The sequence below is a fragment of the Treponema sp. R80B11-R83G3 genome (genome assembly GCF_054786115.1).
In genome coordinates this window covers 1-57,671 of sequence record NZ_BDHF01000001.1, presented here as the reverse complement: position 1 = coordinate 57,671, position 57,671 = coordinate 1, and the positions used below count along the sequence as shown (strand labels likewise).

At 43.8% G+C, this 57,671-nt stretch carries 53 protein-coding genes and 2 tRNA genes; 30 read left to right on the top strand and 25 right to left on the bottom strand.

Features of this window, described 5'->3' with window-relative positions; all coding sequences use genetic code 11:
* Positions 1–79 precede the first annotated feature (79 nt).
* Positions 80–3,559, bottom strand: a complete 3,480-nt coding sequence (locus ACYVRH_RS00275) for an SNF2-related protein (protein ID WP_461254928.1) — start codon at positions 3,557–3,559, stop codon at positions 80–82.
* An 80-nt stretch (positions 3,560–3,639) separates the two neighbouring features.
* Between ACYVRH_RS00275 and ACYVRH_RS00270 the strand changes: the two genes are divergently transcribed.
* From ACYVRH_RS00270 to ACYVRH_RS00245, 6 genes are all read left to right on the top strand, one after another.
* Positions 3,640–3,969 carry a BrnT family toxin gene (locus ACYVRH_RS00270; RefSeq protein ID WP_461254927.1) on the top strand — a complete coding sequence of 110 codons (330 nt, stop codon included), beginning with the start codon at positions 3,640–3,642 and terminating at the stop codon, positions 3,967–3,969.
* Positions 3,923–4,258: a BrnA antitoxin family protein gene (locus ACYVRH_RS00265; RefSeq protein ID WP_461254926.1), complete on the top strand. Its 336-nt coding sequence runs from the start codon at positions 3,923–3,925 to the stop codon at positions 4,256–4,258. The genes ACYVRH_RS00270 and ACYVRH_RS00265 overlap by 47 nt, the downstream gene beginning before the upstream one ends.
* 157 nt (positions 4,259–4,415) lie before the next feature.
* Positions 4,416–5,519 (top strand): ABC transporter ATP-binding protein, encoded by a 1,104-nt coding sequence (locus tag ACYVRH_RS00260; protein WP_461254925.1) that lies wholly within the window; start codon positions 4,416–4,418, stop codon positions 5,517–5,519.
* A gap of 75 nt (positions 5,520–5,594) precedes the next feature.
* Positions 5,595–6,077, top strand: a complete 483-nt coding sequence (locus ACYVRH_RS00255; protein WP_461254924.1) for a hypothetical protein — start codon at positions 5,595–5,597, stop codon at positions 6,075–6,077.
* 728 nt (positions 6,078–6,805) lie between these two features.
* Positions 6,806–7,273: a helix-turn-helix domain-containing protein gene (locus ACYVRH_RS00250; protein WP_461254923.1), complete on the top strand. Its 468-nt coding sequence runs from the start codon at positions 6,806–6,808 to the stop codon at positions 7,271–7,273.
* Positions 7,162–7,950 (top strand): IS630 family transposase, encoded by a 789-nt coding sequence (locus tag ACYVRH_RS00245; RefSeq protein ID WP_461254922.1) that lies wholly within the window; start codon positions 7,162–7,164, stop codon positions 7,948–7,950. The genes ACYVRH_RS00250 and ACYVRH_RS00245 overlap by 112 nt, the downstream gene beginning before the upstream one ends.
* Positions 7,951–7,998: 48 nt before the next feature.
* Here the strand turns inward: ACYVRH_RS00245 and ACYVRH_RS00240 are convergent, their stop codons facing one another.
* Positions 7,999–8,697 carry an Rpn family recombination-promoting nuclease/putative transposase gene (locus ACYVRH_RS00240; RefSeq protein ID WP_461254921.1) on the bottom strand — a complete coding sequence of 233 codons (699 nt, stop codon included), beginning with the start codon at positions 8,695–8,697 and terminating at the stop codon, positions 7,999–8,001.
* Between the two features lie 406 nt (positions 8,698–9,103).
* Here ACYVRH_RS00240 and ACYVRH_RS00235 point away from each other — a divergent pair, with 406 nt between their 5' ends.
* Together ACYVRH_RS00235 and ACYVRH_RS00230 are read left to right on the top strand one after the other, a co-directional pair.
* Positions 9,104–9,310: a hypothetical protein gene (locus ACYVRH_RS00235; protein ID WP_461254920.1), complete on the top strand. Its 207-nt coding sequence runs from the start codon at positions 9,104–9,106 to the stop codon at positions 9,308–9,310.
* On the top strand, positions 9,307–9,909 hold the full coding sequence (locus ACYVRH_RS00230; protein ID WP_461254919.1) for a hypothetical protein: 603 nt from the start codon (positions 9,307–9,309) through the stop codon (positions 9,907–9,909). The genes ACYVRH_RS00235 and ACYVRH_RS00230 overlap by 4 nt, the downstream gene beginning before the upstream one ends.
* A 61-nt stretch (positions 9,910–9,970) precedes the next feature.
* Here ACYVRH_RS00230 and ACYVRH_RS00225 read toward each other — a convergent pair whose 3' ends face one another.
* On the bottom strand, positions 9,971–10,954 hold the full coding sequence (locus ACYVRH_RS00225; RefSeq protein WP_461254918.1) for a DHH family phosphoesterase: 984 nt from the start codon (positions 10,952–10,954) through the stop codon (positions 9,971–9,973).
* A gap of 95 nt (positions 10,955–11,049) precedes the next feature.
* On the opposite strand from ACYVRH_RS00225, the gene ACYVRH_RS00220 reads away from it, so the two are divergent.
* Both ACYVRH_RS00220 and ACYVRH_RS00215 read left to right on the top strand, forming a co-directional pair.
* The gene (locus ACYVRH_RS00220) at positions 11,050–11,748 is read left to right on the top strand and encodes a DUF554 domain-containing protein (RefSeq protein WP_461254917.1); all 699 of its coding nucleotides are present in this window, start codon (positions 11,050–11,052) and stop codon (positions 11,746–11,748) included.
* A gap of 92 nt (positions 11,749–11,840) precedes the next feature.
* Positions 11,841–12,311, top strand: a complete 471-nt coding sequence (locus tag ACYVRH_RS00215) for a hypothetical protein (protein ID WP_461254916.1) — start codon at positions 11,841–11,843, stop codon at positions 12,309–12,311.
* Between the two features lie 3 nt (positions 12,312–12,314).
* Here the strand turns inward: ACYVRH_RS00215 and ACYVRH_RS00210 are convergent, their stop codons facing one another.
* The gene (locus ACYVRH_RS00210) at positions 12,315–13,139 is read right to left on the bottom strand and encodes a carboxypeptidase regulatory-like domain-containing protein (protein ID WP_461254915.1); all 825 of its coding nucleotides are present in this window, start codon (positions 13,137–13,139) and stop codon (positions 12,315–12,317) included.
* A gap of 236 nt (positions 13,140–13,375) precedes the next feature.
* On the opposite strand from ACYVRH_RS00210, the gene eno reads away from it, so the two are divergent.
* Together eno and lon are read left to right on the top strand one after the other, a co-directional pair.
* On the top strand, positions 13,376–14,671 hold the full coding sequence (gene eno / locus ACYVRH_RS00205) for a phosphopyruvate hydratase (protein WP_461254914.1): 1,296 nt from the start codon (positions 13,376–13,378) through the stop codon (positions 14,669–14,671).
* Positions 14,672–14,793: 122 nt separating this feature from the next.
* Complete coding sequence (gene lon / locus ACYVRH_RS00200; protein WP_461254913.1) at positions 14,794–17,154, top strand: endopeptidase La; 2,361 nt, start codon at positions 14,794–14,796, stop codon at positions 17,152–17,154.
* A 132-nt stretch (positions 17,155–17,286) separates the two neighbouring features.
* Here lon and ACYVRH_RS00195 read toward each other — a convergent pair whose 3' ends face one another.
* Both ACYVRH_RS00195 and ACYVRH_RS00190 read right to left on the bottom strand, forming a co-directional pair.
* On the bottom strand, positions 17,287–17,595 hold the full coding sequence (locus ACYVRH_RS00195) for a hypothetical protein (protein WP_461254912.1): 309 nt from the start codon (positions 17,593–17,595) through the stop codon (positions 17,287–17,289).
* Positions 17,592–18,440, bottom strand: a complete 849-nt coding sequence (locus ACYVRH_RS00190; protein WP_461254911.1) for a PilZN3 domain-containing protein — start codon at positions 18,438–18,440, stop codon at positions 17,592–17,594. The genes ACYVRH_RS00195 and ACYVRH_RS00190 overlap by 4 nt, the downstream gene beginning before the upstream one ends.
* A gap of 220 nt (positions 18,441–18,660) precedes the next feature.
* Here ACYVRH_RS00190 and def point away from each other — a divergent pair, with 220 nt between their 5' ends.
* From def to ACYVRH_RS00175, 3 genes are read left to right on the top strand one after another with little or no spacing between them, the layout of a single operon-like run.
* A complete protein-coding gene (def, locus tag ACYVRH_RS00185; protein WP_461254910.1) occupies positions 18,661–19,155 on the top strand; it encodes a peptide deformylase in 495 nt (164 codons plus the stop codon).
* The gene (fmt, locus tag ACYVRH_RS00180) at positions 19,152–20,090 is read left to right on the top strand and encodes a methionyl-tRNA formyltransferase (protein WP_461254909.1); all 939 of its coding nucleotides are present in this window, start codon (positions 19,152–19,154) and stop codon (positions 20,088–20,090) included. The genes def and fmt overlap by 4 nt, the downstream gene beginning before the upstream one ends.
* Positions 20,091–20,102: 12 nt before the next feature.
* A complete protein-coding gene (locus tag ACYVRH_RS00175; protein WP_461254908.1) occupies positions 20,103–21,113 on the top strand; it encodes a PASTA domain-containing protein in 1,011 nt (336 codons plus the stop codon).
* Here ACYVRH_RS00175 and ACYVRH_RS00170 read toward each other — a convergent pair whose 3' ends face one another.
* The 3 genes from ACYVRH_RS00170 to ACYVRH_RS00160 form a co-directional block, all read right to left on the bottom strand.
* Positions 21,114–21,890, bottom strand: coding sequence for a P-II family nitrogen regulator (locus tag ACYVRH_RS00170; RefSeq protein ID WP_461254907.1), 777 nt, complete (start codon positions 21,888–21,890; stop codon positions 21,114–21,116).
* Entirely contained in the window at positions 21,891–23,441 is a 1,551-nt protein-coding gene (locus ACYVRH_RS00165; RefSeq protein ID WP_461254906.1) for a DUF1538 domain-containing protein, read from the bottom strand.
* 176 nt (positions 23,442–23,617) lie between these two features.
* Positions 23,618–25,459 carry a phosphoenolpyruvate carboxykinase (GTP) gene (locus ACYVRH_RS00160; RefSeq protein ID WP_461254905.1) on the bottom strand — a complete coding sequence of 614 codons (1,842 nt, stop codon included), beginning with the start codon at positions 25,457–25,459 and terminating at the stop codon, positions 23,618–23,620.
* Positions 25,460–25,609: 150 nt separating this feature from the next.
* On the opposite strand from ACYVRH_RS00160, the gene ACYVRH_RS00155 reads away from it, so the two are divergent.
* Positions 25,610–25,795 carry a hypothetical protein gene (locus ACYVRH_RS00155; RefSeq protein ID WP_461254904.1) on the top strand — a complete coding sequence of 62 codons (186 nt, stop codon included), beginning with the start codon at positions 25,610–25,612 and terminating at the stop codon, positions 25,793–25,795.
* Positions 25,796–25,981: 186 nt separating this feature from the next.
* On the opposite strand, the gene ACYVRH_RS00150 is transcribed toward ACYVRH_RS00155, so the two are convergent.
* From ACYVRH_RS00150 to ACYVRH_RS00135, 4 genes are all read right to left on the bottom strand, one after another.
* Positions 25,982–26,167, bottom strand: a complete 186-nt coding sequence (locus ACYVRH_RS00150; protein ID WP_461254903.1) for a hypothetical protein — start codon at positions 26,165–26,167, stop codon at positions 25,982–25,984.
* Positions 26,168–26,222: 55 nt separating this feature from the next.
* Positions 26,223–26,468: a hypothetical protein gene (locus ACYVRH_RS00145; RefSeq protein ID WP_461254902.1), complete on the bottom strand. Its 246-nt coding sequence runs from the start codon at positions 26,466–26,468 to the stop codon at positions 26,223–26,225.
* A 266-nt stretch (positions 26,469–26,734) separates the two neighbouring features.
* Entirely contained in the window at positions 26,735–28,600 is a 1,866-nt protein-coding gene (locus ACYVRH_RS00140) for a leucine-rich repeat domain-containing protein (protein WP_461254901.1), read from the bottom strand.
* 426 nt (positions 28,601–29,026) lie between these two features.
* Positions 29,027–29,164, bottom strand: coding sequence for a hypothetical protein (locus ACYVRH_RS00135; protein ID WP_461254900.1), 138 nt, complete (start codon positions 29,162–29,164; stop codon positions 29,027–29,029).
* 699 nt (positions 29,165–29,863) lie between these two features.
* Between ACYVRH_RS00135 and ACYVRH_RS00130 the strand changes: the two genes are divergently transcribed.
* The 6 genes from ACYVRH_RS00130 (at position 29,864) to ACYVRH_RS00105 (ending at position 35,868) form a co-directional block, all read left to right on the top strand.
* Positions 29,864–30,148 (top strand): hypothetical protein, encoded by a 285-nt coding sequence (locus tag ACYVRH_RS00130; RefSeq protein WP_461254899.1) that lies wholly within the window; start codon positions 29,864–29,866, stop codon positions 30,146–30,148.
* The gene (locus tag ACYVRH_RS00125) at positions 30,133–30,372 is read left to right on the top strand and encodes a hypothetical protein (protein WP_461254898.1); all 240 of its coding nucleotides are present in this window, start codon (positions 30,133–30,135) and stop codon (positions 30,370–30,372) included. Before ACYVRH_RS00130 ends, ACYVRH_RS00125 begins: the two co-directional genes overlap by 16 nt.
* A gap of 814 nt (positions 30,373–31,186) precedes the next feature.
* Positions 31,187–32,290 (top strand): hypothetical protein, encoded by a 1,104-nt coding sequence (locus ACYVRH_RS00120; protein ID WP_461254897.1) that lies wholly within the window; start codon positions 31,187–31,189, stop codon positions 32,288–32,290.
* A 22-nt stretch (positions 32,291–32,312) separates the two neighbouring features.
* The gene (locus tag ACYVRH_RS00115) at positions 32,313–34,274 is read left to right on the top strand and encodes a DNA topoisomerase IV subunit B (protein WP_461254896.1); all 1,962 of its coding nucleotides are present in this window, start codon (positions 32,313–32,315) and stop codon (positions 34,272–34,274) included.
* A gap of 243 nt (positions 34,275–34,517) precedes the next feature.
* Positions 34,518–35,270 (top strand): triose-phosphate isomerase, encoded by a 753-nt coding sequence (gene tpiA, locus ACYVRH_RS00110; protein WP_461254895.1) that lies wholly within the window; start codon positions 34,518–34,520, stop codon positions 35,268–35,270.
* Position 35,271: 1 nt separating this feature from the next.
* Positions 35,272–35,868: a hypothetical protein gene (locus tag ACYVRH_RS00105; RefSeq protein WP_461254894.1), complete on the top strand. Its 597-nt coding sequence runs from the start codon at positions 35,272–35,274 to the stop codon at positions 35,866–35,868.
* Positions 35,869–35,991: 123 nt separating this feature from the next.
* On the opposite strand, the gene ACYVRH_RS00100 is transcribed toward ACYVRH_RS00105, so the two are convergent.
* Positions 35,992–37,626 carry a PEGA domain-containing protein gene (locus ACYVRH_RS00100; RefSeq protein ID WP_461254893.1) on the bottom strand — a complete coding sequence of 545 codons (1,635 nt, stop codon included), beginning with the start codon at positions 37,624–37,626 and terminating at the stop codon, positions 35,992–35,994.
* Positions 37,627–37,675: 49 nt separating this feature from the next.
* On the bottom strand, positions 37,676–38,359 hold the full coding sequence (locus ACYVRH_RS00095) for a JAB domain-containing protein (protein WP_461254892.1): 684 nt from the start codon (positions 38,357–38,359) through the stop codon (positions 37,676–37,678).
* Between the two features lie 225 nt (positions 38,360–38,584).
* On the opposite strand from ACYVRH_RS00095, the gene ACYVRH_RS00090 reads away from it, so the two are divergent.
* Positions 38,585–39,943, top strand: a complete 1,359-nt coding sequence (locus tag ACYVRH_RS00090; protein WP_461254891.1) for an MATE family efflux transporter — start codon at positions 38,585–38,587, stop codon at positions 39,941–39,943.
* Between the two features lie 89 nt (positions 39,944–40,032).
* Here the strand turns inward: ACYVRH_RS00090 and ACYVRH_RS00085 are convergent, their stop codons facing one another.
* The 9 genes from ACYVRH_RS00085 to ACYVRH_RS00045 all read right to left on the bottom strand — a co-directional run bounded on the left by ACYVRH_RS00085 (position 40,033) and on the right by ACYVRH_RS00045 (position 47,561).
* Positions 40,033–40,572, bottom strand: a complete 540-nt coding sequence (locus ACYVRH_RS00085; protein WP_461254890.1) for an NADH peroxidase — start codon at positions 40,570–40,572, stop codon at positions 40,033–40,035.
* 65 nt (positions 40,573–40,637) lie between these two features.
* Positions 40,638–41,690, bottom strand: coding sequence for a WD40 repeat domain-containing protein (locus tag ACYVRH_RS00080; RefSeq protein WP_461254889.1), 1,053 nt, complete (start codon positions 41,688–41,690; stop codon positions 40,638–40,640).
* Positions 41,691–41,787: 97 nt separating this feature from the next.
* Positions 41,788–42,903 (bottom strand): 1-deoxy-D-xylulose-5-phosphate reductoisomerase, encoded by a 1,116-nt coding sequence (dxr, locus tag ACYVRH_RS00075; protein WP_461254888.1) that lies wholly within the window; start codon positions 42,901–42,903, stop codon positions 41,788–41,790.
* Positions 42,903–43,772 (bottom strand): phosphatidate cytidylyltransferase, encoded by an 870-nt coding sequence (locus tag ACYVRH_RS00070; protein ID WP_461254887.1) that lies wholly within the window; start codon positions 43,770–43,772, stop codon positions 42,903–42,905. The genes dxr and ACYVRH_RS00070 overlap by 1 nt, the downstream gene beginning before the upstream one ends.
* The gene (gene uppS / locus ACYVRH_RS00065; RefSeq protein WP_461254886.1) at positions 43,769–44,470 is read right to left on the bottom strand and encodes a polyprenyl diphosphate synthase; all 702 of its coding nucleotides are present in this window, start codon (positions 44,468–44,470) and stop codon (positions 43,769–43,771) included. The genes ACYVRH_RS00070 and uppS overlap by 4 nt, the downstream gene beginning before the upstream one ends.
* On the bottom strand, positions 44,470–45,030 hold the full coding sequence (gene frr, locus ACYVRH_RS00060) for a ribosome recycling factor (RefSeq protein ID WP_461252082.1): 561 nt from the start codon (positions 45,028–45,030) through the stop codon (positions 44,470–44,472). The genes uppS and frr overlap by 1 nt, the downstream gene beginning before the upstream one ends.
* A gap of 12 nt (positions 45,031–45,042) precedes the next feature.
* On the bottom strand, positions 45,043–45,903 hold the full coding sequence (gene tsf / locus ACYVRH_RS00055) for a translation elongation factor Ts (protein ID WP_461254885.1): 861 nt from the start codon (positions 45,901–45,903) through the stop codon (positions 45,043–45,045).
* 14 nt (positions 45,904–45,917) lie between these two features.
* Positions 45,918–46,820: a 30S ribosomal protein S2 gene (rpsB, locus tag ACYVRH_RS00050; protein WP_461254884.1), complete on the bottom strand. Its 903-nt coding sequence runs from the start codon at positions 46,818–46,820 to the stop codon at positions 45,918–45,920.
* Positions 46,821–46,973: 153 nt separating this feature from the next.
* Entirely contained in the window at positions 46,974–47,561 is a 588-nt protein-coding gene (locus ACYVRH_RS00045; RefSeq protein WP_461254883.1) for a Maf family protein, read from the bottom strand.
* Between the two features lie 222 nt (positions 47,562–47,783).
* Here ACYVRH_RS00045 and ACYVRH_RS00040 point away from each other — a divergent pair, with 222 nt between their 5' ends.
* Positions 47,784–50,954: a hybrid sensor histidine kinase/response regulator gene (locus tag ACYVRH_RS00040; protein WP_461254882.1), complete on the top strand. Its 3,171-nt coding sequence runs from the start codon at positions 47,784–47,786 to the stop codon at positions 50,952–50,954.
* A 172-nt stretch (positions 50,955–51,126) separates the two neighbouring features.
* On the opposite strand, the gene ACYVRH_RS00035 is transcribed toward ACYVRH_RS00040, so the two are convergent.
* Positions 51,127–52,980, bottom strand: a complete 1,854-nt coding sequence (locus ACYVRH_RS00035) for a proline--tRNA ligase (protein WP_461254881.1) — start codon at positions 52,978–52,980, stop codon at positions 51,127–51,129.
* 89 nt (positions 52,981–53,069) lie between these two features.
* Between ACYVRH_RS00035 and ACYVRH_RS00030 the strand changes: the two genes are divergently transcribed.
* The 6 genes from ACYVRH_RS00030 to ACYVRH_RS00005 form a co-directional block, all read left to right on the top strand.
* A tRNA-Asp gene (locus ACYVRH_RS00030) sits at positions 53,070–53,144 on the top strand.
* A gap of 164 nt (positions 53,145–53,308) precedes the next feature.
* Positions 53,309–54,520, top strand: a complete 1,212-nt coding sequence (locus ACYVRH_RS00025; RefSeq protein ID WP_461254880.1) for a tyrosine-type recombinase/integrase — start codon at positions 53,309–53,311, stop codon at positions 54,518–54,520.
* 13 nt (positions 54,521–54,533) lie between these two features.
* Positions 54,534–54,607: transfer RNA gene (locus ACYVRH_RS00020), tRNA-Pro, on the top strand.
* Positions 54,608–55,282: 675 nt separating this feature from the next.
* Complete coding sequence (locus tag ACYVRH_RS00015; RefSeq protein ID WP_461254879.1) at positions 55,283–56,035, top strand: hypothetical protein; 753 nt, start codon at positions 55,283–55,285, stop codon at positions 56,033–56,035.
* Positions 56,028–56,822: a DNA-methyltransferase gene (locus tag ACYVRH_RS00010; RefSeq protein ID WP_461254878.1), complete on the top strand. Its 795-nt coding sequence runs from the start codon at positions 56,028–56,030 to the stop codon at positions 56,820–56,822. The genes ACYVRH_RS00015 and ACYVRH_RS00010 overlap by 8 nt, the downstream gene beginning before the upstream one ends.
* A gap of 9 nt (positions 56,823–56,831) precedes the next feature.
* Positions 56,832–57,671: phage terminase large subunit family protein (locus ACYVRH_RS00005; RefSeq protein WP_461254877.1), on the top strand; the 840-nt coding region annotated here is incomplete at its 3' end.

The window sequence follows — 57,671 nt, the reverse complement described above, 5'->3', positions numbered from 1 at the left end:
AGTGAGTTTGTTGTTAGCAAGCGTAGCGTGTTGGTTCACGCGCAGATAACGAACAAAAATTCTTTTCACTTCTCACTTCTCACTGATCAAACAGAGCTTTTAATTCATCATGCGTCATCCGGGCGAGCCAGGACTCTCCTGAACTGACGGTCATGTCAGCTAACTCTTGCTTGCTGGAAATCATCGCGTCTATTTTTTCCTCAAAACTGTTTTTGGTTATAAAGCGGTGGACAAAGACATTGCGTTTCTGTCCGATGCGGAAAGCGCGGTCTGTCGCCTGATTTTCAACGGCGGGATTGTACCACAGATCATAATGGATAACGCGGCTTGCGGCAGTCAGGTTAAGGCCAAGCCCTCCCGCCCTTAAACTGACAAGCATTATCCGCGCAGCCACGTCATTTTGAAATTGATCTACAAGGCTCAAGCACGTGTTCTGTCCAAGCCCGCCGTGGTAGACAAGAGCCGCCTCGCCCAGTTCTTTTTTAATAATCAACCGCAGGCAATCAAGAGTTTCCACGTACTGGCTGAAAATTAAAACTTTTTCGCGGTTCGCGAGAATTTCTTCAAGCAGGGTGACAAGAAGCTGCGCCTTGCCGGAAAGTTGCGCTACGGCGGGGCTTTCTTTGTCGAACACTCGCGGATGATCGCATATCTGCTTTAGGGCAGTGAGCATAGAAAGAATCAAAGCGGAACGTTCCTGAGCTTCGGCTTTTTCCGATTTTTTTATTGACTCTGAAACAACGCTCTCGTACAGGGCGGCTTGCTCCTTTTCAAGCACGGCGTATTCATTGGTAACAATTTTTTCAGGCAGGTCTTTGATGATTTTTTTGTCTGTTTTAACGCGCCTAAGAAGGAAAGGAGAGGTGATCTTTTTTAAGTTTTCCGCCTGTTGCCGGTTTCGCATAACTTCAATAGGTATGCGGTATTGCTTTTTAAATTGCGCCGCGTCTCCAAGATAACCCGGCAGGATAAAGTCAAAAAGGGAACGTAAGTCTTCAAGCCGGTTTTCTACGGGAGTTCCCGAAAGCGCGAGCCGGTATTGGGAATGAAGCTGTTTTATAGTGCGTGAAATGCGGGTGTCAGCGTTTTTCATTAAGTGGGCTTCGTCAATAATTAGCAGGGAGAAGGCTTCGTTCCTCAATTTTTCCGCGTCACGCACGGCGGTTTGATAAGTGGTTAGAAATATATCGTGCTTTTTGTCAATGACTCTGCTCTTACCGTGATAGCGGGATACGCGAAGTGAGGGGGAAAAACGCTTCAGTTCCCTTTCCCAGTTGGCAAGGAGGGCGGCGGGAGCTACGACAAGACATTTGTTTTTTAATAGCCCTTCTTCTTTAAGCCGCAGAATTGAGGCGATAGACTGAACGGTTTTTCCAAGCCCCATGTCGTCGGCAAGTATGCAGCCGAAACCGGAAAATAAAAGAGAGCATATCCAGTTAAAACCGCGTTTTTGGTACGGCCTTAACTGCGCTTTAAGCGCGGCGGGAATTGAAAAATTTTGCTCGCGGAAAATATTGTTGATTGTTTCACGCGCATCGAAGGCGAGAACGGAGTCTCCTGAAAAGTGCGCTTTTAAAAAATCGTTAAAGCCGGGAGTCTCGTCTTTTGATTTTTTAAGCAGACGTGAAAATTCTTCAGGATTCATTTTTACAAAACCGTCTTTAAAACGGACAAGGGCGCGTTTCTGTTTGACGAGTTTTTCAAATTCCTTCATGGACATCACTTCATCGCCGATGGCTATTTGCCATTCAAATTCCTGCAAAGTGGATAAATCAAGATAAGTTTTAAGCGATTTTTCTGAAGGATTCCCCTTTATTACCAAACGCGGTTTTAATTCTCTTGCGAGGGCTTTTGGAAGGTTGACTTTTATTCCCAGCCGCTCAAGAAGACCTGCGGCGGAATCCAGAAAAGAGACAAGCCTCTCTTCGGACAGGCGCACATTGGAGCCGCCTGACTTTTTGATTGACGTTAGATCTTTTATCTCAGGAAGATAATTTGAAAGGGCGACGGGAGCGCGTAACGCTTCCAAATCCTTGCATTGCCCGATTGGGATTTTTTTTGTCCCGTCTTCCTGTTCGACAATTAAGTCCATGGAAAGGGCGAATTGAAGAGTATTGCTGTCCGCGCCGCCACCTGTTTTTTTTACGCTATATTCTTTTATGGTAAGGGCGTATTGCCAAGCTGAGAAATCAATGTGAAGCACCGACAGCCAGCGGTCAATCGCGGTTGGCAGTGACCTTTGAGCGGGAGCGGAAACGTCAATGCGAAACCCCTGAAAAAACAGATTCAAAAGTTCGCGGTATTCTTCATCAGATCCATGTTTATTAAAATTGCCGCGAAAAGACAGAAATTTCCGCCTAATCCATTCGTTTAAAAATGCGCAAGACAGAAGATCAACCGCGCTTTGTCCGCTTATAACTTGCTCTTTTTTCCTGCCGGCCTTTACAGTGAACATTCCACATTCACGGGAAGCGATTGCTTTTAAGATGGCGGAAACGGGCGGAACTGTTTCAAAAGGACGCCAAACTATTTTTAAGGTTTCATCTTCAGCCAGCACAAAAGGAATGAAAGCTCCGGCTGATAAAACAAGGTTTAAGAATTTAAAAAGATAAAAAAGAAAAGCATAAGACGCGGTTCCGTCTTCGGCGGAAAATTGCACAAAATAGTCAAACGCTTCGTGAAGACTAAAGCGCTTTTTCCCGCCGTCAATGTCCTGCGCCTGCAAAAATATTTGCGCGCCCGGTTCAGGCGCGGGGCAAAGCGCCGTCCAATGAGAGCGGGAAAAATCGTGTTCCGTTTCCGCCAATGTTTTATCGTCTTGTTCCGCCGATTGCCAGCCGTGGAAACTGCCGCAGTAGTGGTAAAATTCCGCAGTGACTTGCGTAAAGTCTATATCGCAGAATGGCGGAGAGGAGGGAAGCAAAGAACTGATTAGTTCCGCGCAATTGGGAATTTCTTCAAATTCAAGAGGGGAAGATTCGGTCTCGGCGCGGCGGCCTTGAGCGTTTTTCTTTTCGGCAAATTTTATTGTAAAGGGCGGCGCGATTTTATGGACAACTGCATTTCCGAACCGCCGCGCCAAATCCATGCCCCTCAACTTGAAAAGCACGTGAGGGTCGGAATCAATTTCTCTTGAGATGATGTAGTACAGCGCCGCCATGTGTTTGCAGGGGTCCCCGTAATCAGGGCACGAGCAGGAGCGCCGCATTTCGCTCCAGCGCCGGGGGATAAGGTTAATGCCCTTTTTTTTAAGTTTTTCCAAAAAAGTTTGCGGCAGTTCCCCGGCGGCAATTGCCGCAAGCAAAGGCGGGTCGTCTTCTATTAACTTGTAAACCTGTTCCGCTTCCGCAAGCGGCGGAAAACTTATTTCAACCTTGTAGAAAGGGCTGTAATTTCCTTCGACTTTCGCGCTTGCCCTGCCCTCGATCAATTCCAGAGAAAGCACCCTGCCGGCGTTTGCGTACCTTCTGCCTCTGTCGAGCCGTTCCCCCATTTTGTAACTGTCAAGTACGTCAATGAACCACGCTCCCCATGGTGTGACACCGTAGCGGCTTTTCATGGATAAAGTATATTATTTTTAGGTTTTATTGTCATGAAATTATCTTGACAATAGATACGAAAATGTATTACATTATTTAAGTGGAAGAACGCATTATTGTCTGGGATGAAGCAAAAAACGCCGAGAACAAACAAAAGCATAAAATCGGCTTTGAGGTTGCACAGTATGTGTTCTCTGATCCATTGCGAATATGGCGTTTTGACAGAAGTGAAAATAACACATCAGGCGAAGAACGATGGCAAACTATAGGTAGAGTCGGAAGAACCTTCTTTGTAGTTTATACGGAACAGGAAGAAGGGGATGTAAATATTACGCGTATTTTATCGGCGCGGGAAGCGGAAAAACATGAGAGGAGGAGTTACAATGGGTACTATCAAATCGACAATAAAGGTTGGACAAAAAATACCTAAGGAAATCCTGAAACTGGCAAAAGAACAGGTCAGGGAAGCGCGAAAAGTGCCTAAAGTTTACGATCCTGAATGTCCGCCTTCCAAACCGGATGCGCTCGCTGAATTTGCGGCTATGGCGCGGGATTTACGGAAAAAACATCGAAATCCTTCTCCGGTAGTCGCGCTTAGAATCAAGCCGGATGCCCTCTTAAAATACAAGGCTCTTGGCAGAGGTTATACCGGCATCATGGCTGATGTTTTAAATTACGCCGCTGACAATCCAGAGATACTTAATAAAGTACACACATGAGAATTTCTCCCGAAATTCGTCTTTTTTCCCTTGCAGAATTTTTCAAATTACATTGACAAAACGACAATTTGAAGATATATTGTTTTCAGGTGTTCAATAAGAATGTTATTTTTTTGAACGCCTGTAATAAAATAACCCAATAAAGGGAGGCCAGCGTATGGCAAAAGTAGAGTTGAGAAACATCTCTAAGATTTATGATGGCGGCGTTCGTGCGGTTGATAACGCCAATATCACGGTTGAAGACAAGGAATTTGTCGTTCTTGTAGGACCATCAGGGTGCGGTAAATCGACCACACTCCGTATGGTTGCGGGTCTTGAGGATATTACCGAAGGGGATCTCCTTATTGACAGTGAAAAAATGAATGATGTTCCGCCCAAAGACAGGAATATCGCGATGGTATTCCAGAATTACGCCCTTTATCCACATATGTCAGTCTATGAAAACATGGCGTTTGGCTTGAGAATCAAAAAAGTTCCAAAAGCCGAAATTGACAGGCGCGTGCATGAAGCTGCAGTTACCCTTGACATCGAAAAATTTCTTGACCGCAAGCCCAAGGCTCTTTCAGGCGGTCAGAGACAGCGTGTCGCGGTAGGACGCGCCATTGTCCGTAACCCCAAGGTATTCCTCTTTGACGAGCCTCTTTCCAACCTTGACGCGAAATTGCGCGTACAGATGAGGGCGGAACTTTCCGACCTGCACCTGCGCCTGAACGCGACTATGATCTATGTAACCCACGACCAGGTGGAAGCTATGACGATGGCGAACAAGATCGTCGTAATGAAAGATGGAAAAGTCCAGCAGATTGGTTCTCCTCTGCACCTTTATAATTATCCTGACAACAAATTTGTAGCTGGATTTATCGGCTCTCCCCCGATGAACTTCCTTAATGTAAAGGTAAAAGAAGAAGGCAGTTCCATCGTTTTGGACGAAGGTACATTTAAAATTAAAGCGGATCCGTCTCATATTGAATATCTTAAAAAATACATTGGAAAAGAAGTATTTTTTGGTATTCGCCCGGAAGATATGCTTTATGTGGAAAAAGAAAGCAACAACAGCATGACTCTAAAGGTAACGGTAGTTGAGCCGTTAGGCGCCGACATCCACTTATGGCTTACGACCGCGACGCAACCGCTTGTAGCCCGCACCGAACCTAACCACGTTTTCAAGGTAGGAGACACTGCGGTATTCACTCCCAGAATGGATAAAGCCCGTTATTTCGACAAAGATACCGAGCAGAAAATTATCCAAAATCCGGAGTGAGAGGTTATTTTGTGAAAAAAGGCTGTCAGCCTTTTATATAAAGTTTTTTTATAAATACAAATTAGGAGGTTATTTATGAAAAAGAAAGGTTTAATTATTGCGAGTTTACTGGTTCTAGTCATGAGTTTTGTTTTCCTCGGCTGTCCGCCCCCCGAAGATACAGAAGAAGTAAAGTATGCACCTGTAGATGCTGCTGCAATGACGGCTCTTAGAGATACTATAGGTTATACTGACAGTTTGTTTCCCTCTCCTGATTGTGACTATTATGGTTATAAGCTTAGTACTTCAGGTGAAGAGTTGGTTATTTCATGGAAAGATGGTGATGCAGAAAAGTTTGATGCTTATAAAGAAAAATGGGGAAATAAAGTAGCATCCAATGTAAGTGCAGCGAGAGCTTATGGCGAAGTACAGGGCAAAGGTTGTCGTTTAAATCTTACTGATAAAGACGGCGAAGCTTTTTATCAAGTATCATTATCTTTAGTTGCAACAGCTGGTACTGAAACTGAAACTGGTATGACAGTAAATGCAGGCGATATTCTTTTTATAATTTATAAATAGTTATTCGTCTCGCAATAAAACAAGCCGTAGGCGCTTCAGGGATAGCCGCCTACGGCTTTTTTTTGGGCTTTAAATCGGGAAGAATTTACCACGAACCACACGAACAGGAGCGAACCAAGAAAGCGAAGATATTTACTACAAATATGCTTGTAGTAGAAAGAAAGAGGGATCAGGGGGTTTTGTCCGAAGGCTATGCGCGGTATTTCACGATGGGATTACGAACAAAGCCCCTCCCTTTGTGATCTTGGTGTGAGGCTTTGGGAGCCTATCTGGTTTTTTGTGTAAATGAAAATCCTATTATTTTTTCTATTCCTAATTTACACAAAATTTATGACAAGCCTAGCTAGAAAATTGCTGGAAATTTGATTTTTTAAGAAGTAAGGAAAAATGGAAAATCTATTTACGCAAAAAATAGGATACCTCCTCTTCAGGTTATATCATATTTCCCTTGTTTTCTTTTTATCATTCCTTTGTGTGAAGTTTTTGGGGAAGTATTTGCGAATTATTTCCTTAGCCGTTCTACTGTATCAAAACTGAGACCGGTTATTTTCTGAACAAAATCAACAGTAGCTCCTTCATCCAATGCGTTGCGGGCGATTTGCTCACGCTCAACATTGCGAGCTTCGTCTTGCCAGACTTCTTTCGCGGTATCCTAGTATATTGTAACAACTAAAACCACACAAATAATTACATAAGTAGTATTATTAAGAAGGGAGGAGATGCTGCTTATGGATGGAAAACGAAAACGAATAAGATTAACCGCGAGGGAACGGGCCGAACTGGAGCGGTTTAGCACTACAGGAGTGCGCAGCGTCAGGCTGGTAAACCGCGCCAAAATTATTCTTGCTCTGGACACGTCAGCAGACAGAACGCCGGAGAGGCAAGAGGCGTTAGCGAAACGAATAGGCGTGAACCGGCGTACGGTCAATGACGCGAAGCGCGATTTTATGGCGAGAACAAGCATATCGGGATTTTTGCGGCGTAAAAAGAGGGAAACGCCCCCGGTGCCGCCGAAGATAACAGGAGAAATGGAAGCGCGCATAATAGCGCTGGCATGCGGCAAAGCGCCCAAAGGTTACGCCAGATGGACGTTGCGGATGTTGGCGGACAAATGCGTCGAACTGCGTTACAGCGACGCTATGTCGCATATGACCATAAGCCGCCTTTTAAAAAAACGCAACTTAAACCTCACCTGAAAACGCAATGGTGCATCCCGCCTGAATACAACGGGGAGTTTGCAGCCGCTATGGAAGATGTTTTGGCCGTTTACGCCCGCCAATATGATAAAAACATGCCTGTCGTATGCATGGACGAGAAACCGTACCAATTGCTGGGCGACACGCGCGAACCGCTGCAAATGGGGCATGGCAACCCGTTACGGGAAGACTATGAGTACATAAGGGGCGGGGCATGCAGCATATTTATATTTACCGAACCGCTTTCAGGCTGGCGTTACGCGCAGGCTTTTCCACAGCGCACTAAAAAAGATTGGGCGCATAGCGTCCAATGGCTGCTTAACGAACAATATCCGCAAGAAAACAAAATCGTATTGGTTATGGATAATCTGAACACGCATGCCGTTTCCTCGCTTTATGAAACCTTTCCGCCTGATGAGGCGTTCCGTTTGGCGCAACGGCTTGAGATGCATTTCACGCCGAAACACGGGAGCTGGCTGAACATCGCGGAGATTGAGCTGTCCGCAATGGCGGCGCAATGTTTGGGCGGCAGGCGCATTCCCGACTTAATGACCCTGAATGCGGAACTGGCCGCTTGGCAGACGCGGCGTAACCAGTCTCAAAAAGGAGTTGATTGGCAGTTTTCTACCAGCGATGCTCGGATTAAACTCAAAAGACTGTATCCTATAATTGTGTAGTTTTAACTGTTACAGACTACTAGTTCCATTCTGTCGTAAGCATACTCATTATTTTCTTAGCTGTTCTATTCTTTTAGGATTAAGTCCGGTTATTCTCTGAACTGTTTCTATAGAAAGCCCTTCATCCAGCGCGTTACGAGCGATTTCATCGCACTTTTTCTCGCTGGCTTCTTCTTGCCAGACTTCTTTTGCGGTGTCCCAGTTCCATTCAGTTGTAAGCATGCTCATTACCTCCTTGGCGTGTTTTTCCATTAACTCTTTTAATATATCATGTTTTCTGCAATATTGCACGGTCTTTTTCATCGCTTCTTTTAAAGGCAATCCCTCTTTCAGAAACTCCCTCACCTTTGATATAAATGCGCTGTATTGGGCTAGGGTTTGGCACTTTCGGGCTATCTTTTCGTTTTTTCCCTTGTTTATGTTTATTACCCTCACTTCCAGTTCCAACACTGGATAATCGCTTTTTGAAAACTCCGTTCCCTCTGTTTTCTTGAATAAATCCGATAACTTTACTATTTTCTCGTCGGGATACGGTTCCACTCCGTTGTACAGTACGAAAAACTTAGGTTTTGGGATTGAGAGTATTGCCGAAGAATAGAGCTTCCTATCATCGATGATTTTTTCATAAACCCTGCCTATGTACATAAGCAAACGCAGAGCCATGTTCGGGTTTATGCTGGACTGGTGTTCTATTAGGACAACCAGTTTTCCTCCGATTTCGAAGGAAATGTCGTTTATCATGTCCATGTACAGAACGTCCTCAAGGGTATTGATGACGACAGGGACATCTCTGCTGAGGGTTATCCCCTCCAGAGCGCAGTAGAGTTCTCTTAAAACCTCAGGCTTACTGAAGATGAAAGAGAAAACGCTGCTTTTAAATTTTTTGATATTACAGCATAGTAGGCTTCACGACAAAATAACGGACAAGAACCTTTGATTTCTCTTTGTGTTCTTAGTGTGAGGCTTTTGTGCGAAGAATTCCCCAAAATTCGCCGAAAATATACAAAGAAATCGGCAAAATTTTTATATTTGAGCTATTGACAATTATTACATATTTTAGTAAATTTATATCGTGTAATTTTTTGAGAGATATTCAGGGGTAGAAAATTATATTTTGTTAAGGAATCTAAGGAAAGTATGGTAAGGAATTATTATGGATGGAAGTAAACAGACATTTGAAGAACGCAAAGAGGCGGCTTTACGCGCCGCAAGGGCACAAGGGATTGTTGACGTAGTTCAAGCATCAGATAATAATGGTGGAGTTAGTCTTGAAACTTTGGAATTGGCTACAAGACTGACTAAGAAGCACGCATCTCGTTTATGTGAAGAACATGAGAAGAGGCGTAATGCGCAAAAATGATTCAACCGCTTTATTTTCATGACCTGCTAGAATGTTTGGCAGGTCAATTTTTTGATACTAATTCTGCTTGTTGTGTTGGAAAGGATTTTGGTATAAATATTAGTTCTAGCGCAAAGGAATATTTTTCCGTCGATATTGTTTCAGAAGAGTTGCAGAATGATCTGGTTGTACTTGGAGTTTTATTTGATGATTCTGCCTATGTTCCGGGAAGAACCGGCTTTACTTTTACAATATATATAGATTTAAGCAGATTTATTGATTTGGTAGATAAAACTCTTTTTCAAATTATTTTAGCGCACGAAATATGCCACTTTGTTTTTTATTACGAGCTTTTTTTAAAATTAGGAGATAATACCGGTATTCGCAGTAATAATGATTTTATTCACGCGGTATCCAGTAAATTGATTGGAGCTGTAACAAATGAGCGGGATAACACCAGTCAAACTATTTTTGATGAACACAATATAGCTAATTTATTAAATAATTTGAGAAACTTCCAGAGTATACATTTTTCTAAGGGGCAAGAAACGAATATTAATTATCAGAAATTTTTAGATGATTTTTTACAACATCTAAACATAGACGAATTATTTTTATAATTTTTCGAAAAAATTTTACACAAAGAATGGGGAGTAGGGTTTTTGTGTGAATCTTACCAATTTAACCTGATTTCTCATAAAATAAAATTGCCCGATGCTTAATAAAAGTATCCAACACTCTGGAGGCGTTTAAGTTCTCTATTGGAATAAAGCCCCCCGCCATGTTATCGTGGCCGCCGCCTACTCCGCAGCCTTCTACAATAAACCTGACAAGATCGTTGGCTTTTATTTTGTCGCAGATGCTCCTGACGGAAAGTTTTATTCCTTTTTCTTTTACCGCATAAGCGACAACAATGTTTACTCCGGCAATGCTGACTACAATATCCCCCGCCGCGCCTAAAAGCGAATCATTCACGTTTTGCAGGTGCAAAAAGGCAAGCTCATCGTAAATTTCTACGGTCTTAAACGCCTGCGCGTACATATCCAGGTCTTTAACTGAAATTTCATTTCCTTTAAGTTCTACAACCATATCAATATCGGAAAGACTATAGAGCTTGTAAAACATGTCAATATCAAAATTCGAGGCGCCTCTTGTGAGGTTGTCGGTATCCATAAGAATTCCGTAAAGAAGGGCTGTCGCGACTCCTTTGGGCGGTTCAATTTTATTTTCAAAAAACCATTCCGCAATAATCGAGCTGCAACTTCCCACGTCGGGGCGTATATCTTCAAAACGATAACCCATGTTGCCCTTATATTCATGGTGATCAATAGCCGCAACTTCATCCGTGGGAAGGTCTGTAATATTGGCGTTTCCTTTCTGCGCGTCAACTAACACCGCCCAGTCCTCTGTCCCAAGCGTATGCGCGTCGGCCGCCCTCACTATTGGCACATTGAACATCTCAAGCATCTTTAGGGAGTTCGCTTTTTCAATTTCCTGATCATAAACAATCGCGAGTTTTTTAATTCCGCGTTGGGAAAGCAAGTAGTAAAGGCCGAGGCTGGAGGCGATGGCATCCGGATCAGGAACATTGTGTGGCTGAATGAAAACCTCATCCGGCGCGTCTTTTAAAATATCCACTAATATATCTAATTTTGTTTGACTCATAAAAAGATTATATCATAAAACAAAAAAAAATTCGCGTAAAATGGCAGAAAAATTCTTCTTGTCATAATATCTGGTATTTTGTATTATAAACCATTATGTTAGGTCCTATCGTAAACGCAGTCGCCGTTGTTGTTTGTTCTCTTGTTGGAACATTCCTTGTAAAGAATATTCCTGAGCGTATCGAAGAAATTATCAAAAAAGCAATCGGCCTTTCAATTATTTTTCTGGGAATAAAGGGCGCGTTTGAGAATGAAAAGCTCCTTCTCTTAATAATGAGCATGGTTTTTGGCGGCATAATAGGCGAATTAATCGATATAGACAAATGGATGAACAAATTAGGCAAGTGGGCGGAAAGCAAACTAATCAAAAACAGCCAACCCGACGCAAAACACGATTTTACAAAGGGATTTGTTTCCGCCACTATTCTTTTCTGCACAGGTTCAATGTCTATTATAGGATCGATGCAAAGCGGGCTTGCGGGAAATCATCAAATACTTTTTACAAAATCAGTAATGGACGGTTCAATGTCACTTGTTTTCGGCGCGACATTCGGAATAGGCGCGGCGTTCTCGGCAATACCGCTTCTGCTGTATCAGGGGGGAATCGCGCTTGCTTCGGCTTTTATCCGCGATTTTCTTAATCCGGAAGTTATCCGCGAAATGTCCGCCGTTGGAAGCCTTATCATTGCGGCTATTGGCTTTAACTTCCTTTCCGTAAAAGAGATAAAAGTCGCAAATCTTATTCCCGCCATGTTTATTCCTTGGGTCTATCTGACGGCAGTTCAATATATTTAAATCGTAAGATTTATAACGAAGAACACAAAGAGGGAAAAGAGGCAATATTTTATCTTGACAGATTAAAGCCTAAGAAACAATAATAATGTATTATGAAAATACGTTTATTAATATCCGGCATTGCGTGTTCGCTGATTTTTCTATTGTTCAATTCCTGCTCTTCTGCGAAGGGCATTACAATGGCGCATGGTACAGGCGCGCAACTGGGAACTGTAACTGTAAGCGTTACTCTTACCGAAGACCGAACTACAAAGGTAATAACCGGAGACACCAAAAAATACGGCTACTTTGACAAGATGTCTGACGCGCTCCTAAGAGAGCTAAAGGGTAATACGGGAAGCGACAACTTGCAGAAGAAAAAAACAGATATGCCTACCCTGGCGGAAAAAGCCTATGCGGTAGCGGCATATGATGTTATTCAGCAGATAAGGGCGAAAGGCGGAAATGCGGTAGACAGCGTTGTCAGCAAGGTCGATAAAAACTACGACCCGGAAACTAAAATAGAAACCGTAAAAATAAATATTACAGCCAACGCCGTCAACACAAAGAAAAAGGCCCGTTAAACGCTATTTTTCGGTTACCGTATTAACCTCGACAAGCCCGCCTCGTTCAATTTTGAACACATTCCACACAACGCCCTTGCCGCTCGCCGGAATACGGAATGTGTAAAGCAGACTGTTCATGCTGTAGACGCGGATAACAGCGCCTTCTTTCGCCATTTGGGTGGAAGCGGTTCTGCCGCGATCTGTATAATTATGCACATAACAGGTATATGTCGCATTTGTATCCACTTTTCCGATTGTGATGGTCTCCGGCCCGTAACCGGTCGTATCATCCCTGTCAAGAACGGCGTTTCCATCTTCCGCCTTTTTCATATTCTGATATGAAATATGATAGGAGCCTGAACCGCCGGTTTTCACAAAATGCAGGTCTAAATCCGCCGGTTTTTCGGCCCATTCAAGAACAAAACGGTAGTCCTTACCGGATAATCCCGGAGAAATTGAATACCAGTTAAAATCAACCGCCCCCAGCAAAACCTTGAATTCTATTGGCGTTGTTATAAAGCCTTCTTTTGTAAAAACCAACGTGTAATTGCCATCCGGAAGTTTTGGGAATGTTATTTTTCCCTCGCTGTTTGTGGTAAAAGATCCCTTATTCGGAATCTCAACCGTGGCTCCCGGAATCGGTTTTCTGTCAAGGGCATTAAAAAAACGCATTGGAATATTTCCATCCATTTTATCCATCGCGTCATCTGCCTTATCCTTTGCCTTATTGGAGCCGCCGCCCGGAAGTCCGCCAAATCCGCCAAACCCGCCAAAATCCATATCCTGGCCAAAAGCCAGTCCCGCAACAAATAAAATAGATACAACTAAAATAATTGCTTTTTTCATAAAACTCCTCATTATTTTACGCTCTTTATATATTATCACGAATTAATATACCGCAAATAATTGGAAAAGACAAGGTATATGCGCAGTAATTTGAAAAAACAATAAAAAATTGCCATGCGGAAAAGTCAGCGGTAAAATTGTCATTAAAAACGAAGCTTTATGTTACAGGGGATAACTATTGACTTAATTGTTGAAATATTCCACTATAAAACATACCAATATAAATGGAGGAAAATATGAGTCTGATTGAATATGTGGAAGCGCGTGAAATACTTGATTCGCGTGGAAATCCCACTGTAGAAGTTGACGTAATGCTTCAGGACGGCACTCTTGGAAGAGCGGCGGTACCTAGCGGAGCGTCTACCGGCATTCATGAAGCGGTTGAGCTTCGAGACGGCGATAAGAGCCGCTACCTTGGCAAAGGCGTGTTAAAAGCGGTTGAAAATGTGAACAACATTATCGCGCCTGAAGTAGAGGGCATGAACGCCCTTGATCAGGTTGATGTAGACAAAACCATGATCGAATTGGACGGAACCGAGAACAAAGGCAAACTCGGCGCTAACGCGATTCTTGGCGTGTCAATGGCGACCGCGCGCGCGGCGGCGGAATACCTCGGCCTTCCGCTTTACAAATATTTAGGCACGTTCCACGCGAGCGTTCTGCCGGTTCCGATGGCGAACATCATCAACGGCGGCAAACACTCAGACAACAAAATTGACTTTCAGGAATTTATGGTAATGCCGGTCGGAGCGGAATCAATGAGGGAAGCTATCCGCTGGACAGCCGAAGTGTTCCATAACCTACAAAAAATTCTTCATGACGCTGGAAAAAGCACCGGCGTAGGCGATGAAGGCGGCTTTGCCCCCGACATCGGAAACGACGACGCGCTTGACTATATCATGAAAGCCATCGAAAAAGCCGGATACAAACCCGGAGAGCAGATTCAGATCGCCCTTGACTGCGCCAGCTCGGAACTCTATGAAGAAGGCGGCAATAAAGGCTACAAGTTCTGGAAATCCAATCCCGATAAACTTTTTACAGCGGACGAAATGATCGAGATTTACACAAAATGGGTGAACAAATATCCCATTATTTCGATAGAAGACCCGCTTGATCAGGATGACTGGGACGGTTATGTGAAACTGACAAAGACACTCGGTTCCAAAATACAGATAGTCGGCGACGACTTCTTTGTTACCAACACAAAGCGTCTTGAAAAAGGCATCAAGATGGGCGCGTGTAATTCAATCTTAATCAAAGTAAACCAAATCGGCACTTTAACGGAAACCTACGAAGCGGTTGAAATGGCGAAGAAAGCGGGCTACACAGCTATTGTTTCGCACCGCTCAGGCGAGACCGAAGACAGCTTCATCGCCGACCTTGTTGTCGCCCTTGAAACCGGACAGATTAAAACAGGTTCAATGAGCCGCACCGACCGTATATGCAAATACAACCAGCTTATGAGAATCGAAGAAGAATTGCAGGGTATCAGCCAATACGCAGGCCGCAAGGCTTTTTATAGCATTGGTTAAGAATTTTACCACGAACCACACGAACCAGCACGAACAACGACAAGATATGTGCAAAAAGTTCGTGAGCGTACCTAGGGTACGCAGTTCGTGAGGTTCGTGGTAGAAATTTATTAATAATTTTTATGTCAGATCAATCAGTAATACCTATAGATCAGCTTCTCCCGCATAAATTGCCGCTTGTAGCTCTTTTAGGGCGGCCTATTTTTCCGGGAATTTTTACGCCAATTATGATTGGCAACCCTACCGACGTGAGAGTCGTGGAAGACGCCAACGCCGGAGACGGGCTTATCGGCCTTGTCATGCTCCTTAACGAAACTGATACGCCCTCAATTACCGATTTATACACCGTGGGGACGGTCGCTAAGATTGTGAAAAAAATCAATCTGCCGGACGGCGGCGTGAACATTTTTATTTCTACATTAAAACGGTTTACTGTAAAAAAGACGCTTCACCCGTCTAATCCCATTGTCGCCGCCGTAGAGTATCTCGTTGAAGAGGAAGACAACACAAGAGAAGTAAAGGCGCTTACCCGCGCGCTCATCTCCGAGATGAAACAGATAAGCGAAAATAATCCGCTGTTCTCAGAAGAAATGCGTCTTAATATGATCAATATCGATCATCCGGGAAAAATCGCGGACTTTATAGCGAGCATCCTTAACATTGACAAAGCAGAACAGCAAAAAATTCTTGAAATACTGAATGTGCGAAAGCGAATGGAACAGGTTTTGGTTTTTATCAAAAAAGAACAGGAGCTTTTGCGAATCCAAAAAAAGATTCAAAGAGAGATAAATGAGAAAATAGAAAAATCGCAGAGGGATTATTTTTTAAAGGAGGAGCTTAAAGCGATAAAGGGCGAGCTTGGCATGACAACAGACGCTAAAAGCTCCGACCACCAGCGTTTTAAAGAAAAATTCGACTCTTTTAAATTTGAAGGCGAAGTAAAAGAAGTTGTCGATCAGGAGATGGAAAAATTCTCGCTAATGGAGCCAAACTCCGCTGAATTTATCGTTACGCGCAACTATCTTGACGTGATTGCAGCCCTTCCATGGAACAATCCCGCACCGGAAGACTTTGAGCTTAAAAAAGCGCAGGAAATTCTTGAAGCCGATCATTACGGTCTTAAAGACGTAAAGTTAAGAATTGTCGAGTATTTAGCGGTTCGCAAATTGCGCAAAGACACAAAAGGCTCCATTGTCTGCCTTGTCGGTCCGCCGGGGGTGGGAAAAACTTCCGTTGGGAAATCAATCGCAAGGGCGCTTGGCAAGCAATTTTTCCGGTTTTCTGTCGGCGGAATGAGGGACGAGGCGGAAATTAAAGGCCACAGGCGCACATACATCGGGGCGATGCCGGGGAAAATTATTCAGGGGCTAAAAATTGTTAAAACAAAAGACCCTGTTTTTATGATAGACGAAATTGATAAAATGGGCGCGAGTTTTCAAGGCGATCCAGCAAGCGCCCTCCTTGAAGTGCTTGATCCCGAACAGAACAACGCTTTCCGCGATCATTACCTTGATTTGCCGTTTGACATTTCCAACGTGTTTTTTATCGTTACGGCAAATACAATGGATACTATCCCCGTGCCGTTAATTGATCGTATGGAAATTATTCAGCTTCCCGGTTACATCGACACTGAAAAACTGGAAATCGCGAAGCGTTATCTTTTGCCGAAGAGCCTTGAAAAAAACGGGCTTAAAAAAAATCAGGTGAAATACACAAAAGACAGCCTGTTGCATATCGCGAACTGTTACGCGCGGGAATCCGGCGTGCGCAATTTTGAAAAAAATCTTGATAAGATTCACCGCAAACTGGCAAAACAGATTGTAGACGCTCAGGAAAAAAACGAAGAAAAAGTATTGCGATTTAACATTGATAAAAAACTTATAGAAAAACATTTAGGCAAACCGATTTTCCGCGAAGACGACATTAAAACGGCGGATAAACCCGGAATGTCGGTAGGCCTCGCGTGGACAAGCATGGGCGGAGACACGCTGGTAATTGAAGCGACATCGCTTCCCGGAAAAGAGGGAATAACGCTGACAGGCAAAATGGGCGACACCATGAAAGAAAGCGCCGAAATCGCCATGACTGTCGCGCGCAAACTGGCGGTGGAAAAATACAACGTAGATAAAGACTGGTTTGACAAGAACCACATTCATCTGCACATCCCCGAAGGCGCGACTCCCAAAGACGGCCCTTCAGCCGGCATTACAATGGCAGTGGCGCTTCTTTCCCTAATGCGCAACAAAGTAATAACGCAAAGGCTGGTGATGACAGGAGAACTTTCCCTAACAGGCCACGTACTCCCAATTGGCGGCCTAAAAGAAAAAACAGTAGCCGCCCGAAGAAACAAAGCGAGGCACATTGTTTTTCCAAAACAAAATGAACGTGACTTGGATGAGATACCGGAGCATGTAAAGAAAGGGATTGAATTCCACCCCGTAGAACGATTTGAAGAAGTGCTGTCTTTGGCGTTGCCTGAATAGGGGAGTGGGGGGAAGTGAGCAGTGAATAGTGAGCAGTGAGCAGTGGGGTTGCTGTTAGTAAGCGTAGCGAGTTACTCTCACGCGCCGATAACGAACAACGACATTCACTCTTCATTGCTCACTGCTCATTGCTCACTCTTCACTGCTCACTGCTCCCTTCTCTATCTCATCCTGGCAGATTTCCAGAATATCCGGGCGCATGAATAACACGAAGCCTGAATAGTAATCTATCCACTTTTGTTTTACCTGCTTTTCTTCGATGGCGCGTAACATTCCTGAAATTATCATGTCCATGGACAGATTGGCGACGCTTGCTTCCTCGCCGCCTTGGGGCACTTCTACGGGGATTGGGATACTTGGATTAATGGGGAAGGCTTCACCGGCGCTGTTGTATTGGTTTTTAAAACTTTCAGGAACGGGCAGGAAAATTATTCGGTTCATGATTTGGGAGGGGGATTTTTGGGTTCTTCTTCCCCGGTGTGGAAATCGGCGCGTACTGATGTTAGCATGTCATTAAGGCGTATTTTAAACCCCATAGGAACAGTAGCTTCGTCAAAACTTATGCCTAAGGCGACCATTTCTTTTTTCCCTTCCACCGCTTCGGCGCGGACAAATTTTCCCTTTATCGTATATGACACTCTTGGATCGTTAAAATCCAAACGTAACGCGCCTTCTTTTTCAAGAAGAAATCTTGGAACGCCAAGCATTATAACTTTAGAACCTGAAAAAGAAATATCCCTTAATATGCAGCGGCGCGGAACGCTCTCTATAAAAACAACAGTTTCGGTTGACAGCAGGTTTAATTTACGTAAATTTTCAGGGGTTAACGGGATACGGTCTTCTTTGCGTTTTTTGGAATTAACATTGGCGTCCAGAATGCGCCCCATAATTTCGATAAAATCGTCGGGAGGCCTGTTGGTAAACTGGATTGTGAACATGTTCACATCCTGCGAATTGCCGTAAGGGGCGCTTGCGACGACGCGGGCTGCGACAAAAAACGTTACCGTGTTGGTTTCACCCTCAGGCTTGAAACAAAGGCGAAGGCTGACAAAATTATTTGTTGTCTGGAGTTTTGCAAGAAGGCCTGTTTTTACATTGGCGACGACCTTTGCGCCTGAAAATGACGCAGTATAAACCACGCATGGCCAAAAATCGTTGCCGCATTTTAAATGTATTTGCTGCGTTAAAAGCCCGGTAATCTGTATCATGTCTTTTGTAAATGTCACGTCAATATCTTTGAACCGTTCATAGTATATTGATATTTTTTGGCTTAAAAGGACTCCCATGAACCCTATTTAATCAGAAACTGACAAAATAGTCAATTAGTGTTTTTTTAAGCTTATTCGCAAGCGGGTTTAATACCCCACCCCAGAGGGGGGTATTAAACCCGCATAAAATCCATACCTTACAGAACGACGATACCCCGCTGCCCTGCGGCGGGGTTCGTCATTCAAGATAAATTCTTTTTTTCTTGAAGATAAATTGCTTTTCCAGTACAATGTCTTTATGAAAATAATTACTCTTGGTGACGAATTATTAAGGCAAAAAACGGCAAAAATCGAGAAAATTGACAAAGAAATTGAAAATATCGTAAAACAAATGCTGGAAATTCTTAAAAGCGATAAGGCTATAGGGCTTGCCGGCCCGCAAATAGGGTTTATGAAGCGCATTTTTGTCGTTCATGTCGAGGGTGACGAGGAACGGGTTTTTATCAATCCGTCAATTATAGAAACGTCCCACGAGACCGCAAAATTTGAAGAAGGCTGCCTTTCCGTTCCGGGGGTTTATGCCAATGTGATCCGGTCAGAATCAATTAAAATTCAGGCATGGAATGAAAAAGGCCGCCCTTTTACCCTTGAATCGGGCGGATTACTGGCTAGGGTAATCCAACATGAATATGATCATCTTAATGGAGTCCTCTTTATTGACCATATATCAGAAAAAATGCGTGAAAAACTGCTTCTTAAATATGAAAATTCCCGTTCTGGAGCGAAGGATTGAGGGTAATTTTTGCAGGCAGCCCCGCTATTGCGGTTCCCTCTCTGGAAGCTGTTTACAGGCAGGATGGAATTGATATTGCGGGCGTGCTTACAAATCCCGACAGTCCCAGGGGCAGGCATGGTACGCCCCAGCCTACAGAGGTCGCCGAAACTGCGCAAAAACTGAATGTGCCGGTGTTAAAACCTCTGAAGCTTGACGCTCCTGTAAGGGAGCAAATGGGCTTATTAAAGCCCGATATTCTTGTTTCTTTCGCCTATGGGCGCATTTTTGGCCCGAAATTTTTAGCGCTGTTCCCCCTTGGAGGGATAAATATTCACCCGAGTCTGCTTCCTAAGTACAGGGGGCCGTCTCCGATACAGGCGGCGATCCTTAACCGCGACAGCGAAACGGGGATAACTGTGCAAACTCTGGCGCTTGAGATGGATCAGGGGGATATTCTCGCGGCGGAAAAATTGCCGCTTTCGGGCAGGGAAACGGCAGGCTCAGTTGGCGAATTGGCGGCGCGTAAGGGAGCGCAAATGGTTACGGAAGTATTGATAAAAATAGCGAATGGGACGGTGACAAGGACGGCGCAAAACCACAGTGAAGCCAGTTATTGCAAATTAATTTCCAGAGACGACGGTATTATCGACTGGAGTCTTAGCGCCGCTCAAATTGAAGCGAAAATACGCGCTTTTGACCCGTGGCCGCTGTGCAGGACTGTACATAAAGGGCGGGAATTATTTATATTGGAAGCCGGCATTTTTAAGGGGCAGGTTCCTGAAAAAAAGCGCGGACAGGTATTGGGAATAGATAAAAATGATGGTATACTGATACAAACAGGAGACGGAATTCTTTCTGTTACCCGGTTGCAGTATCAGGCGAAAAAGGCGCTTTTTTGGCGGGATTTCTTAAACGGAATCCGGGATTTTTCAGGAACACAACTGGGAATTTAGGCGAGGCGGGGTATGGGTTTAGATTTAAGTTCAATAGAAGATTATGTGGCTGGCCATTTAAGATTTTTTATTTTATCGGTCGCCGGATTGGTAATTTTTGTAGGCATTATCGCGGTTTCTGTTTTCTTTTACGCCGTGCATGGCGAGGAACAGACGATGGTTCCCGATGTGACGGGCAAGGAGTTAACGGAAGCCCTTCTTGAATTGCAGGTAAAAGAATTGTATCCCCGTTTGCAACTCCGTTATTCGCAAACTTCAAGGGATAAGGGATTTATCCTTGAACAGGAGCCAAAACCCGGAACCATTGTAAAAGCCGGACGCAGAATCCGTCTTGTAGTCAGCCGGGGAGTAATTGTAAACAAGGTGGAAAATTTCCTAAGCAGAAATATTGACGAGGTGAGAATGGATTTAATGACTCTTCAGGCGGTTGCGGGAGGCCTTCCCCTTCTTTCGATAAGAGAGCCGATAATGTACGATTTTTCGTCTGAGAATCCGGGCGTCATTCTCGCTCAAAAACCTGAGCCGGGAACCGATATTTCAGGGCCAATATCTTTGGAATTTGTCGTGAGCAGAGGAAGGGAAAATCTTACGGTTACCGTTCCGCAGTTGACGGGATTGACGCTGGCAAAAGCGTTGGAAATAATTTCAGGAACCGGAGTTAACTTTCAGTTTGTAATAAAAGAGAGAGATGAAGGCGAAAAGGGTGAGACTATTACGGCGCAAATTCCTGTCGCGAGTTCAACCGTTTCAGTTAATACTCCCGTCCAGCTTACGGTAACGCGCCCGGAAAAAATTGCAGATAACGAAATTTTCGGTTTATATAAATTTAAAATACCGCAAAATCCCTATCCTTTACCAGTGCGTCTTGACGCCCAACTTCCTTCGGGGGAAAAATTACGGCTCTTTACGGTTAATTATACAGGCGGAGAATTTACAATTCCTTACAAACTGCCCGTGGAAAGCGTGTTAGTTTTATCAATGTTAAACCGCGAGCTTAACAGGGAGACAGTCGGCTCTAAGTAGTTAATCAGCGGTTAATCCCATAACATTATCCACAGGCACTGAGAAAATAATTCCTTGAGCTTTGCTGTTAAGGCCGTGGGCTTCACAAATAGAGCGCATAATAGTTTCTTTTTTTTCACGGTCTGTTAAAATTAAAATCAGTTCTTTTTCGTCCTGCACTGAAACGCCAAAGACTTTTACGGCTCCCCTGTGCGCGGTGCCTCGGGAGTGTATTACCGTTCCTCCCGTGGCTCCCGCTTCTCTTGCGGTATTCATAAATTCATCGCTGAATCCCTGATTAATGATAGAGATGATAAGGTCATGGGAATATTTATCAGCCATATTTTCTCCTTCGCTTTTTATATCGTCAGCGGTAATTTTTTCATTTTTTAAAATACTTTGTTTAAAAATAAGCAGAATAGGATCGTTAATCGCGGAAAGTGGAACGGAAAACGCGATACCCGCTCCCGGCCCGTAATTTTTTAATTTTTTTCGCACTTCCTTCATCAGTAACGGCACGCCTACTTCCTGCTCAAGACAGGTGACGACGGCTTTTTCAGCGGAACCAATACCCAAAAGATCAAGGACTTCCGATGAAGCCGTGCCTTTTCCAAGACTGGTAAAGTGGAAACGCACGTTTTCTTCTGAACAAACGTCGGATACGATATTCGCGTTGTGCCAGTCAACGATAAAAAATATAAATTTAAGCGTTGGAACATTCTGCTGTTTTATTTCCGCCGGTTTTTCAATTGACTTTCCGCCGGAAAAGATTTTTTCTAACAGGGATTTTTTTGCCATTTAATCAGCCTCCCCGTAAACATGAATTTTTCCCCAATCAATAACGGCGCCGTCCGCTGGGGTGATCGCCCTTGTTTGCATAACGGTCAATTCTGCGGCTTCCGCAGTCTTTACTTTATAGACAAGCCCCATTAGCTGAATTACGATGAGCGGGGTCATCGCTATAACGGCGACAATGCCAAAGGCTTCTACCAGTATATTTCCTTTTATGCCTTCGCACGCGCCTATGGCAAATGGCAGTAAAAAAGTAGTGCTCATGGGGCCGGAGCATACGCCGCCTGAATCAAAAGCGATGCCTGTAAAAATACGGGGAACAAAGAATGTAAGCCCCAGGGCAAAAGCGTAACCGGGAACTAAAATCCACGCGATTGGGATATGCAGGAGTATTCTTGTCATTGTAATGGCAAGCGCCGCAGCCATTCCTATCGCAAGACCTCGGCTCATCATTTTTACGGTGATTGCGCCTGAGGAGATTTCTTCTACCTGTTTGTTCAGCACGTGTACCGCCGGTTCCGCTGCGACAATATAGTAACCGATAACTATTCCCAACGGAATTAATACCCATTTAAATTCCGAAGCCGCAAGCTGGGAGCCTAAAAGCTCCCCTACGGGAATAAAGCCGACGTTTACGCCGGTTAAAAAAATTACAAGCCCTATCAATGTATAAACAAAACCTACTATGATACGGCCAAGCTGACGGCGATGGTATCTGCGCGTAAACAATTGGAATACGGTAAAAAAGAGGACTATGGCGCCCAAAGCGAATGCTACGTCTTTAAAAAAGTTTGGCAGTTCGTGGGCAAAATACCCTGCAACATCACGTGAAGTTTGCGCCTCCTGAAGAATATATTTTTCCATTTCTACGGCTTCGGGTTTGTAAAATATTCCAAGTAAAAGCACCGCGAGAATCGGCCCCACGCTGCATAACGCCACTAAACCAAAACTGTCATCCATAGAATCTTTATCGCTGCGGATGGACGCTATACCGGCTCCCATTGCCAGGATAAAAGGGACTGTAATCGGCCCTGTCGTAACCCCGCCTGAATCAAATGCGACCGGAACAAAGGTTATTGGAGTAAAGTACGCCACCGCGAAAGTAATAAGGTAAAAAATGACCAACAGTAATGAAAGCCGTATTTTTAAAAGAGAGCGTAATACCGCGATTACAAGAAAAATGCCTACCCCTACAGAAACCGTCATTATCAGGCTTATGCTTGGAATGGACGGAACTTCCCTCGCAAGCACCTGTAGATCAGGTTCGGCGATTGTAATAATCAGTCCGATGATAAATGTTATTATAATTATGATAAAAAGCTTGGAGCTTTTTGTAAGATGAACGCCAACGCCTTCGCCCATCTGCATCATTGCCATATCCGCGCCCAATGTGAAAAAACCCATCCCGACTATCAGCATGGCGGCTCCCGCAAGGAACATCAGAATAGTTCCCGACGGCAAGGACGTGAGGAACACGCTGACCATGAGTACGATAATCGTAATTGGAAGCACCGAAAAAAACGCTTCCATGATTTTTTCTTTCAGTATTTTATTCATATTTATCTGCAAAGAAGTTCACACAAAGGGCACAAAGGTACAAAGATCACAAAGGGGGAAGAAGGGGGTTCTTGTCCGTTATCTTATCGTGATGTCCACGCATAGATTTCTAACAACAACCCCTGATTCTTCTTCGTGTTCTTCTCTTCCTTCGTGTTCTTTGTGTGAACTATCGTTCAACTATTTAGCCCTTTTTCCATAATGTCAAGTTGCGTCAGCAGTTCTTTAGGAAGTTTATCGCCAAACTTGGCATAGTGATTTCCTCTAACGTCGGAGATTTCTTTTTTCCAGCCTTCAACGTCTATTTTGATAAGCTCCGCCATTGCTTCGGGACTTACGCCTGAGGGCGGCTCAATGCTTCCCGGTTTGGGCAGGTTGCCGATTGGCGTTTCAATGTAGTTGTCTTTGCCGTCGCAACGGTCAAAAATCCACGCTAGGACGCGGCTGTTCTCGCCGTAACCGGGCCACATGAAATGCCCGTCTTTGTCTTTGCGGAACCAGTTTACAAAGAAGATTTTTGGCAGTTTGTCGCCGTTGCCTTCGTCTTTCGCTTTTTTGCCGAGTTTTAGCCAGTGGGAGAAATAATCGCCCATGTGGTAACCGCAGAAGGGCAACATGGCGAATGGGTCTCTGCGGACATCGCCCGCTTTCAAGTCAAGGGCGGCTGCTGTAATTTCAGAGCCGGTTATCGATCCCATGAATACGCCGTGAATCCAGTCCTTGCTCTGATTTACCAATGGGATTGTTGTCGCTCTTCTGCCGCCGAATAAGAACGCGCTGATTGGCACGCCTTTGGGGTCTTGCCATTCTTTCGCTATTACGGGGCATTGGGAAGCGGGGACTGTAAAACGCGCGTTAGGATGAGCGATTTCTTCGCCCTTGGCGGATTTGTCGGTTTTTGGAGACGGCACTTTTTCACCTTTCCAGTTTGTGATTTTTTCGCCGTTTGGCGGATAACCGATCTGCTCCCACCAAATGTCGCCGTCTTCGGTAAGGCCTGTATTTGTAAAGATCGTATTCTTCCTGATTGAATCCATCGCGCTCTTGTTTGACTGGTTGCTTGTTCCGGGCGCTACTCCGAAGAATCCGGCTTCGGGGTTAATCGCGTAAAGCCTGCCGTCTTTGCCGAATTTCATCCATGCGATGTCATCGCCAATTGTTTCCACTTTCCAGCCGGGAAGGGTAGGGATCAGCATGGCGAGGTTTGTCTTTCCGCACGCTGACGGAAGAGCGCCTGTAACGTACTTAACTTTTCCCTTTGGATTGGTAAGTTTAAGGATGAGCATGTGTTCGGCGAGCCAGCCCTCGTCTCTCGCGAGAACGGAGGCGATACGGAGAGCGAGGCACTTTTTGCCGAGGAGGGCGTTTCCGCCGTAACCTGAGCCGTAGGACCAGATTTCGTAAGTGTCGGGGAAATGGCTGATGTATTTTTTATTGACATCAGGCTCGCACGGCCAGCTTGAATCTTTTTCGCCGGGTTTCAGCGGTTTGGCAATTGAATGTAGACAGGGAACGAAAAATCCGTCTTTCCCAAGAACTGCCAATACTTTTTTTCCAACCCTTGTCATTATGTGCATATTAAACACGACATAAGGGCTGTCTGTAATTTCAACGCCGATTTTCGCTATATTGGAACCGACCGGCCCCATCGAGAACGGTATAACGTACATTGTACGGCCCTTCATACAGCCCTTGTACAGCGCTTTCATTTCATCTTTTAATTTGGCGGGGTCTGCCCAGTTATTGGTAGGACCTGCGTCGTCCTTGCTTTTGCTGGCGATAAAGGTGCGGCTTTCCGCCCTTGCCACGTCCGAAGGATCGGAATGGAACCAGTAACTGCCCGGCCTTTTTTGGGGATTCAACGGTATGCCGATACCCGCGTCTACCGTGAGTTTGATAAGGCTGTCATACTCAGCCTTACTGCCGTCGCAGATTACCACTGAATCCGGCGTCATAAGCGCCGCCGCTTCTTCAATCCATTTTTTTAATCCGGCGTGTTTTAATTTGTTTAAATCCATATATTACTCCTGTTTTGGAAATTTATTTCCTAGGAAATTTATTTTCCATGTGATATTTATACAATGAAATAAGCATTTTATTCAATAATGATGTTTGAAAATGAAGAATTAATCTTTGACTTTTAAGAAACAATCTTTGAAATTGAAGAAATGATCCTTGAAATCCAAGAATTGATCCTTGAAAATGAAGGATTAATCTTTGACTTTCAAGAAATGATCTTTGAAATTGAAGGATCAATCTTTGAATTTGAAGAATTGATCTTTGAATTTCAAGGATTAATCTTTGAAATTCAAGAAATGATCCTTGAAATTCAAGAATTAATCTTTGAAATTTAATCATTTTTGGTGTAAAAACATGGGGAAATGGGGTAAATTTAAGAATTGACCTCTAAAATGGGTCATTTTGACATGATCAATTGGCTTTTGGGGGGTGTTTCCTCATGTAGCGAAGCATTAAAAAAACGGTAAGGCTTAAAATAAAGATAACAACATACATTATCAACTGTGCTATTAAGGGCATGGTTATTCTCCTGTAATCCACTTTATTATGGTGTCAGCAATGCCGACCGCACTAAAAACGGTTACGATAAGAACGGCTGTCTCCATTATTCCTGTAAATCTGCTTGCAGGTTTGGGCATGCTTTCGATTAATTGCCGCATTAAATTATTGTGCGTGTCCAATCGTTCTAAAAACGCTTTTTCGTCCATGTTTACAATATACGTCTTTTTATATGGAGGTCAAGTCAAAAAATGTCTGATATTTTCATTCGTCAGCTTCTCCTTCTTCGGTCTTCTTGAAACTGGCGGTATCCTTAAAAGTTTCGTCTATTACTTCGTGTTTGTCGCCTATCAGTTTGAAAACGTCCAATATTTGAATGACTTCTTCCGTGAATAACGGATTAACTGGTTGCGTCTTTGTGTTAGCTGATTGACTTTTACCATTATTCGCTCCTTTGGCGTCTGTCTCGTGCGAAGCCCGGCAGACGCCGATTTTATTTTCAGTGATCAACGACCACTGTTTGTTACCGCTATAGAGAGACTGTAGAAAAAGTGTTTTAACAAAAGAAATTGGCAAAGAATACCTTGCTTTATGAACTTTTGTCTTGTTTTTGAACTAAAAACAGGGGCATTTTTTAGCTAAGAACTGTTTTTCTACAGGCTCTAGATAGTGCCGCCAATTTCTTGACGACACTATGAAAAAGTGGTGTCGGTTACGCTGCGTGTCCGGTGTCAGCCATTCGCAGAAGAATGACCGACACCGTTACATAATTGCTTTTATTGTTTCGTCCATGTACTGCCGTTAACGGGTCTTGTGTATGTTCCCGACTTGGTAGAAGCATTTTGGTAAGCTGTCTGTAAAGTATTGCCTCCTTCAGTGTCTCTTCCATTGTATTCAGGAAAAACATCGTTATCGAAGAACGTAATGTTGCTTCCAGATGCAAACGTAACGCTGATAAGTTTTGGGCAAGAATAGAACACGCAACTATGAAGCTCTTCCACGCTTGCAGGGATGGTTATACTGGTAAGCTGGCTGTCAGCGTTGAATGCGGCTCCTCCGATAATTTGAAGCTTGCTACCCGACTCAAAAGTTACGGAACTGAGAGTTGTACAGGCGCTGAATGCGTGGGCTCCAATACGTATTACGCTTGCGGGGATTGTTATGCTGGTAATTGTTGTTTGTGAGAATGCGCCGTTACCCCAATCTTCCCACGAATTGCCGATTTCCGTTACGGCTTTGCCATTGTAAGTTCCGGGTATAGTAACAGCGCCGCTCATTCCATCGGCTGAGACGACGCGGTATGTATTGTCAGTTCCGTTTCCTTCACCGGTGATAAGATAATACTCAAGTGCCGGCGTATACGGGGCTATTGAGATTATCTTCACATAAAATGTCCCCAATTGATTCGCGCCTCCAATCTCCAACACTTGAGTCACGCCTTTTGGAATGCTTTCTCCTTTTATCGTGTAGGTTTGCCGTTGAGCTGTTATGTTAATGTTTTTCTTTAAATAGACAACATCATCATGATCACCATAATACTGAACATTCAAAGTACGATTTCCTGATTGTGTCCATGCCTCAAATTTATACTCGTAAGTGGTATTTGCTTGTGCGGTGTAACTATATCCCGCACTTGCCTTCCACACATCCCCCCAACTTTGAGCAGTGCCGCCTATGGTGATAGTACATACGCCGTCAGCGTCAACAGAATGTGTTATTGTAGCGGTTGCTGTTTCGTTAGCCCAAGACCACCAGCGGTCTGCATCAGGCAACTCTTCCGGTGGCGTATATGGGGTTATCGAAATAATCTTCACGTAAAATGTCCCCAATTGATTCGCGCCTCCAATCTCCAACGATTGAGTCCCGCCTTTTGGAATGCTTTCTCCTTTTATCGTGTAGGTTTGCCGTTGAGCTGTTATGTTAATGTTTTTCTTTAAATAGACAACATCATCATGATCACCATAATACTGAACATTCAAAGTACGATTTCCTGATTGTGTCCATGCCTCAAATTTATACTCGTAAGTGGTATTTGCTTGTGCGGTGTAACTATATCCCGTATTTGCCTTCCACACATCCCCCCAACTTTGAGCAGTGCCGCCTATGGTGATAGTACATACGCCGTCAGCGTCAACAGAATGTGTTACTGTAGCGGTTGCTGTTTCGTCAGCCCAAGACCACCAGCGTTCTACGGCGGGCAGTTCTTCAGGTGGAATCGGAGTCGCTGTAATGTCGGTTGGTGCTTCTTGTGTTGTGTTATCATTAAGGGTAATTGTTCCGCTGATAGCGGTAATACCTGAATCGTTTACAGTTACGGTAAACGTGGCTGTTGCTCCGGTCGGCGTAAGTGTCAGCGTGCTTCCTGCTGTTTTTACCGTACCGCTACTTGTTTTAGTTGTGCCGTCTTTTGTTATGTTTAATACGTAAGTGTCCCCAACTTGTGCCACATATCGGGCGGTATTTTCGGTAATTTTCAACGTATAGATTGAACCGTCGTCTGCTGTACCTCTGTATGTTACCGATTGGGGTGCTGGATTGCCGCTTGAAAGAGTATTACCTCCATCATCTTCGCAAGCCGCCATTGAAAACCCGATTACTGCTACAATGACGGCAATGCTTAAAACTCTAAATACGTTTTTCATAGAAAACTCCTTGTGTTGATATATGAAAAAGCCTTGTTATAAGGCTTGTTTCCAAAATAATGGGAATAAAAGAAATACCGTGTTTTCCTTTGGATAGACCTCTCCCCTGTTTTAAGGTGTAGGGGAAAATATAGGCAAATTTTTTCGAGTTTCTTCTATAATAAGAGAGAGAGAGAGAGAGAGAGAGAATTTGAATTTACGCAAGAATTTGGCTGTAAAATAGCGATTTCTTCGCTTATGTTGAGAAAATAGCATAGATTGTAAGAAAGTGCAAGGGGGAAATGGGGGGAAAAGACAAGGGGGAATTATGCCTTTTGAGTGCCGTTATCAGTTCTGGGTGGGTGTTTCCTCATGTAGCGAAGCATGAAAAAAGCGGTAAAACCAAGCACTGTCATAATAATAAAGATTATTAATTGAAAAACCATATCACCCTCCTGTAAACCACTTAATGATTATGTCGGCTATGCCGACTATTCCGAAAATGCTAAAAATAAGCACGATTGTCTCTAGGACTGAGATAAATTTGCTTGCAGGTTTTGGCATTGTGTCCGCTACTTGTCGCATTATCCCATTCAGATTTTAGAGCGTTTTATTTATTGCAGTTAAATTCTCCGCTACGTTATCCATTCTTCAAATATACGGCTTTTGGAGCAAAAAGGCAAGCTGCAAAAAGGCTACGCCTTTTTGCTAAAGAGTTTTGCCAAAGGGAGAACTACTGTATTTATTGCGTTTTTTACTTATGGTAAGGTTATATGCTTTTTCCTTATTTCTTTGTGTTTGGCAAAACTCCAGACTGCGAATTGCTATCACGGCGATATAATTCTTATTAGCGGTACAAGATGTATGCCCAATAAATTGCTTGAGTGCAGTCAGGGCAGGCGGCGGGCGGCAAAAACATCTTCTGGAATTCCTCGCCGTAGGAGACTTGGGAATAAAACAAAGAAAATTCAGAGAATAATGTTCGGCGACGTACCCTAGATAAAGCTTTCTAACTACCGCTATTTAGTCGCCGAAAGGCTCCGTAGGCGAATTCCCCAGAGTTTTTGCCACCCGCCGCCTGCCCTGACTGCACTGAATAAATTCTTGGGCATACATCGTGTAGAGGAGAGGGGAGAAGTTTTTTAGGTGTGTTTATCAATAGGGGTTTTTGTCAATAGGGCATTTGGGGGGAAATGCCATTTTTTTAAGGTGCGAATGGCTAGACAATCCAGCGTAAGCCGAATTGCCTCTTTCTTCTCGGCGTTTAATATGGTATAGTAGGATATGTACGATGATCTTGAGATTGTCTTTAGGCAGTCAGCTTTCAGGCATGGGGCTACAGAAGACGACATTCGTTGGGCGTTCAAGACAGTTGAATTGGACAAACTTATTGAAGGCGCTGAAAACAGATACCGTCTGCTTGGCTTTAACACTAAGGGCAATATGATAGAAGTACTGTACAATCAGGTTACCGAAAACAGGGTAAACGTATTTCATGCTTTTTCCTGTTCGGATTCATATTTGGAATCTCTTGTAAATAAAGGAGAAATAGAATGGCGCAGGACATGACCGAAGAAGAAGCCCAGTACTGGAGCGATTATTATACTGAAAATCCCCCGAAAACCGATCCTTCCCAAAAAGACGGTGTTTTTATAAAGCGTAAGATGAACCGTTTTTCGGGTATGGATAACCTTACGGTCAACTACCTTTTAACAAAATCTATAGAGACTCGCAAATCCCCCGAAGAAATAATCGGCGATCTTGTGCGCGAGAAAATTGCGGCGGCTGTTTGAGAAAAAACCGCCCCGAATAATTTCTGTTACTAATTGCTAATTGTTCATTGTTATATAGATCACAATGGTAAAATGCTAATATGCGTTACAAGATGATGTATGCCAAATAAATGGCAATACGGCGTTGCCGGATTGCTAAGGAGTTTTGCCAAAGGGAGAACTACTGTATTTATTGCGTTTTTTACTTATGGTAAGGTTATATGCTTTTTCCTTATTTCTTTGTGTTTGGCAAAACTCCAGACTGCGAATTGCTATCACGGCGATATAATTCTTATTAGCGGTACAAGATGTATGCCCAATAAAATCCTTGAGTACAGTCGGGTAGGCTGCGTGCGATGTAAAAACATCTTTCGGAATCCCCCGCCGTAGAGACTTTGGAATAAAACAAAGAAAATTCAGAGAAAAAACGTCCGGCGACAAACCCTAGATAAAGCTTTCTAACTACGCTATTTAGTCGCCGGAAAGGCTCACAGCCAAATAAACGCACGGCGTAGCCGTGTAGATCAATAATGCCGCACGCTGAGAGCACCAAAAAATGCCGCAGTCCCCAATAAAAGCAAGGCGCCTTTAGGTGGCCGACAGTGCGAGGCGGTTTCTTCCGAAGTTTTTACAGCGTGCGCAGCCTACCCGACTGTACTGAATAAATTCTTGGGCATACATCGGCGTGTGGGCTTGGGAGAAAAGCAGAGCAAAAAGAATTTTTCAACAATTAATTTATTATCAATTTACCAAATTTAGGTCAAATAGCATTTAAAAATCCTTTATCGATTAATTCCCTATTCCATATTCCTTAAAAAAACCGTATTATTTAGATATGGACGATAGAAAAAAGCGAATAGACGATCTTCTTAGAAATAATTTGGAAAGCCGGTTTTCACTGGACACCCTTCTGGAAAATTTCGGAGAAAACCTTTATTCCCGCATAAAGGAAATGAACGCGGGTTTTGACGATATAATTCAATACAATGTCTATTTGCAGGATATAGCCGAATCAAACGCCGCGATAAGTAAAATAGAAGAGAAAAACCGCCGTTATAAAGAACTTGAAGAGGCAATCGAAACTGCGGAAAACGCCGAAAAAGAACGGGCAAAGGAAATGGCGGCTTTTTACCGCAAACTTGGCAAGGCGCTTCTTGAAGACGGCGCTTATGACGATTATACGTCCCTTTTTAGAGAGCAGGCCGACGCTTTAAAAGCCAAGTTGGAATCGCTTGAAACCCGCATTAACGAACTTGACAACAAAGAAGGCGGCAATGTTTTTTCATGGATAGGCAAAAGCGCCCAGGGGCTTGTGTTAAAATCTTTCCTGTCCAAAGCCAAAGAAAGTCAGGAACAGCTTTATTTGAACATCGGCGAGCGATACAGTAACCGCGACGTTGTACATGAAGAAAGCAACGTAGCCTTTATACGGTTGGAAATTGATAATTTGCGCGGTATTTCAAAAACCGCCGCCGATGAAATTTCAGCGTTGAAAGATGAAAGGCGCATTATTTCCGCGTCTTTCGGCATTGATGGCAATCCTCAAAAGCAAATTCAATTTGTTAAAAACCATATAGGCGAAGTAAAAGAAGCGTTAGGCGTTTTATACAAAAGATTCGGCAGTCAGGCGGCGGGAATAGACGAAGACATTACCCCCGACCGTAAATATTTTATTGACACCATTGTTACCGCCGAAGACGGGGAAATTATCGGCAGGGCGACAAGGCTGAAGCAGTCTATCTATGATAACGAGAACGCCATTGCCAAACTGAGGGCATCCCTCGCGATTGACGATGAGAAATCAAAAATTGAAAAATACAAAAGATCGATAGAAGACAAGAAAAATAAAATTAGCGATCTGGAAAAGGGCATAGACGATCTGGAAAAAAGCGTCAGCGAAAGCGAAAATAATATTCGGGAATTGGAAAAACAATTATAATATTTATTAATAAGGGGGGGATATGCCGGTTAAAAAACAAGTAAAAAAAACAAATACAAAAGTAAGCGTAAAAACAAAAACGGCAGTTAAAAAATCTCCGCCAAAACCCGCAGTAAAAAAAACTTCGCCCGCCTCCGCGTCTTCAAAAGCTCCGGTTTATGACGAATCAAAAATTAAAACCCTGTCCTCGCTCGAGCATATCAGGCTCAGGACGGGAATGTACATAGGCCGCCTAGGAGACGGCTCAAACCCCGACGACGGCATTTATGTTTTGTTAAAAGAAGTAATCGACAACGGCATCGATGAGTTTATTATGGGCAACGGAAAACTTATCGAGACGGTTGTTAAAGACATTGACAAACCCGGCAAGGCTCTGGTTAAAGTGCGAGATTACGGGCGTGGTATCCCGCTTGGAAAACTGGTTGAGTGCGTGTCGGTAATTAATACCGGGGCAAAGTACAATGACGACGTGTTTCAATTTTCAGTCGGCCTTAACGGAGTGGGAACAAAAGCGGTAAATGCGTTATCAGTTCATTTTAGGGTAGTCGCTATAAGGGGCGGTGAATTTGCCGAGGCGATTTTTGAAAGAGGGAAACTTAAAAGCGAGCGCAAGGGCAAATTAAAAGACCCGCTAAAAGACGGAACAATGGTGGAATTTATTCCAGACCCTGAAATATTTAAAGATTATGTTTTTAATCCTGAATTTATAGAAAAGCGCGTGCAGAATTACGCCTACCTTAACGCAGGTCTTACTCTTGCATTTAACGGCAAAAAATTTATTTCAAACAAGGGATTATACGACTTATTGCAGGAAGAAACAGGCAGCGACGGATTGTATTCACTTGGTTACTATCGCGGCAAACATTCAGCTAACGGGCAGTTGGAATTGGCCTTTACGCACACAAACAATTATGGCGAGGAATATTTTTCGTTTGTAAACGGGCAGTACACCTCTGACGGCGGTACTCACCTGTCCGCTTTTAAGGAAGGTTTCTTAAAAGGGATTCAAACTTTTTATAAAAAAGACTACCGTTCCGAAGACGTGCGTGAAGGGACAACAGCCGCAATCGCGATTAAATTAAAAAATCCCGTATTTGAAAGCCAGACAAAAAACAAACTTGGCAACTCTGACATTCGCGCTTGGGTTGTGCAGGAAACGCGCAACGCCGTTGAAGACTGGCTGCATAAAAATCCCGAAGCAAGTAAAAAGCTGGAGCAAAAAATAACAGCTAACGAGTCCCTGCGCACTGAATTAAACGCCGTCAAAAAAGAAGCGCGTGAAGCGGCGAAAAAAATCGCCCTTAAAATTCCAAAGTTAAAAGACTGCAAATACCATCTTGACGACGGCAAAGACGGTGAAGAATCGACAATTTTTATCACAGAGGGCGATTCCGCCGCAGGTTCGATTGTCTCAAGCCGCGACGTAATGACTCAGGCGATTTTTGCCCTGCGCGGCAAAGTGGAAAACGTGTATGGAAAAAAACGCGCCGCTATTTACAAAAACGAAGAGCTTTTTAACATGATGATGGCTCTTGGCATCGATAACGACATCGAAGGCCTGCGTTACGCGAAAATAGTAATCGCCACCGACGCTGACTTTGACGGCTTCCATATACGCAACCTTCTTTTAACTTTTTTCCTCTCTTATTTTGAAGAACTGATAACCGCAGGCCATGTCTATATCCTTGAAACTCCGCTCTTCCGCGTCCGCACCAAAAAAGAAACCCGCTACTGTTACACGGAAAAAGAACGAGATGAGGCAGCAACCGCCCTAGGCTCTCAATGCGAAATAACCCGTTTTAAAGGACTTGGGGAGATAAGCCCCAAAGAGTTCGGGCAATTTATAGGAGAGGATATGCGCATAGTGCCTGTCTCCGTAAACACATTAAAACAGGTTCCTCAGGTACTGGATTTCTACATGGGCAAAAATACGCCGGAAAGACGCGAATACATAATGAAGAATTTAATAGAAGACGCAGGTTAAGCCAAAAAATTTCACAACAACGTAGCATCAATAAATGTCGCTGGGAACTTGCGCCTGACGGGGGTATTGTATTAAAAATGTTTTAATTAATCTGTCATAAACTGCGAAATTTCCCATATTATTGTAAAATTTTACCCCTTTTTATTTTTTTGTTAATGAAAAAGCGCTTCTTAACCGTCTTGTATAAATATCCACTTTTGTATATAATATCTTTAATAAATAACTATATTAAAGGAGAAAATAATGGGTAGACCATATTATATCGCCGGAAACTGGAAAATGCACAAAACAAGAACAGAATCCGCTGAGTTGGCGCAGGCGCTTGTTACGGAATTAAAAAGCGGCAAGCACGAGTATCTTATCGTTCCCTCATTTACAAGCCTTGAAACTGTATCCGCTATTATTGAGGGTACCAACATCCGTCTTGGAGCGCAGAATTGCGCATGTGAAGAGCAGGGAGCGCATACCGGTGAAGTATCGGTTTTGCAGCTTAAAGACCTCGGCGTACAGACGATAATTTTGGGACACAGCGAAAGGCGCCATATTTACAAGGAAGACGACGCTCTTATCAACAAAAAGGTAAAGCTTGCCCTGAAGCACGGGTTTGAAGTTATCCTTTGCATTGGCGAGCTTTTGGAAGAACGCGAAGCTGGCAAAGTGGAAGAAGTCTGTGAAAGGCAGACGGTCAAAGGACTGGAGGGCGTAAGCGCGGCGGAATTGGGTAACGTTGTCATCGCATACGAGCCTGTTTGGGCAATTGGAACGGGAAAGACGGCGACGCCGCAGGATGCGGAAGCGGTACATTCCTTTGTGCGCAAAGTAATCGCGCGCCTGTACGGACATGAAGCCGCTGCGAAGATCATTATTCAGTACGGCGGTTCCGTAAAAGCGGATAATGCCGCGCAGTTGATGTCTATGGAAAACATAGACGGAGCCTTAGTAGGCGGCGCGTCTCTTAAAACGGACACATTTATTCCGATAGCAAAATTTTCCTGATATGACTTTTTTCTGCCTGTTATGGGTTCCATTGTTTTATCTCCTTCGCCGTTCCTTAAGCGGCGAAGGTTCTTCAGGCGGCGTATGGGCGTTGCTTTTAGGCAGTATTACCGCGATAATTCAATTCCTACTCGGCAATATTCTTAACCCCGGAGGATTTGGTTTTTCCCGCTGGCTTTTTGGTTTTGTCGAAATCGTGAGCGTGCCGGTACTTATTCCTTTTGTAATGTATTTATTAATGTTCGTTTTCAGAGGTTTTTCCTCAAACGCTGATTTTGGCGATTTTTCCCTACTCTGGCTGATACCTGTCGGCGCTCTAAGGGCGTTAAGCTGGAGTTCAATGAACGATCCAATTTTACTTGTAATGGCGCCGCTTCTATGGACCGCGCTCGCCGTCGGCATTTCCTTTTTTATCAACCGGATGACAATTAGCTTTAACCCCCTTTTTGCTATTATCGCGGTTTTATGCATTATTATTTTACCCATATCAGCAGCCGCGACATACTGGGCGTTTTTTTCTCAACAGGCATTGCTGGGGTTTCTTTTGTTGTTTGTTACGCATATTCCTTTTATCTTGTCGTTTGCGGTTAAGAAATAACCCCTCAGATAAAAACCCCTCTTCCCTTTTTGTGAACCTCAACCGAGTCGCAAATACGGTGAAGGTTCCCCTCTTGCGCTTTTTATCTTTGTGAGCTTTGTGTGAAAAAATTTTGAATAAATTCTAATAAATCAATCCTACCCCAATTCCGCCATACCCGCATATATCCTGCTGATAAACAATTCCGCCCCGGAATGAAAAGAAAAGATTTGACGGCGGAGGAAAAAGATTGATTTCCATTCCCGCAAGTAGTCTTGACCTTGCGTTATCCTCAAAATCAAATTCGTATCTCATGCTTATTCCGCCTGCGATCCAACTGCTGTGATAAAGAACGCCTGTTGAAAGCAATAACTGCGGTATTAGCCCTTCGGGACCGTGCCAGAATATGATGGGGCAGAAGGCAATGGAAAGATTTGTTAATTCCAAAGAAAGCGGCGTGAAAATACCGGCTCCACGCCCTGAGCTTAGGGGATATTCGCCATTAGAGTTTGTCCCCGCGTAAGACGTTCCAAGAGAAAAAGCAAGCGGAACAGAGCCGTTGCCGTCCAAGAAATTGTATTTAACAGAACCTGAAATACCCAAACCTATTACATCTTCCGGTTGCGGAGTAATATTAAAAACGCTCGTCAGTTCAAAACGGTTAAACGGGGATATTCTCATGCTTATACTAAACGGAAATAAAAATTTTCTCTCATCTTCCCGCGTTTTTGACGGAGAAAGAAAACTCCCAAAGAGAAGGTTCGCGCTAAATTGAAAACTTCCCGCGGGCAGCGCGTGAGGTAAAGGAGTAAATGTAAGCCCAGAGATACCGCTCTCGACAGATAACGGAAAAATTACGGCAGAATAACTAATCTCTGTTTTCATCGCTATAAAGAAAGGTTTCTCTTCTTCTTTAATTAATTCTTTCGGGGCGGACGCTTCTAATAATACCATGTAAACGCCTTCAGGATGCGGGTTGCCTTGTGAATCTTTACCGTCCCAAGTTACATTCTGAACCCATGTATCGAACTTATCAATTTTTTTTTCGTATACTACGGAACCATTTGCATCCAGTATCGTAAAAGTACCCATTCCGGGAGCGGATACTTCAAAACTGTACTCCGTAACGCCTAAGTTTCCCGGATTCATCGGGTTAAACCGTTTTCTGCGTTGAAAAACATTTTCAACTTTAAAGACGGCAGGCTTCATAAAAACGTCCGCAACAGCGGTAGCATATTCGTTAACCAGTACGGTTTTTAACGAGTCCTCCCAGCCAAAAGCGCGTATTTTTATCGTATTGTAACCTACAGGCAGACTTAGCAGAATTTTATTGTCATTTGATGGGATAACAGGCGTTGTAATCCCTTCCGGCACATTTGCGTAAATTTGAGGATTAAGAGGCCGCTCATCTGGGCTGTCTTTTTCCCTGTAAACCGAAACCATCGCAAGCCCGCGCATTTCTTCCATTTTAATAGAAACTGTTAAACGGCTGGTACTAAATAAATTAATGTTAAATGAACGCTCTTTGTAACCGTCAAGAGTCAACCTTATTAAATGTATTCCGACAGCAGGATTATTAATAACAAGAGGGGTTAAGCCATGATCTACTCCGTCTATATATACCCTGACTCCAGACGGGTTAGTATAAATTTCCAGTCCTGTGCCAGCTCTTTCCTCAAAAGCGTCCTCTACAATATCTTTTGCTTCACGGGCTGTAAGAGCGCCCGGTAAAAAGAGTAAGAGGAGCAAAGGCATGAATATTAACTGCGGCAGAGACATGATTCTATTCTATCATAAGATGATTAAAAAAATAACGTGTTAATTTTTACTAATCCCTTAATTTTCCGTTCTCCCTAAAACTCCACCATGCGGTCTGTGAAAAAATAATATGGTCGATAAAATGGAGTCCCAAGATTTGCGCAGCAGCCTGAAGACGTTCCGTTATATCATCGTCTTCAGGAGAGCTTACAAGCTGTCCCGACGGGTGGTTATGCGCTACGCAAAAAGCAGCCGCCCTGTCCTGAATCAAGTCGGCAAATACTTCACGAGGATGGACGATTGTTTTATTTACAAGCCCGATCGTAACAATCCGCACAGCAAGCACTTCGTGGGCGCCGTTCAGTGAAAGACTGATAAACCTCTCCTGTTTGCGGTCGGCATAGTGCCGCACAAGAGTGAAAATGTCTATCGGTTTTTTAATCCGCATGGAAAAAGACCCATAGCGTCTTCTGCCATACTCGAGCATTGCGGCGATAGCGCATGCCTTGGACAGCCCGATACCCGATAAATTGGAAATATCTTTTACGGAGGGAATGTCCTTGCAGTGGTCTAAAAATCTGCACATATCATTTGCGAGAATTTTTACATTTTTCCCCGAAATGCCGGTTCTAAGCAGAATTGCCAGCAGTTCTTGATCGGAAAGGGCGGACGGTCCTTTAATCTTCAATTTTTCCCGTGGGCGCTCTTCAAGGGGAATGCCTGAAAAAGCCTTTTTTTCATTGTTTTTTTTCATACCCTATATGGGTGCGTATATGCGTGGCGCTTGACCGAAAAATGATTTTTTCACAAGAGATTCACGCGAAATTATAATAAAAAGGCGTCTATTGGCATACTATAGGCGTTCGGAAGAACATCTGCCGGTTGTTGTTTTAGCTTGTATTCCGTCTGGTCGTCGCTTATGCTATATATCTTTTTTTCTGTTTTTGTGTTAGTTTTTAGAGGTTCGCTTAAGATATTTATGGTTGATATATCCGCTAAAAACGAAAAATTTATCAAGATGACCACATATCCTGTGGAGAAGAATATTCTCGCTCTTGCAGGCCCCAGTATTTTAATCATGTTGATTTCCGCGATTTACAATATAACCGATACGTTTTTTGTCAGTTCTTTGGGTACAAGCCACGTGGCGGCTGTAGGCATAGCGTTTCCGCTCATGGCGATTATTCAAGCTATGGGCTTTTTCTTTGGGCAGGGGTCGGGAAATTATATATCGCGGGCATTAGGGGCGCAAAATACAGACGGCGCTTACCGCATGGCGGTAACGGGGCTTGTCAGCGGTTTTATCGGGATGGCGGCAGTAGCCGCCGTAGGACTTGCCTTCCTTGGGCATTTGGCGGACTGGCTTGGAGCGACGCCTACAATAAAACCGCACGCTAAGGAATATATTTTCTTTATTTTGCTGGCTTCCCCCTGGATAGTGTCAGCTAACGTTTTAAACCAGCAGTTGCGGTTTCAGGGAAGCGCCGCGATAGCGATGTTTGGAATGTTATCGGGGGCGATTTTAAATATTTTTCTTGATCCGCTTTTTATTTTTGTCTTTGGAATGGGGGTAAAAGGAGCGGCCGCCGCCACGTTAATCAGCCAGATAATAAGTTTTTGCATACTCTTTTTTTACTGTACGACGCGTAAGGGAAATATTTCGATTAATTTTAAACTTTTTTCCCCTTCAGTAAAGCGTTACGCTGAAATGTTTAAAGGGGGAGTTCCGGCGCTTATCAGGCAGAGTCTTATGAGCATCGCTTCTATTATAATAAACCATTTCGCGAGGCCATACGGGGATGCGGCGATTGCCGCAATTTCAATTTCCAATAGGATTGCCATGTTCGCCACTTCGGTTGTTCTTGGTTTTGGCCAGGGGTTTCAACCCGTGTGCGGATTTAATTACGGCGCTAAATTGTACGGCAGGGTAAAAAAAGCTTTCTGGTTCTGCGTAAAATTCTCCTGCACAGGCCTGCTTGTTATTTCAATCGCGATGGCGATATTCGCCCCTCAAATCATAATGCTATTTAGAAAAGACGATTTAGAAGTAATAGCGATAGGCGCGTTGGGGCTGCGGCTTCAATGTATAAGCCTTCCTTTTACGGCGGGCATAATAATGGTAAACATGATGACTCAAACAATGGGAAGAGCTTTGGAAGCAAGCATAGTCGCCTTCTCCCGACAGGGAATATTTCTAATCCCAAGCCTTTTCATTTTAGCGCCTATCCTCGGCCTTAACGGCATTCAGCTTGCAAGACCCGTGTCGGAGCTTGCAAGCCTTGTTGTAGTAATACCGGTATTGATTAAAACGCTTAAAAGTTTGGGGAGTGGGGAGTAGGGATTGTTGTTAGCAAGCGAAGCGTTTATCTCACGCGCAGATAACGAACAACAACCCCACTCCCTACTCCCTACTCCCACTCCCTAATTTTAGAAGTATCTCTTTAAGAGACCTTTAAAGCCGGCGCAATGTCTTGCTTCGTCGCGGGCCATTTCGTGTACTGAATCGTGAATCGCGTCTAGGCCTTTTTCTTTGGCTCTTTTGGCGATGTCTGTTTTTCCCGCGCAGGCGCCAAATTCGGCTTCTATGCGCAGTTCCAAATTTTTCTTTGTGCTGTCTGTAACGACTTCACCCAAAAGCTCGCCGAACTTCGCGGCGTGTTCCGCTTCTTCAAAAGCGTAGCGCTTATAAGCGTCGGCTATTTCAGGATAACCTTCGCGCTCCGCGACCCGGCTCATCGCCAAATACATTCCTACTTCGCAACATTCGCCGTTAAAGTGCGCCTGCAGATCTTTTACGATGTCGGCATCAACGCCTTTTGCGATGCCCACCACATGCTCAGAGGCATAACTGCCGCCCGCAACCTGTTCTTTAAATTTTTCAGCCGGAGCCTTGCAGGTAGGACACTGCGCAGGCGGCTGATCGCCCGTATGAACATAACCGCAAACCGAACAAACCCATTTTTTCATATTTCTCTCCTTATATATGAATTATGTAAAGTATAATTATTTTATATAAAAAATCAATAGTTTTTCTAAGGCTTTTGAATGCTGATTGTTCTGATTAATGCGCCTGTTTTTGCGTCCCAAAGTTTGATGCTTGTATCACGTGAGCCTGAAAGTATCTGTTTCCCGTCGGGACTGAACGCTACTGAAAAAACCCATGAAGTATGCCCTGAAAAAGTTCTAATTTCCTTGCCAGTCGCGGTATCCCAGAGTTTAACAGTGTTATCGTTGGAACCTGAACCGGAAACGATTTGAGCGCCGTCAGGACTAAAACAAACGGAGTTAATCCAGCCCGTGTGGCCGGATAATGTTTTTATTTCTTTGCCGGCGGCGGCATCGCATATTTTTATTTTGCCGTCCCCTGAACCAAAAACAATCAAATTGCCATCGGGACTGAAACTGATTGAATAAAGGCTTTCCCTGTACCTTGGAAACGTTCTAAGCTCTCTGCCTGTCACCGCGTCAACATATTTGATTGTCGCCGTAAAATTTCCAGTGTTATCGGATTGATCTAAAAAAACGATCTGTTTGCCGTTAGGGCTGAACGCTACGGAAGTAATCATCGCTAACTGTCCCCAGAAAGTTTTTATCTCTCTTCCTGACGCAATATCCCAAAGTTTAACCATGCTGTCTGAGAAACTGGAAAGAATTTGTTTGCCGTCGGGACTGAAAGTCGCGGATGTAGTCATGCCCATAAACCCTGAAAAAGATTTTATCAGCGTTCCTGACTCCACGTCCCAGAGTTTAACGGTGTTGTCGTAAGAACCGGCGGAAACTATCCGCGTCCCATCTGGGCTGAATGCCACCGAATTAACCCATGAATTGTGCCCCAAAAAAGTTTTTATTTCTTTGCCTGTCGCCGTGTCCCAGAGCTTAATACTGTTATCGCCTGATCCTGAAATAAACTTGCTTCCATCGGGGCTGAACGCTACCGATAAAACAGGACCTGTATGCCCCTGTTGCTGAATAACTTCAGGCTTGGGTACAGACTCCTTAAAAATTTCTTTTACTGTTTCGGTTGATTTACATGTGTTTAATAGAATAGCCATTAAAAGGAAGAAAATAAATTTTTGAGACTTCATATCTGATTTTCGGAGAAAAAATGACGTTTTATTACCACGAACTAACACTAACAATGAATTGTTTATTTAGCGTTATTCGCGTTTTTATGTGAAAATTTTACGATATTAAAGATTTAGCTCTCTGCCTTGCCTCAGCGTCAGCTTTAAGTACCGTCTCCAAGTCTAAAGAACCGCAAGTCCAGTCCGCTTGCAGGACGTGTTCCGCTATTTTTGGAATATCCAAAAATTTAATTTTCTGTTCCAGAAATGCCGTGACTGCTACTTCGTTTGCGGCGTTATATGCGCACGGGTACAAACCTCCGCGACTGGCGGCTTCCCATGCGAAGGTCAGCATGGGGAATTTAACGGTATCAGGTTTTGAAAATTCAAGGGACAGAGAATCAAAGTTGATTGGCTCAAGAGTTGACTTGGTTGTTACAGGCCAGTATAGCGCATCGTGAATCGGGTGGCGCATGTCTGGTTTTGAAAGCTGTGCGTAAATAACTCCGTTACACAGGCGGATCATCGAATGGACTATGCTTTGAGGGTGGATTACCACTTTTATTTTTTCGCTGGGCATATTAAAAAATACGCAGGCCTCAATTATTTCCAGTCCCTTGTTCGCCATTGATGCTGAATCTATCGTTATCTTTGGCCCCATGCTCCATGTGGGGTGGGCAAGAGCATCCTTTACCGTTACGTTTTCCATGTCTTTAACGCTAAAATTCCTAAACGGGCCGCCTGACGCGGTAAGTATTATTTCGCTTACATTTTCGCTCTTGTCACCGCTTTGCGCTTCAAAAAAACGGAGCAGGTGAAAAATCGCGGAGTGTTCGGAATCGACGGGGATAATGTTTACATTTTTTTCTTTTGCCGAGCGGATAGCCAAATCGCCCGCCATAACGATTGTTTCCTTGTTCGCGAGGGCTAAGTGAGAGCCGGCTTTTATTGCAGAGAGAGAGGGTTCAAGGCCGGCGGCGCCTGATATGCCGTTTATCGTTATGTCGGGTTTTATTTCGGCTATGGCGGATAAGATTTTTTCCTTGCCGTTGGTATCATCAGCTAGGACGCAAACGGCGGTGGGGAATTGTTTTGACAACGCTTCAAGTTTGTCGCGGCTGGAACGGGCTGTAAGGAGGACTGGCTCGAAGTTTTCATTGTCGCGTGAAATTATGTCGAGGGAGCTTTTTCCGATGGAGCCGGTTGCCCCAAGAATAGCGACGCGTTTTTTCATCAAAATCTGAAAAACATGCTGAACAGGAGAAAAAATACGGGAGCGGCTACGGCGATAGAGTCAATCGAATCAAGAACGCCGCCGCGTCCAAGCATAAAATTTCCCGAATCTTTAAAATCGCAGCTTCTTTTAATCGCGGATTCCGCAAGATCGCCTAACGATGCGGCAATTCCCGTGCATAAGCCAAGAACAGCCGCCATGATTGCCAAGTAAGAAAAAGAAATTTCAAAGTTTAAATAAATAAATATTTGAGGAAAAAATATTACCGCGCCCTCGGCGATGATTATGGAACCTAGTGTTCCGCCTATGAAGCCCGCGACGCTCTTGTTGGGGCTTACGGGAATTATTCCCCTGTTCTTCGCGCCGAATAAATTACCGCAAAGCCATGCGGTGGAATCATTAATGAATGTTATGAATAAAAACAACAGTATCGCGGAGGGTTTTCCCCATGCGCTCATTATTACCATCCAGCAGATAAAAAGCCCGGGATAAACAAGTAAAGAAAATTTGCCGATTATTTGCCCGGTAATTGTTTCTATTTCTGACGTGCGGGAAAAAACTTTAGATAATAATACCCATCCTGCGCTTACCATTGCTATGATGGGAACAATCAATGGGGTAATTTTTAAACTGATAACAAGGGTAAATGTTAAGGGAATTACAGTCCCTAAAATAAAACTTTCAATTTTTGAAATAACAATTTTCTTTTTTTCAAGCATGGAAGAAAATTCAACGGCTCCCATAGCTGAAAAGAAAACCGTGACTATATTTAGGGCAAGGTTATTGTAGTAGGGCAGTAAGATTACAAGGGTAAAAACGGCGGGAAGTCCGATTATAAATATAAGTAACCGTTCTATAATTTTTTTCATGTTTTTACCCCGCCAAAACGCCTGTCCCTGTTTTGATAATCGGAAATAGCCGCTTCCAAGTCCTCTTTGTCCCAATCAGGCCAAAATTTTTGCGATATGAACAATTCCGAATACGCCCCTTCCCACAATAAAAAATTACTCGTTCTGTATTCGCCCGCGCTTCGGATTATTAAATCAGGATCAGGCACGTCGGGATTGTCAAGAAAAGCGCGAATGTCATCTTCGCTGATGTTTGCAGAGTTTTCCCCCCGCTCTTTGGCAAGTTTGCGTAACGCCCTTACAATCTCGTCCCTGCCGCCGTAATTAATCGCAAGAATTACCTGCATTCCCTCAAAACTCGCGGTGTCGGCGATTGAATCGGACAGCTCTTTTTGAATGTCAGGCGGCAATCCGGCGAAATCTCCGGCGTGGCGGACTCGGATTTTATTTTGTTTGCTGAAATCAAACTCCGCGCGCAAATACTGTTTTATCAGCCCCATTATAAAGCCGACTTCTTCGGACGTGCGTTTCCAGTTTTCAGTCGAAAACGCATAAAGCGTCAGATACTTTATGCCTAAATCGCTTGCGGCTTTTACAATGCGTTTTGCCGTCTTTAACCCTTCAAGATGTCCCTGCGTGCGGACTAAACCACGGCTTTTCGCCCAGCGTCCGTTTCCGTCCATTATAATGCCCACATGAGCAGGGATATTTTTACCCATTATACGTCCATTATCTCTTTTTCTTTTTCTTCAAGGATCTTATTTACTTGCCCTACGTAATTGTCCGTAAGTTTTTGCAGGTCTTCCTCTCCCTTGCTCTCGTCGTCTTCCGTAATTTTTGCCTTTTTATCCTTTAAAAGTTTTTTTAACTCTTCGTTGCCGTCCCTGCGAATGTTGCGTATTGCGACCCTTGATTGTTCCGCCTGATTTTTCGCGAGCTTGACAAGCTCTTTGCGCCTTTCTTCGGTAAGCGGAGGAATTGATACGCGGATAACCTTGCCGTCATTTGACGGGTTTAGTGACAGTTCCGAAGAACGAATCGCTTTTTCAATCTCCGTGATAAGATTTTTATCCCACGGTTGAATAACGACAAGGCGCGCTTCGGGAATTGATATGTTCGCAACCTGATTAAGAGGCGATTTTTCACCGTAAGCGTCAACTCTAATCCTGTCAAACAGGGCGGCTGACGCCCTCCCCGTCCTGAAAGCGGCAAAAGCGTCTTTAAGGCTTGCCACTGTTTTTTTCATCCGCTCTTCGTTAGACGAAATTACATCCTGCATAAAAACCCCTGATTATTCCGCGCCTACTTTGTAGTAAACATACTCGGTTACCGCAAGTTTGGCTCCAGCTTTCTTTGCGCATTCTTCAATCGCCTTTGCGACTGTGATTTTATCGTCTTTTACATAACCCTGTTCCATAAGGCAAATCTCGCTTAAATACTTTGTCACTTTGCCCTTGAGAATTCCTTCAAGAACTTTTTCAGGCTTCCCTTTAAGTTTTTCATCTTGTTGCATTTGAACGCGGAAAATGTCTTCCTGCTCTTTTAGCCACCCTGCGGCGATTTTATCACGGTCAATCTCGAACGGATTAAAAGCCGCAATATGCAGGGCGAGGGTGAAAACAAAGGATTTTACTTCCTCGTTTTTAAAGATTTCCGGTTTGTCAGATTCGCATTTTACTACTACCCCGATGTTGCCGTCCCCGTGAATGTACTGCGTTAAATATTCATGGGAAGCAGCTCTTACAAGGCAAAGTCTTTTAAGCCCCATGTTTTCGCGGATTTTAGTCGCAAGGTCCTGTACAAGGCCGTTAAGCTCATCATTGGGGTCGCTTAAGCCTTTTTCAAGAGCGGTAGCCGCGATTGTTTCGCCAAGTGCGATAAAGTCCGGGTTTCTTGCGACAAAGTCCGTTTCAGCGTTAAGTTCAACTAACACGGCGGCGGAATTGTCGCCTTTCATTTTAATAAAAACTTTTCCGTTATTGGTGGCGCGTCCGGCTCTTTTTTCAAGAGCGGCAAGGCCTTTTTCCTTTAAAAGTTTTTCCGCTTTGGCAAAATCGCCCTCCGAAGAGACAAGCGCGTTTTTACATTCCATCATTCCCGCTCCGGTTTTTTCCCGAAGTTTTTTTACATCTGCTGGGGATATTTCAGCCATATTATTCTCCTTTATTACTCATTTTCATAAACTTTATCAATGTCAACTTTTATCTTGTTGTTGTCCTCATCGTCTTCAGGGACTTCTTCATCCGCTTTCGCCGCCCTGTACGCTTCTTCCGTCGTGTATTTTTCGATGTCGATTTCCCTGTCTTCCTCTTTCATGGATACGTCGTTCATCATGCTTTCCATATCCTCGTCTTCATCGCCGAGGGTTTCAATAATCTTGAGACCCACTTCGTTATCCGCCTCTACGACGGCGTTGGCGACAATTTGCGTAAAGAGGGTAATCGCCCTGATTGCGTCGTCGTTGCCGGGAATAGGGTAGTCGATACCGTCGGGATTGCAGTTTGTATCGACAACGGCGATGATTGGAATGCCCTGCCTCTTGGCTTCTGCTACGGCTATGGCTTCCTTACGCGTGTCGATGATAAAAAGGATTCCAGGAAGTTCCTTCATTTCCTTAATGCCGCCCATGTTTTTTTGCAGTTTAATGCGTTCTTTACCAAGAGCGGCAATCTCTTTTTTTGTGAGATTTTCGAAAGTTCCATCAACTTCCATTTTTTCCAGTTTTTTTAGGCGCAGAAGCGATTTTTTAATCGTTACGAAATTGGTAAGCATACCGCCAAGCCAGCGGTTGTTAACATAGTACATTCCGCAGCGTTCCGCTTCTTTCTGGATCGCCTGTTGGGCTTGTTTTTTTGTTCCTACAAAAAGCACGGTTTTCCCGGCGGCTACGTTTCTGCGCACGGCTTCATAAGCGTCCTTGATAGCCTGGATTGTTTTTTGCAGATCGATGATGTGAATGCCGTTCCGCTCCGCAAAGATGTATTTCTTCATGCGCGGATCCCAGCGTTTCACCTGGTGGCCGAAATGTACTCCTGATTCAAGGAGATTCTTCATTGTTACAACAGCCAAAATTTCCTCCTAACATCGGGTTTTACCTGTCGGCTTTATCAAAAGCCGAGCGTTTGGTTTGAGTAAAAACCCTGCCTTCGCTATATCTCACTGTTTGAAGGTAAAGCCTTAAACAGCGGAAAATCGGCACCCGCAGCCATACAGACTGGGAACTTACGCTCCGTATGGGTAGCCGTTATCTCTAAGCATGACATAAAATTCGCGCAATGGCAAGCCCGCCACGGCGCTTGAAGTGCCCTCTATCCTGTTAATAAAGCAGGAAGCAAGCCCCTGAATCCGGTAAGCCCCAGCCACCCCCTGCCATTCGTTTGTATTGAGGTACCAGTTAATTTCAGCCTCCGTCATGGGGTCAAAAACGACCGCGCAGGAGACTGTACGGCAATCGGTCTTTTTTTCTCTGCTGTTGTAAAGGGCCATTGAAGTTATTACCTGATGCCGGCGGTCTGACAGTTCCCGCAGCATTTCGGCGGCATTTTCCCTATTCTGCGCCTTGCCGAATATCTTGTCTCCTATGGCAATAACCGTATCCGCCCCGAAAATCCACCAAGGCAGGCGATTTCTCATTTGATCAAGGACGTTTTCTATCTTTTTAACCGCAAGTTCTGAGGTTAATTTTTTGGGGTCTTTTTGCTTACAGAGGCTTTCATCGATTTTGGCGGGCATAACGTTGAATTGCAACCCAAGCAGTTTGAAGTAATCCTGCCGCCGTGAAGAGCCTGAAGCGAGAATAATTGGTTCCATAAATGAATTATACAATCCAGAATAAAAAAAACTAGCGTTTTTTGAAATTGTGTATTATTATTAATTTATAATTAGTGTCTGTCCACAAAGTCGGTTACTTTGTGGACAGACACTGCATTTTCTCGCCTAAAGGCTGCGAAAATGCAATTTTTAAGGAAGTCTGTCTATAATGTGTCCACATTATAGACAGACTCTAATTATAAAGTTATGGTAGGTTGATGCATGAAAATGCGTTCTTTTGATCAGAAAAAGCGAAAAAGACTCATTCGGTATTTGCAGATACTGTTTGTAGCGTTGGCTTTTGCGTTAATGGTTATTGTAAGTTTCCTGTTTGTTAGTGATATTGAACGCAAGCACTTGCAAAGGGACGTACAAAACGCGATTTTAAATACAGAAGCAAGTATTATTATGGATTTAAAAGAACCGGAGACCATTTTGGCCGGTTTTGCGGAAACCATCCGTGGGATGATTATTCGCGGAGATACAGATGAAACGGTACGTGGATATATACATTATATAAATGAATATATGCATAGTAACGAAAAAAACCGTCTTTTAGGCATTATTGGTTTTTACGGTTTTTTTGACGTTTTTGGAAAAAGATATTTCACCGAAGGAAAAGACTGGATTCCCCCGAAAGGCTATGTACTGCAAGACCGTCCATGGTATGTGGCGGCTGTTGAGGCTAACGGTGATGTAGGAGTAACCGAGCCGTATAATAATTTGAGAACAGGAGAGAATTCTATTATTACATTTTCCCGCCGTATTTTTGACGAAGACGATGAAGAACTGGGTGTTGTTTGTCTGGATATTAAACTTGACAGGGTTAGTCAACATGCCATTAATACGCAATTTGCCGAAAAAGGCTACGGATTTCTGTTAAGTAAGACTATGAAGATAATCGCCCACCCGGAGTCTTATATAGTAGGTATGGCATTTCAAGACGTGAAGAGCCGTATCTCGTCTTATGCGGATGAATTACAGCGGAATGGCCATGTTTATGAAGTCATAACGACCAACTACCGAAAGATTGAATGTATTGTCTTTTTGGAAAGACTCCAAAATGGCTGGTATATGGGAGTTGTAACGCCCAAGAGCGAATATTATAAAAGCACAAGAATCATGGCAATATTCCTTACCGTGCTGGGCGCGGCCCTTGCGGTAGTCTTGATTACAATATTGCTGGCAATGCTCAACGAGATAAACAAGGAAAGCGAGAAATCCCAAGCTATGGCCCATTGGTATAATTCAATTCTTAACGCTATACCTCTGCCTATAACCGTTACGGACGCGGATACAAACTGGACGTTCATAAACGCGGCGGTAGAGAAATTTTTAGGCGTAACGCTTAAAGACGTTATAGGGAAACCGTGCAGCAACTGGGGGGCTAACATCTGTAATACTCCTGATTGCGGCATCGCCTGTATAAAAAGGGGCGTTACAAAAACATATTTTTCGCATGGAGATTTATCGTATCAGGTTGATGTCGCAATGCTCACGGATCTGCACGGTAAAACAATGGGATATATTGAAGTTGTACAGGATATAACCAACTTGCAAATAATGGCAAAAAAACAGGCCGACGCGGAAGCCGCTAATTTTGCCAAATCCGCTTTTCTAGCGAAGGTAAGCCATGAAATACGCACGCCTATGAACGCTATTCTTGGCATTACGGAAATTCAACTTCAGAACGATACATTGAATCCTGATATTCAGGAAGCTATGGATAAAATTTACAATTCCGGTTATCTTCTGCTTGGGATTATCAATGACATACTGGATCTGTCTAAAATAGAAGCCGGCAAGCTGGAATTATTCCCCGTTGAATACGATGTTTCAAGCCTTATTAACGATACCGTAAACCTTAATGTTGTCCGATACGAAAGCAAGCCGATTAAATTCAGCCTTCATATTGATGAAAATATTCCCATGACATTGTTTGGCGATGAACTGCGAATTAAACAGATTTTAAATAACCTGCTTTCTAACGCGTTTAAATACACGGCTTCAGGCGAAGTTTCAATGTCTGCCATTGTGGAATCACGACAGGAAGAAACCGGCAATATAACGATCATTTTCCGCGTAAAAGATACAGGACAGGGCATGACGGCCGAACAGTTGAACAGACTGTATGATGAATATACCCGCTTTAATACGGAAGCCAACAGGGCGATTGAAGGGGCGGGTTTGGGCATGAGCATTACAAAACATCTTATCAAACTGATGAACGGCGAGATTCGCGTGGATAGTGAGCCAGGAAAAGGTTCAGAATTTACCGTGCGGCTTTTACAGGGGCTTGTAGCGGGATCAGATGTTTTAGGCAAAGATTTAGCTAAAAAAATTGGGCAGTTGCGTACCGGAAAAACTACCCATATAAAGAAATCGCCTGTAATACACGAATATATGCCTTACGGCAGGGTATTGGTTGTAGATGATATAGAAACGAATCTGTATGTTACAAGAGGATTGTTAACTCCATACGGTTTGTCCGTTGAAACGGCTTCAAGCGGGTATGAGGCGATTGAAAAAGTTAAAAGCGGCGCAACATGGGATATTATCTTTATGGACCACTATATGCCGGGGATGGACGGTATTGAAGCCGCTAAAATTATTCGCGATATGGGATATAAAAAACACATTGTCGCGTTGACAGCTAACGTCCTGACCGGGCAAGCCGAGATGTTTTTTGCGAACGGGTTTGATGATTTTATTTCCAAACCGATAGACATACGCCAACTGGACGCCGTATTGAATAAACTGATACGCGACAAATATCCTATTGAAACTATTGAAGCCGCCCATCTGTTAAAAAATAGCATGATAAAAAACGCCACCCCCAATCTGTCCGTAAATTCTGAGATTGTAAGAATATTCTCCCGGGACGCTGAAAAGTCCATCGCGGTATTGGAAGCAATTTACGAAAAGCGTAACAATTACACTGATGAGAACATACGTTCATACGTTATCAACGTCCATGCTATGAAAAGCGCTCTGGCTAATATCGGGGAAACGAAGCTTTCCGGCGTCGCTTCTAAATTAGAAGAGGCAGGACGGCAGCGGAACATCGCCGTAATATCAGATGAAACGCCAGCGTTTTTAGCCGCATTACGTGAGTTGATTGAAAAAATCAAACCAAATACAGGCAGTGTTGAAGATGAAGTTTCACTTAATATTGAGGATGATGATAAAGCGTATCTGCTTGAAAACCTGACCGCTATACAGAAAGCCTGCGCCGAGTATGACAAAAAAACCGCTAAAGACGCTCTGGCGCAGCTTAGGCAAAAAACATGGCCTCATAAACTCACGGAACTTCTGGAGAAAATTGCCGAACATCTGCTCCACAGCGAATTTGCCGAAGCCTCAAGTATTGCGGAAGATTGCAAGCAAATTTAATATATTCCAAAGATTTTCACAAAGAGCAAGTCTGGGGAGTAGGGAATGGGGAGTGGGGTTGTTGTTATTAATCTATGCGTGGGCTTTACGATAAGATAACGAACAAAAACCCTACTCCCCACTCCCTAGACTTTGTCTCTTTGTGATCTTAGTGAGAATATTTTGCGAAGAATTATTTAAACAATAATAGCTCTTCTTTAATTTTTTGCGTAAGCTCTGTAGCGGCTTTATTCACCGGTATATTGCGATTTTCTTTTTCGCTTCGCTTTTTAATCTCCACCTGCGGATCTTCCTGCGATAAACCTTTGTCGCCGATTACAACGCGCCATGGGATGCCTGTAAGATCGGCATCGTTAAATTTTACGCCGGGGCGCTCGTTGCGGTCGTCTAACAAAACTTCGATGCCGGCTTGCGTAAGCTCTGCGGCAAGTTTGTCAGCGGCTTCTTTAACTTTGCCGTCATACTTTATTGGAACGATAATGACATGATACGGCGCGATTGATACTGGCCAGATAATTCCCGCCTCGTCATGGTGTTCTTCGATTACCGAAGCAAGGGTGCGGTCAACGCCAATGCCGTAACAGCCCATTACTGGCATTTGACTTTTGCCGTTTTCATCAAGATATGTTACGTTCATTGATCGGGTGTATTTGTAGCCAAGTTTAAAAATATGCCCAAGTTCGTTGCCCATTTTTGAATATAAATCGCCGCCGCATTGCGGACAAAGGTCTCCCGCTTTCACGGTGCGGACATCGACTGATAATTGCCCGTCAATGCTCCAGCCTGTAAAATCGCGCCCGAAAGCGACGTGCTTGTAGTGCAGATCTTTTGCCAACGCGCCCGTAACAGCGTCATTCATTCCCGTAACCGTGTGATCGATAATAACAGGCAAGCCTGTTAGTCCGACAGGACCCGCGAAACCGACGGGCGCGTTGGTAAGGCGCGCAACATCGACGTCTGACGCGAGGGCGGCCTCGCTTGCTTTTAGAACGGACGCGAGTTTTATTTCGTTCACGTCAAGGTCGCCACGGATTGCCACCGCGAAAAAAGCTTCAGGGTAGACGGCTGGCGCGTTAGGTGACGGTTTTTTCCGCTCTAATTTGCCGCAACCCGGGGCGGAGGAGAGATCAAGCTCAACATTAACGGCGCGGTATATTAGAGTTTTAATAAACGTTTTTGATTCTGTTTTTAAAAAGGCGCAAAGCTCTTCGATTGTTTTTACATTAGGCGTGTCAATTTTTTCAAAGGCAGGCGTCCCCTTAGCCCCGTCTTTTGCCGATTCTATCGAAGTTTGCGCCGTAAAGTCGCTTTTGCAGGCTGCTTTCTCCACGTTAGCGGCGTATCCGCATTTTTTGCAGAGGATCAGCGTATTGTCGCCAATTTCGCTTTCCACCATAAATTCTTCCGAGCCGGAGCCGCCCATCGCGCCTGAGTCGGCTTTTACGGGAATTACTGAAAGTCCGCAGCGTTTGAAAATTTTGCGGTAAGCGCGTCCCATCGCCTGATATGTGTCATCAAGGCTTTTGTCGTCGGCGTGCCATGAGTAGGCGTCTTTCATTATAAATTCGCGTCCGCGCATAACGCCGTAACGCGGGCGCACTTCATCGCGGAACTTTGTGTTAATTTGATAAAGGGCGATTGGCAGTTGGCGGTAGCTGGAAAGCTCATCGCGCACAATGGCGGTAAAAACTTCTTCGGCGGTAGGTGAGACGACAAAATCGTTATTAAGCCGATTTTTTACGCGAAGCATTGATTCGCCGATGGAGTCCCATCGCCCCGATTCCTTCCATAATTCGCCCGGGACTACCACTGTCGGTTTTATTTCCAACGCGCCTGCCGCTTCCATTTCTTCGCGGATAATCTGTTCAACCTTGCGGAAGGAACGCAGTCCAAGCGGAAGGTAGGCGAAAAGCCCATTGGCAAGTTTGCGGAGAAGCCCCGCGCGGAACATCAACCTATGGCTTGCGATAACCGCATCCGCCGGAACCTCCCTAAGTGTGGGTATAAAAGCGTTGGAATAATTCATAATAAAGCAAGTTTATCAATTTTTTTTATTTTTGAAAACCACAGAAAGACTTGACTAAATCCCCATTTTTTGCTAACTTGTAAAAAATTGGGGGCGTAGTGAAGCTGGTTTATCACGCTGGCCTGTCAAGCCGGAAATCGCGGGTTCAAGCCCCGTCGCTCCCGAAAACCCGTCTTTGACGGGTTTTTTTATAAAACACGGGCAGTAGCGCAGTTGGTAGCGCGCTTGGTTCGGGACCAAGAGCGCGGTTTTTATAATTCCTTATAACATAAGCAATTAGCAATAAAAAAAGCCTTGAAAAAAGGGCGGAGGTCAATAGGAGGTCAATATGGATTTTTATCACACTTTCAGAAAACAAAAAATTTTAAAAGGCGGGAAAAAAGTTTATCGGTGGTATTATTGGTTTTACAATGAAGATAAACGGCAAATTCAAAAGGCTTGCCCCCGTTGCCGGAACCGATCCGAGGCGGATGCTTTTGTTAGAACGTTACCGCCGCCGGGGGGCGGTGTAATAAACCCGGATTTATTACTATCTGTCATAGCCGAAAAAATGTATATACCCGGCTCGGATCATGTTGACCGGCGGCGGCAATTAGGGCAATCGGTCAAATTTGATACGCTTGCGGAGGCGCGGGGTTATATAAATTTAATCATTCAAGAATTTGGATGTTACGCGCTAAAGGATATTGACAGTGAGGATGTTATAACCTACCTTTTCAAAATTAAGCGTTCAGGTTCATGGAAAAATCGTTACTTGACAATTTTCAAGGAAATATACGCGGAGGCCCCGCGTTATGGTTGTAAAATTAGAACGCCGCCTTTTCCTTCCTTTGCCCGCAATTCCAAAAAGGCCGATATTTTCACAAATGCGGAACTTGCCGCCCTTTTGAAACCGGGCAATTTCCCGGATGATGTTTATTTTATCATGTTTTTGTTAATACTTTCCGGCGGCCTCCGGCTGGGGGAGGCGCGGGGGGTGCGCTATAAACAGATTTTATTTGACCGTAAAATTTTGATAGTTGACGGGTTTTGTCAAAAAAACGGCAATAGAACGGTTTACAATAAATGCGGATCGCCGGATGAACCAAAATTGCGCGTTGTATGGTTGCCGGATGTAACAATAGCCGCCCTCGCTGAATATACCCGAAATAAGGCTTTAATGCCGGATGATTTTGTCTTTTTGTATAACGGAAAAGTGGTCAGGCAAGAAACGGCGGAAAACGTGTTTTTCCGCGCCCTTGTTTCAGCGGGGATCGCCTATAGCAAGGAAAAATTGATTGATTTAGGATACTGGAAAAAAGGCAAAATAAGAAAAAAGGCCGCCGCAATACCGGGCGGGCGGAAATTGGTTCCCCACTCCCTGCGCTATACCTATGTTTCCCGTATGCGCCGGGATTTAACAGCGGCGGAATTGAAACCCATGACGGGCCATGAATCCGAGGTTATGGTTGACTATTATAACAATGTAATTCTTGAAAACGCCATAGCCGCCCTGCCCGCCGCCGATTCAGCCCTTGAAAATCTTTTGACTTTTGGCTAGTATAGGCATTATACGGGCGATGGGATAGCTGGCTAATCCGCCACGTTCGGGACGTGGAAATCGGCGGTTCAAATCCGCCTCGCCCGATTTACCCCCTTCATATATACCCCCCCATGCGTTACCCCGCCCGGCGCGGCGGCGCATTTTTTCGGCGGTTTCTTTACTTTGCCGCCTATGCAAACAAGGAATGAAAAAAAAGGGCTATACCTCAAAATGAATGTCTATAAAGGATTTTATTTTCATTCCTTAAAAACATAGCCATAATTTCAGTACTTTTTAATACCATTTATTATGTAACTCTATATCCTATATAGAGTTATGATATTTTTTTTATGGTAATAAGGTAAAGGAATTTATATTACTGTAAAGACTATTATAAGCAAAAAAAAATAATTTGATTTATAAGATATTTTTTTATTATATAAAATGGTTTTCAAAACTATCAAATTACTTTACCTTGTTACTTATATATTCTTTACCGCTGAATATATTACTTTGTATAGTATGATATAAAATAAATTAAAGTGAAACATTGCGTTATAAATTAAAAAAGATTTTGAATGACAAATACCCCCGGCAACCATGCAACAAAAAATAAAATTAAGGTACTGTCAGACCCCCACCCCCCTATGCAATTATTCGGCGAGGGTTTCTTTTAACAGGTTGCCTGTCAATTTTTTGTTAAGCCTTACAAAAAACTAACAAAACCTTACAAAGTTAATAGCCCGCCTTTACAAATTTAACCTAACCTTTACAGTAGACATGGAAGTCAAACCGGCGGAATTTGCGCGGCAAGCGGGGGTTTCCCGCGCCAGCATAAGCGAAAAAATAAAGAATAAAACCCTCATAGTAAACGCGGCGGGTATGCTGGACACGGAAAACCCGGTGAACGCCGCCTATCTGTCAAAGCATAGGCGGAGGCAAGCTGAAACGGAGGCGGCGGCGCAAATAGAAACCGGCGGCGGAAAAGTTTCACCGGTGAAACTTTTTGACGGGCAAGCCCCCCCACGTAACGCCTCCCCCCGCCCGGATGATTTTTCTTTAATGGCGGTGGCCGGGGTTCCGGCGCGTGAACTGTTAGACATGACACTCCGGGAAATTGTTTTGAAGTATCCCGGCATAGAAAAAATTGAACGTTATGCGAAAATCCTTAAAGATACTACAATGTCAGCGGAACGGGAACAAAGAATACAAGAACGCGCCTTGACTTTAATTCCTAAAGATTTTGTCATTTCCCGGCTTTTTGCTTTCATTGAAGGGATAATCAAACAGATTATTGAATTCCCGGAGGCGGTGGTTGACCGGGTTATTGCGCTTGCAAGTACCGAAACGGAAACAACCCGGATTGAAGTCATAGAAACATTAACAAACGGATTGACGCAAATAATAGGCGGCGCAAAGGAAAATATAATCGCTGAATTAAACGGCCTTAAAAATAAATATCAAAAGGATATTGAAGCGCATGAACAAATTGAACAAATAAAAGACGCTATTGAAGAGGCCCGCAATGGTTAAACTATACCACGGCAAATGTGAAACGATTATGAATGACATTCCCGATAAAAGCATAGATTTAATATTATGCGATTTACCCTATGGAACAACTAATTGCCGGTGGGATGTTAAAATCCCTTTTGATATTTTATGGCGGCAATACAACCGCATAAAAAAAACAAATACCCCTATACTCTTATTTTCTAACCAGCCGTTTACCGCCGCCCTTATAAATTCAAACTTGAAACAATACCGCTATAATTGGTATTGGATTAAAAATAATGTTACCGGTTTTGCCTTTGCAAACAACCAGCCAATGCGACGCGTAGAGGATATTTGCGTATTTTATGAACGCGCTCCGCTTTACAATCCTATAGGCTTATTCCCGGCGGCAATAAAACATCATGAAAAAGCAACAGCGGATTCAGTTTATAAAATCGCAACCCTTCCAAAAAATTTTGTTCAAAAACTTTCCGGCTATCCTGATAATATTTTATATTTTGAAACGGACGCAATAGGCGATAACCGTTACCATGAAACACAAAAGCCGGTTAAACTTTTAGAATATTTAATCCGCACTTATACAAATTTAAATGACATAGTTTTAGATAACACAATGGGAAGCGGCTCCACCGGCGTTGCCGCCGTCAACACCGGGCGGAGTTTTATCGGCATTGAAAAAGAAGAACATCATTTTTTAAACGCTGAAAAAAGAATTAAAGCCGCTGAAAAGCAAGCCGCGCAAAATCTTTTTGATGTTGAAACCATAGAGGGGGCCATGAAAGCCCCCCCCCTGTCAAGAGGATGATTTATTCAAATGATTTTAGAAACCATAGATTTTTTAATTCAACAGTTTCAAAAAATACCCATTGCGCAAGAATACGAACTCCCCAGCCATTTTGCGGAACGGGTGCGCCGCTTGCCAAAAGAATTAAGCCCGTTCCCCGGCCCTTTCAGGTTTTCCCGGTTCCCTTATATGCGGGAAATTGTTGACTGTTTTCATCCCAAAAACCCGGTCAGGGAAGTCGTATTGATGAAGGGAAACCAGCTAGGCTCCAATGTTTCAGTTTTGGAAACTATTTTGTTATACGATATTATGGTCGATCCAAAACCGCAATTTTTTTTAACAGCGGACGCGGGGTTAATAAAAACAAACGTAAACACCCGGATTGAAACAATGATAAACATCGCGGGGGCGCGGCATTTAATTTTTGCCCAGGCCCCCAAAAAAAAGGGAAGCGCAAATACCGGGGACACCGCAAACGCTAAAGAATATCCCGGCGGCTTCTTGCATTTTTACGGCGCGAAAAACCCGGATCGCCTCCGGCAAAATTCTTATAAGGGCGGCAAGGCAGATGAAGTTGACGCATACGCGGCAAAGCTAAAAGATGAAGGCGATATTGTTGAATTGATACGCAATAGAACGGACGCTTATGTTAGAACCAGAAAAATATATTGGGCGAGTACCCCGTTAGTTGATCAAACTTCAATCATAAAAAAATTATTTGAATCGGGGGATCAAAGATATTATAACGTTCCTTGTATTCATTGCGGCAAACTCCAGCCGCTTGTATGGCATGGAAAAACTGAAAGCGGGGAACAATACGGCATTGTATGGGAAAATGACGATAACTTTAAACCCATAGTTGCCGATCCC

Bases quoted from the DNA above. Each gene is read 5' to 3' on its own strand.
- tpiA (WP_461254895.1), top strand. From the start codon at position 34,518: ATGGGTAGACCATATTATATCGCCGGAAACTGGAAAATGCACAAAACA.
- ACYVRH_RS00240 (WP_461254921.1), bottom strand. From the start codon at position 8,697: ATGGACATGATAAACGACATTTCCTTCGAAATCGGAGGAAAACTGGTT.
- uppS (WP_461254886.1), bottom strand. From the start codon at position 44,470: ATGGGTAAAAATATCCCTGCTCATGTGGGCATTATAATGGACGGAAAC.
- def (WP_461254910.1), top strand. From the start codon at position 18,661: ATGAAAATAATTACTCTTGGTGACGAATTATTAAGGCAAAAAACGGCA.
- ACYVRH_RS00260 (WP_461254925.1), top strand. From the start codon at position 4,416: ATGGCAAAAGTAGAGTTGAGAAACATCTCTAAGATTTATGATGGCGGC.
- ACYVRH_RS00265 (WP_461254926.1), top strand. From the start codon at position 3,923: ATGGGTACTATCAAATCGACAATAAAGGTTGGACAAAAAATACCTAAG.
- ACYVRH_RS00045 (WP_461254883.1), bottom strand. From the start codon at position 47,561: ATGGAACCAATTATTCTCGCTTCAGGCTCTTCACGGCGGCAGGATTAC.
- ACYVRH_RS00140 (WP_461254901.1), bottom strand. From the start codon at position 28,600: ATGAAAAACGTATTTAGAGTTTTAAGCATTGCCGTCATTGTAGCAGTA.
- ACYVRH_RS00070 (WP_461254887.1), bottom strand. From the start codon at position 43,772: ATGAAAAAAATTATAGAACGGTTACTTATATTTATAATCGGACTTCCC.
- ACYVRH_RS00105 (WP_461254894.1), top strand. From the start codon at position 35,272: ATGACTTTTTTCTGCCTGTTATGGGTTCCATTGTTTTATCTCCTTCGC.
- ACYVRH_RS00150 (WP_461254903.1), bottom strand. From the start codon at position 26,167: ATGGACGAAAAAGCGTTTTTAGAACGATTGGACACGCACAATAATTTA.
- ACYVRH_RS00170 (WP_461254907.1), bottom strand. From the start codon at position 21,890: ATGGCAAAAAAATCCCTGTTAGAAAAAATCTTTTCCGGCGGAAAGTCA.
- ACYVRH_RS00130 (WP_461254899.1), top strand. From the start codon at position 29,864: ATGTACGATGATCTTGAGATTGTCTTTAGGCAGTCAGCTTTCAGGCAT.
- ACYVRH_RS00115 (WP_461254896.1), top strand. From the start codon at position 32,313: ATGCCGGTTAAAAAACAAGTAAAAAAAACAAATACAAAAGTAAGCGTA.
- ACYVRH_RS00035 (WP_461254881.1), bottom strand. From the start codon at position 52,980: ATGAATTATTCCAACGCTTTTATACCCACACTTAGGGAGGTTCCGGCG.
- ACYVRH_RS00125 (WP_461254898.1), top strand. From the start codon at position 30,133: ATGGCGCAGGACATGACCGAAGAAGAAGCCCAGTACTGGAGCGATTAT.
- ACYVRH_RS00215 (WP_461254916.1), top strand. From the start codon at position 11,841: ATGAAAATACGTTTATTAATATCCGGCATTGCGTGTTCGCTGATTTTT.
- dxr (WP_461254888.1), bottom strand. From the start codon at position 42,903: ATGAAAAAACGCGTCGCTATTCTTGGGGCAACCGGCTCCATCGGAAAA.
- ACYVRH_RS00245 (WP_461254922.1), top strand. From the start codon at position 7,162: ATGGACGTTGCGGATGTTGGCGGACAAATGCGTCGAACTGCGTTACAG.
- ACYVRH_RS00100 (WP_461254893.1), bottom strand. From the start codon at position 37,626: ATGTCTCTGCCGCAGTTAATATTCATGCCTTTGCTCCTCTTACTCTTT.
- ACYVRH_RS00010 (WP_461254878.1), top strand. From the start codon at position 56,028: ATGGTTAAACTATACCACGGCAAATGTGAAACGATTATGAATGACATT.
- ACYVRH_RS00120 (WP_461254897.1), top strand. From the start codon at position 31,187: ATGGACGATAGAAAAAAGCGAATAGACGATCTTCTTAGAAATAATTTG.
- ACYVRH_RS00175 (WP_461254908.1), top strand. From the start codon at position 20,103: ATGGGTTTAGATTTAAGTTCAATAGAAGATTATGTGGCTGGCCATTTA.
- ACYVRH_RS00195 (WP_461254912.1), bottom strand. From the start codon at position 17,595: ATGAACCGAATAATTTTCCTGCCCGTTCCTGAAAGTTTTAAAAACCAA.
- ACYVRH_RS00080 (WP_461254889.1), bottom strand. From the start codon at position 41,690: ATGAAGTCTCAAAAATTTATTTTCTTCCTTTTAATGGCTATTCTATTA.
- ACYVRH_RS00225 (WP_461254918.1), bottom strand. From the start codon at position 10,954: ATGAGTCAAACAAAATTAGATATATTAGTGGATATTTTAAAAGACGCG.
- ACYVRH_RS00220 (WP_461254917.1), top strand. From the start codon at position 11,050: ATGTTAGGTCCTATCGTAAACGCAGTCGCCGTTGTTGTTTGTTCTCTT.
- ACYVRH_RS00085 (WP_461254890.1), bottom strand. From the start codon at position 40,572: ATGAAAAAATGGGTTTGTTCGGTTTGCGGTTATGTTCATACGGGCGAT.
- ACYVRH_RS00190 (WP_461254911.1), bottom strand. From the start codon at position 18,440: ATGGGAGTCCTTTTAAGCCAAAAAATATCAATATACTATGAACGGTTC.
- ACYVRH_RS00155 (WP_461254904.1), top strand. From the start codon at position 25,610: ATGATCCTTGAAATCCAAGAATTGATCCTTGAAAATGAAGGATTAATC.
- ACYVRH_RS00235 (WP_461254920.1), top strand. From the start codon at position 9,104: ATGGATGGAAGTAAACAGACATTTGAAGAACGCAAAGAGGCGGCTTTA.
- lon (WP_461254913.1), top strand. From the start codon at position 14,794: ATGTCAGATCAATCAGTAATACCTATAGATCAGCTTCTCCCGCATAAA.
- ACYVRH_RS00230 (WP_461254919.1), top strand. From the start codon at position 9,307: ATGATTCAACCGCTTTATTTTCATGACCTGCTAGAATGTTTGGCAGGT.
- ACYVRH_RS00095 (WP_461254892.1), bottom strand. From the start codon at position 38,359: ATGAAAAAAAACAATGAAAAAAAGGCTTTTTCAGGCATTCCCCTTGAA.
- frr (WP_461252082.1), bottom strand. From the start codon at position 45,030: ATGCAGGATGTAATTTCGTCTAACGAAGAGCGGATGAAAAAAACAGTG.
- ACYVRH_RS00210 (WP_461254915.1), bottom strand. From the start codon at position 13,139: ATGAAAAAAGCAATTATTTTAGTTGTATCTATTTTATTTGTTGCGGGA.
- ACYVRH_RS00165 (WP_461254906.1), bottom strand. From the start codon at position 23,441: ATGAATAAAATACTGAAAGAAAAAATCATGGAAGCGTTTTTTTCGGTG.
- ACYVRH_RS00015 (WP_461254879.1), top strand. From the start codon at position 55,283: ATGGAAGTCAAACCGGCGGAATTTGCGCGGCAAGCGGGGGTTTCCCGC.
- ACYVRH_RS00040 (WP_461254882.1), top strand. From the start codon at position 47,784: ATGAAAATGCGTTCTTTTGATCAGAAAAAGCGAAAAAGACTCATTCGG.
- tsf (WP_461254885.1), bottom strand. From the start codon at position 45,903: ATGGCTGAAATATCCCCAGCAGATGTAAAAAAACTTCGGGAAAAAACC.
- ACYVRH_RS00135 (WP_461254900.1), bottom strand. From the start codon at position 29,164: ATGCGACAAGTAGCGGACACAATGCCAAAACCTGCAAGCAAATTTATC.
- ACYVRH_RS00160 (WP_461254905.1), bottom strand. From the start codon at position 25,459: ATGGATTTAAACAAATTAAAACACGCCGGATTAAAAAAATGGATTGAA.
- eno (WP_461254914.1), top strand. From the start codon at position 13,376: ATGAGTCTGATTGAATATGTGGAAGCGCGTGAAATACTTGATTCGCGT.
- ACYVRH_RS00275 (WP_461254928.1), bottom strand. From the start codon at position 3,559: ATGAAAAGCCGCTACGGTGTCACACCATGGGGAGCGTGGTTCATTGAC.
- ACYVRH_RS00025 (WP_461254880.1), top strand. From the start codon at position 53,309: ATGGATTTTTATCACACTTTCAGAAAACAAAAAATTTTAAAAGGCGGG.
- ACYVRH_RS00090 (WP_461254891.1), top strand. From the start codon at position 38,585: ATGGTTGATATATCCGCTAAAAACGAAAAATTTATCAAGATGACCACA.
- ACYVRH_RS00255 (WP_461254924.1), top strand. From the start codon at position 5,595: ATGAAAAAGAAAGGTTTAATTATTGCGAGTTTACTGGTTCTAGTCATG.
- ACYVRH_RS00250 (WP_461254923.1), top strand. From the start codon at position 6,806: ATGGATGGAAAACGAAAACGAATAAGATTAACCGCGAGGGAACGGGCC.